This window comes from Micromonospora sp. CA-240977 (assembly GCF_050942285.1).
In the GTDB taxonomy this organism is placed as follows: domain Bacteria; phylum Actinomycetota; class Actinomycetes; order Mycobacteriales; family Micromonosporaceae; genus Micromonospora.
Genome location: NZ_CP192055.1, coordinates 111426 through 168041, shown reverse-complemented (window position 1 = coordinate 168041; position 56616 = coordinate 111426). Strand labels below are relative to the sequence as shown.

At 72.0% G+C, this 56616-nt stretch carries 55 protein-coding genes and 1 pseudogene (2 of these 56 running past the window's edge); 21 read left to right on the top strand and 35 right to left on the bottom strand.

The features are described from left to right. Positions 1-414, top strand: partial view of an AMP-binding protein gene (locus ACQPWW_RS00840; protein WP_433134044.1) — the 3' end only. The gene continues 1149 nt to the left of window position 1, outside the view; 414 of the gene's 1563 nt are visible here — the last part of the coding sequence; its start codon lies beyond the left edge, outside the window; the stop codon is at positions 412-414. Between the two features lie 35 nt (positions 415-449). Here ACQPWW_RS00840 and ACQPWW_RS00835 read toward each other — a convergent pair whose 3' ends face one another. The 4 genes from ACQPWW_RS00835 to ACQPWW_RS00820 form a co-directional block, all read right to left on the bottom strand. Next, positions 450-1508 (bottom strand): restriction endonuclease, encoded by a 1059-nt coding sequence (locus ACQPWW_RS00835; RefSeq protein ID WP_433128149.1) that lies wholly within the window; start codon positions 1506-1508, stop codon positions 450-452. A gap of 149 nt (positions 1509-1657) precedes the next feature. Further along, positions 1658-2908: a phosphoribosylamine--glycine ligase gene (gene purD, locus ACQPWW_RS00830; RefSeq protein ID WP_433128147.1), complete on the bottom strand. Its 1251-nt coding sequence runs from the start codon at positions 2906-2908 to the stop codon at positions 1658-1660. An 83-nt stretch (positions 2909-2991) separates the two neighbouring features. Next, positions 2992-3927, bottom strand: a complete 936-nt coding sequence (locus ACQPWW_RS00825) for a hypothetical protein (RefSeq protein WP_433128145.1) — start codon at positions 3925-3927, stop codon at positions 2992-2994. A gap of 187 nt (positions 3928-4114) precedes the next feature. Next, positions 4115-5404, bottom strand: coding sequence for an adenylosuccinate synthase (locus ACQPWW_RS00820; protein ID WP_433128143.1), 1290 nt, complete (start codon positions 5402-5404; stop codon positions 4115-4117). Between the two features lie 124 nt (positions 5405-5528). Between ACQPWW_RS00820 and ACQPWW_RS00815 the strand changes: the two genes are divergently transcribed. Further along, complete coding sequence (locus tag ACQPWW_RS00815; RefSeq protein WP_433128141.1) at positions 5529-6566, top strand: hypothetical protein; 1038 nt, start codon at positions 5529-5531, stop codon at positions 6564-6566. Positions 6567-6923: 357 nt separating this feature from the next. Here the strand turns inward: ACQPWW_RS00815 and ACQPWW_RS00810 are convergent, their stop codons facing one another. Next, positions 6924-7109 carry a hypothetical protein gene (locus ACQPWW_RS00810; RefSeq protein WP_433128139.1) on the bottom strand — a complete coding sequence of 62 codons (186 nt, stop codon included), beginning with the start codon at positions 7107-7109 and terminating at the stop codon, positions 6924-6926. A gap of 125 nt (positions 7110-7234) precedes the next feature. Here ACQPWW_RS00810 and ACQPWW_RS00805 point away from each other — a divergent pair. Then, positions 7235-9045 (top strand): annotated as a pseudogene (locus tag ACQPWW_RS00805) (chromosome partitioning protein). Positions 9046-9090: 45 nt separating this feature from the next. On the opposite strand, the gene ACQPWW_RS00800 reads toward ACQPWW_RS00805, so the two are convergent. Continuing rightward, a complete protein-coding gene (locus ACQPWW_RS00800; protein ID WP_433128137.1) occupies positions 9091-9519 on the bottom strand; it encodes a DUF3151 domain-containing protein in 429 nt (142 codons plus the stop codon). Between the two features lie 250 nt (positions 9520-9769). Between ACQPWW_RS00800 and ACQPWW_RS00795 the strand changes: the two genes are divergently transcribed. After that, positions 9770-10963: an LOG family protein gene (locus ACQPWW_RS00795; RefSeq protein ID WP_433128135.1), complete on the top strand. Its 1194-nt coding sequence runs from the start codon at positions 9770-9772 to the stop codon at positions 10961-10963. A 52-nt stretch (positions 10964-11015) separates the two neighbouring features. On the opposite strand, the gene fbaA is transcribed toward ACQPWW_RS00795, so the two are convergent. Continuing rightward, on the bottom strand, positions 11016-12041 hold the full coding sequence (fbaA, locus tag ACQPWW_RS00790) for a class II fructose-bisphosphate aldolase (RefSeq protein ID WP_112640940.1): 1026 nt from the start codon (positions 12039-12041) through the stop codon (positions 11016-11018). 136 nt (positions 12042-12177) lie between these two features. Further along, the gene (locus ACQPWW_RS00785; protein WP_433128132.1) at positions 12178-12561 is read right to left on the bottom strand and encodes a phage holin family protein; all 384 of its coding nucleotides are present in this window, start codon (positions 12559-12561) and stop codon (positions 12178-12180) included. A gap of 124 nt (positions 12562-12685) precedes the next feature. Here ACQPWW_RS00785 and ACQPWW_RS00780 point away from each other — a divergent pair, with 124 nt between their 5' ends. Further along, the gene (locus ACQPWW_RS00780; protein ID WP_433128130.1) at positions 12686-12898 is read left to right on the top strand and encodes a hypothetical protein; all 213 of its coding nucleotides are present in this window, start codon (positions 12686-12688) and stop codon (positions 12896-12898) included. A 4-nt stretch (positions 12899-12902) separates the two neighbouring features. Here the strand turns inward: ACQPWW_RS00780 and ACQPWW_RS00775 are convergent, their stop codons facing one another. Further along, a complete protein-coding gene (locus ACQPWW_RS00775) occupies positions 12903-13967 on the bottom strand; it encodes an LCP family protein (RefSeq protein WP_433128128.1) in 1065 nt (354 codons plus the stop codon). A gap of 2 nt (positions 13968-13969) precedes the next feature. Next, on the bottom strand, positions 13970-14449 hold the full coding sequence (locus tag ACQPWW_RS00770) for a SigE family RNA polymerase sigma factor (RefSeq protein WP_433128126.1): 480 nt from the start codon (positions 14447-14449) through the stop codon (positions 13970-13972). A gap of 140 nt (positions 14450-14589) precedes the next feature. On the opposite strand from ACQPWW_RS00770, the gene ACQPWW_RS00765 reads away from it, so the two are divergent. Continuing rightward, positions 14590-15411: a DedA family protein gene (locus tag ACQPWW_RS00765; protein ID WP_433128124.1), complete on the top strand. Its 822-nt coding sequence runs from the start codon at positions 14590-14592 to the stop codon at positions 15409-15411. Between the two features lie 172 nt (positions 15412-15583). Here the strand turns inward: ACQPWW_RS00765 and ACQPWW_RS00760 are convergent, their stop codons facing one another. The 14 genes from ACQPWW_RS00760 to ACQPWW_RS00695 all read right to left on the bottom strand — a co-directional run bounded on the left by ACQPWW_RS00760 (position 15584) and on the right by ACQPWW_RS00695 (position 27569). Continuing rightward, a complete protein-coding gene (locus ACQPWW_RS00760) occupies positions 15584-15961 on the bottom strand; it encodes an ArsR/SmtB family transcription factor (protein WP_030332125.1) in 378 nt (125 codons plus the stop codon). 57 nt (positions 15962-16018) lie between these two features. Beyond that, complete coding sequence (locus ACQPWW_RS00755; RefSeq protein WP_433128121.1) at positions 16019-16558, bottom strand: orotate phosphoribosyltransferase; 540 nt, start codon at positions 16556-16558, stop codon at positions 16019-16021. Positions 16559-16727: 169 nt separating this feature from the next. After that, positions 16728-17537, bottom strand: coding sequence for an SDR family NAD(P)-dependent oxidoreductase (locus tag ACQPWW_RS00750; protein WP_433128119.1), 810 nt, complete (start codon positions 17535-17537; stop codon positions 16728-16730). An 11-nt stretch (positions 17538-17548) separates the two neighbouring features. After that, positions 17549-18214: a hypothetical protein gene (locus ACQPWW_RS00745; RefSeq protein WP_433128117.1), complete on the bottom strand. Its 666-nt coding sequence runs from the start codon at positions 18212-18214 to the stop codon at positions 17549-17551. A 72-nt stretch (positions 18215-18286) separates the two neighbouring features. Then, positions 18287-19084: a hypothetical protein gene (locus ACQPWW_RS00740; RefSeq protein WP_433128115.1), complete on the bottom strand. Its 798-nt coding sequence runs from the start codon at positions 19082-19084 to the stop codon at positions 18287-18289. Between the two features lie 92 nt (positions 19085-19176). Next, complete coding sequence (locus ACQPWW_RS00735; RefSeq protein ID WP_433128113.1) at positions 19177-19782, bottom strand: DUF4178 domain-containing protein; 606 nt, start codon at positions 19780-19782, stop codon at positions 19177-19179. A 173-nt stretch (positions 19783-19955) separates the two neighbouring features. After that, positions 19956-20336: a hypothetical protein gene (locus tag ACQPWW_RS00730; protein ID WP_433128111.1), complete on the bottom strand. Its 381-nt coding sequence runs from the start codon at positions 20334-20336 to the stop codon at positions 19956-19958. 109 nt (positions 20337-20445) lie between these two features. Further along, positions 20446-22032 carry a polyamine aminopropyltransferase gene (locus ACQPWW_RS00725; RefSeq protein ID WP_433128109.1) on the bottom strand — a complete coding sequence of 529 codons (1587 nt, stop codon included), beginning with the start codon at positions 22030-22032 and terminating at the stop codon, positions 20446-20448. Next, on the bottom strand, positions 22032-22454 hold the full coding sequence (locus ACQPWW_RS00720; protein WP_433128107.1) for a DUF350 domain-containing protein: 423 nt from the start codon (positions 22452-22454) through the stop codon (positions 22032-22034). The genes ACQPWW_RS00725 and ACQPWW_RS00720 overlap by 1 nt, the downstream gene beginning before the upstream one ends. Before the next feature lie 33 nt (positions 22455-22487). Further along, positions 22488-22913 carry a DUF4247 domain-containing protein gene (locus ACQPWW_RS00715; protein ID WP_433128105.1) on the bottom strand — a complete coding sequence of 142 codons (426 nt, stop codon included), beginning with the start codon at positions 22911-22913 and terminating at the stop codon, positions 22488-22490. Beyond that, the gene (locus tag ACQPWW_RS00710; RefSeq protein ID WP_433128103.1) at positions 22910-23428 is read right to left on the bottom strand and encodes a DUF2617 family protein; all 519 of its coding nucleotides are present in this window, start codon (positions 23426-23428) and stop codon (positions 22910-22912) included. Before ACQPWW_RS00710 ends, ACQPWW_RS00715 begins: the two co-directional genes overlap by 4 nt. A 1-nt stretch (position 23429) precedes the next feature. Further along, the gene (locus ACQPWW_RS00705) at positions 23430-24056 is read right to left on the bottom strand and encodes a DUF4178 domain-containing protein (RefSeq protein WP_433128101.1); all 627 of its coding nucleotides are present in this window, start codon (positions 24054-24056) and stop codon (positions 23430-23432) included. A gap of 146 nt (positions 24057-24202) precedes the next feature. Further along, positions 24203-26794, bottom strand: a complete 2592-nt coding sequence (clpB, locus tag ACQPWW_RS00700; protein WP_433128099.1) for an ATP-dependent chaperone ClpB — start codon at positions 26792-26794, stop codon at positions 24203-24205. An 85-nt stretch (positions 26795-26879) separates the two neighbouring features. Then, the gene (locus ACQPWW_RS00695) at positions 26880-27569 is read right to left on the bottom strand and encodes a TetR/AcrR family transcriptional regulator (protein WP_433128097.1); all 690 of its coding nucleotides are present in this window, start codon (positions 27567-27569) and stop codon (positions 26880-26882) included. 84 nt (positions 27570-27653) lie between these two features. Between ACQPWW_RS00695 and ACQPWW_RS00690 the strand changes: the two genes are divergently transcribed. From ACQPWW_RS00690 to ACQPWW_RS00680, 3 genes are all read left to right on the top strand, one after another. Beyond that, positions 27654-28790, top strand: a complete 1137-nt coding sequence (locus ACQPWW_RS00690) for an epoxide hydrolase family protein (protein ID WP_433128095.1) — start codon at positions 27654-27656, stop codon at positions 28788-28790. A 264-nt stretch (positions 28791-29054) separates the two neighbouring features. Next, complete coding sequence (locus tag ACQPWW_RS00685) at positions 29055-29555, top strand: cation:proton antiporter regulatory subunit (RefSeq protein WP_110562850.1); 501 nt, start codon at positions 29055-29057, stop codon at positions 29553-29555. A gap of 5 nt (positions 29556-29560) precedes the next feature. After that, entirely contained in the window at positions 29561-30775 is a 1215-nt protein-coding gene (locus tag ACQPWW_RS00680) for a cation:proton antiporter (RefSeq protein ID WP_433128093.1), read from the top strand. Here ACQPWW_RS00680 and ACQPWW_RS00675 read toward each other — a convergent pair. Beyond that, on the bottom strand, positions 30764-31222 hold the full coding sequence (locus ACQPWW_RS00675) for a GNAT family N-acetyltransferase (RefSeq protein WP_433128091.1): 459 nt from the start codon (positions 31220-31222) through the stop codon (positions 30764-30766). The genes ACQPWW_RS00680 and ACQPWW_RS00675 overlap by 12 nt on opposite strands. Before the next feature lie 238 nt (positions 31223-31460). Here ACQPWW_RS00675 and ACQPWW_RS00670 point away from each other — a divergent pair, with 238 nt between their 5' ends. Beyond that, positions 31461-31892, top strand: coding sequence for a hypothetical protein (locus tag ACQPWW_RS00670; RefSeq protein WP_357809076.1), 432 nt, complete (start codon positions 31461-31463; stop codon positions 31890-31892). Between the two features lie 79 nt (positions 31893-31971). On the opposite strand, the gene ACQPWW_RS00665 is transcribed toward ACQPWW_RS00670, so the two are convergent. From ACQPWW_RS00665 to dnaK, 5 genes are all read right to left on the bottom strand, one after another. Beyond that, positions 31972-32166: a hypothetical protein gene (locus ACQPWW_RS00665; RefSeq protein WP_433128088.1), complete on the bottom strand. Its 195-nt coding sequence runs from the start codon at positions 32164-32166 to the stop codon at positions 31972-31974. A 137-nt stretch (positions 32167-32303) separates the two neighbouring features. After that, positions 32304-32744, bottom strand: a complete 441-nt coding sequence (locus ACQPWW_RS00660; RefSeq protein ID WP_425770880.1) for a heat shock protein transcriptional repressor HspR — start codon at positions 32742-32744, stop codon at positions 32304-32306. A gap of 30 nt (positions 32745-32774) precedes the next feature. Next, entirely contained in the window at positions 32775-33956 is a 1182-nt protein-coding gene (gene dnaJ, locus ACQPWW_RS00655) for a molecular chaperone DnaJ (RefSeq protein ID WP_433128086.1), read from the bottom strand. A gap of 85 nt (positions 33957-34041) precedes the next feature. Further along, complete coding sequence (locus ACQPWW_RS00650) at positions 34042-34800, bottom strand: nucleotide exchange factor GrpE (RefSeq protein ID WP_433128084.1); 759 nt, start codon at positions 34798-34800, stop codon at positions 34042-34044. A 48-nt stretch (positions 34801-34848) separates the two neighbouring features. Continuing rightward, positions 34849-36711 carry a molecular chaperone DnaK gene (dnaK, locus tag ACQPWW_RS00645; protein WP_433128082.1) on the bottom strand — a complete coding sequence of 621 codons (1863 nt, stop codon included), beginning with the start codon at positions 36709-36711 and terminating at the stop codon, positions 34849-34851. A gap of 220 nt (positions 36712-36931) precedes the next feature. On the opposite strand from dnaK, the gene ACQPWW_RS00640 reads away from it, so the two are divergent. The 3 genes from ACQPWW_RS00640 to ACQPWW_RS00630 are packed head-to-tail and all read left to right on the top strand — an operon-like array spanning position 36932 to position 41736. Further along, positions 36932-38773, top strand: a complete 1842-nt coding sequence (locus tag ACQPWW_RS00640) for an ABC transporter (protein ID WP_433128081.1) — start codon at positions 36932-36934, stop codon at positions 38771-38773. Then, positions 38770-40455 carry a GTPase gene (locus tag ACQPWW_RS00635; RefSeq protein ID WP_433128079.1) on the top strand — a complete coding sequence of 562 codons (1686 nt, stop codon included), beginning with the start codon at positions 38770-38772 and terminating at the stop codon, positions 40453-40455. Before ACQPWW_RS00640 ends, ACQPWW_RS00635 begins: the two co-directional genes overlap by 4 nt. Before the next feature lie 57 nt (positions 40456-40512). After that, positions 40513-41736 carry a hypothetical protein gene (locus tag ACQPWW_RS00630; RefSeq protein ID WP_355029673.1) on the top strand — a complete coding sequence of 408 codons (1224 nt, stop codon included), beginning with the start codon at positions 40513-40515 and terminating at the stop codon, positions 41734-41736. A gap of 78 nt (positions 41737-41814) precedes the next feature. Here ACQPWW_RS00630 and ACQPWW_RS00625 read toward each other — a convergent pair whose 3' ends face one another. Together ACQPWW_RS00625 and ACQPWW_RS00620 are read right to left on the bottom strand one after the other, a co-directional pair. After that, entirely contained in the window at positions 41815-42495 is a 681-nt protein-coding gene (locus ACQPWW_RS00625; protein ID WP_433128077.1) for a phosphatase PAP2 family protein, read from the bottom strand. 46 nt (positions 42496-42541) lie between these two features. Then, positions 42542-43381 carry a hypothetical protein gene (locus tag ACQPWW_RS00620; RefSeq protein WP_433128075.1) on the bottom strand — a complete coding sequence of 280 codons (840 nt, stop codon included), beginning with the start codon at positions 43379-43381 and terminating at the stop codon, positions 42542-42544. 562 nt (positions 43382-43943) lie between these two features. Between ACQPWW_RS00620 and pdhA the strand changes: the two genes are divergently transcribed. The 7 genes from pdhA to ACQPWW_RS00585 all read left to right on the top strand — a co-directional run bounded on the left by pdhA (position 43944) and on the right by ACQPWW_RS00585 (position 53780). Continuing rightward, positions 43944-45119, top strand: coding sequence for a pyruvate dehydrogenase (acetyl-transferring) E1 component subunit alpha (gene pdhA / locus ACQPWW_RS00615; RefSeq protein ID WP_433128073.1), 1176 nt, complete (start codon positions 43944-43946; stop codon positions 45117-45119). Next, complete coding sequence (locus tag ACQPWW_RS00610) at positions 45119-46108, top strand: alpha-ketoacid dehydrogenase subunit beta (protein WP_433128071.1); 990 nt, start codon at positions 45119-45121, stop codon at positions 46106-46108. The genes pdhA and ACQPWW_RS00610 overlap by 1 nt, the downstream gene beginning before the upstream one ends. A gap of 5 nt (positions 46109-46113) precedes the next feature. Then, positions 46114-47577 (top strand): dihydrolipoamide acetyltransferase family protein, encoded by a 1464-nt coding sequence (locus ACQPWW_RS00605; RefSeq protein ID WP_433134041.1) that lies wholly within the window; start codon positions 46114-46116, stop codon positions 47575-47577. 218 nt (positions 47578-47795) lie between these two features. Next, positions 47796-47933, top strand: a complete 138-nt coding sequence (locus ACQPWW_RS00600; RefSeq protein WP_167454674.1) for a hypothetical protein — start codon at positions 47796-47798, stop codon at positions 47931-47933. A 343-nt stretch (positions 47934-48276) separates the two neighbouring features. Beyond that, on the top strand, positions 48277-51039 hold the full coding sequence (locus tag ACQPWW_RS00595) for an LppU/SCO3897 family protein (RefSeq protein ID WP_433128068.1): 2763 nt from the start codon (positions 48277-48279) through the stop codon (positions 51037-51039). Positions 51040-51119: 80 nt separating this feature from the next. Beyond that, complete coding sequence (locus ACQPWW_RS00590) at positions 51120-51506, top strand: hypothetical protein (RefSeq protein WP_433128066.1); 387 nt, start codon at positions 51120-51122, stop codon at positions 51504-51506. A gap of 435 nt (positions 51507-51941) precedes the next feature. After that, a complete protein-coding gene (locus tag ACQPWW_RS00585; protein ID WP_433128064.1) occupies positions 51942-53780 on the top strand; it encodes an NHL domain-containing thioredoxin family protein in 1839 nt (612 codons plus the stop codon). Positions 53781-53814: 34 nt separating this feature from the next. On the opposite strand, the gene ACQPWW_RS00580 is transcribed toward ACQPWW_RS00585, so the two are convergent. Genes ACQPWW_RS00580 through ACQPWW_RS00570 form a run of 3 tightly spaced genes read right to left on the bottom strand, consistent with a single transcriptional unit; the run spans position 53815 to position 56112 of the window. Continuing rightward, on the bottom strand, positions 53815-54564 hold the full coding sequence (locus ACQPWW_RS00580; RefSeq protein WP_433128062.1) for a LamB/YcsF family protein: 750 nt from the start codon (positions 54562-54564) through the stop codon (positions 53815-53817). Then, positions 54548-55411 (bottom strand): biotin-dependent carboxyltransferase family protein, encoded by an 864-nt coding sequence (locus ACQPWW_RS00575; protein ID WP_433128060.1) that lies wholly within the window; start codon positions 55409-55411, stop codon positions 54548-54550. The genes ACQPWW_RS00580 and ACQPWW_RS00575 overlap by 17 nt, the downstream gene beginning before the upstream one ends. Next, on the bottom strand, positions 55408-56112 hold the full coding sequence (locus ACQPWW_RS00570; RefSeq protein WP_433128058.1) for a 5-oxoprolinase subunit B family protein: 705 nt from the start codon (positions 56110-56112) through the stop codon (positions 55408-55410). Before ACQPWW_RS00570 ends, ACQPWW_RS00575 begins: the two co-directional genes overlap by 4 nt. Positions 56113-56219: 107 nt before the next feature. Here ACQPWW_RS00570 and trhA point away from each other — a divergent pair, with 107 nt between their 5' ends. Further along, a protein-coding gene (trhA, locus tag ACQPWW_RS00565; RefSeq protein WP_433128055.1) for a PAQR family membrane homeostasis protein TrhA crosses the window boundary here: on the top strand, positions 56220-56616 show its 5' portion. 281 nt of this gene lie beyond the right edge of the window; only the first 397 of its 678 coding nucleotides appear in the window; the start codon lies at positions 56220-56222; the stop codon falls past the right edge of the window.

Sequence of the window (56616 nt, the reverse complement as noted above, 5' to 3'; positions counted from 1 at the left end):
GAGGGTTACACCTCCGGCGCCAACCGGGAGACCCGCGACGGCCTTCTCGACACCGGCGACCTCGGTCGGCTCAACCCGGACGGCCTGCTCTTCGTCGACGGCCGGGCCGACGACATGATCGTCTCCGGTGGCGAGAACGTGTTCCCCTCCGAGGTGGAGGATCTGCTCGCCCAACTGCCGCAGGTCCGCGAGGCGGCGGTGATCGGCGTACCTGACGCCGAGTACGGCCAGCGGCTGTCCGCGTTCCTCGCCCTGCACCCCGGCGAAACGCTCGACCCCGAGGCGGTACGCGAGTACGTCCGGCACTACCTGGCCCGCTTCTCCGTCCCCCGGGACGTGGTCTTCGTCAAATACCTCCCCCGCAACGCCACCGGCAAGGTGCTCGCCCGAGAACTGCGCCGCTACTACGGCTGATCGACCGGTCAGAGCAGGGCGGAACCGGCGGAGGATCAGGCGAAATCCCGGCAGATCCAGGCGCGGTCGTCCATCCAGAGCGGACCGAAGCAGGCGTTGAGCAGCTGGATGAGCGCTTGGCCGTCGATCAGCTCGATCCGGTCGCCCACGCGGCTCTCGGCATGCGCTCCCCGGGTGAATCTTCCGATCGTCACGAGTACGCCACGACTCGCCGCCCGCAGGTCCGTCACTCCGCGCAACTCCCGCACCGGCCGCACCCCCACGGGCGAGGCATGGCTCTTGCATTCGATCTGGACGACCTCGCGCTGCCCGGGGGCATCCCTCCTGGCGACCACGTCGCGGCCTCCGTCCCGAGACGGCGGCGTGAGCACAACCGCGTACCCCAGCTTCTGATAAAGAGCCGCGACTAGCTTTTCGAGGTCCCTCGGGCTGATCTGGAACAGAGCCTCCTTACCGCTCGTCAAATCGTTGATCCAGCGCGCCCGGATGATGGCGATCGCGTCGAGCAGGCCCTCCGACCGACCGGACGGTCGAATCGCTCGGTAGACGTTCAGGTAGGAGGTGATGGCGTCGACAGCCTGTTGCGGCTCGCGCGGCAGGAGGTCGAGTGCCCACCGCACGCCGGGATGAGGCATTGCGCTGCCACTCATCCACCGCATGAGGCGTCTGCCGTACTCCTTCGGCAGGCGGTCGAGCAGCGACAGGTCACGGAGAATCGCGTGTAAATACTCGGTGTCCCCGCCGAAGCACGATTCTTCAAACAGAAAGAGCCGGAGCAGGGCCAGGACGTCGGCATTGCTACGGGTCGCCACGGATCCGAGATATTCGGTACGCAGATCGTCAGTGGGGAAGCACCACGTCTGCACACCGGCACGGCGACGCTCCGTCCACTCCAGGACCGACTCATCGCTCGCCGGCCCGTCCGCGGAGCCGGCATCGTCGTCGCCAATGTCCTCGTAGCGCTCAACCGCGCCCGGCGGCAGAACTGCCGAAAGCCAATCCTCCAGGCGACCACGCCAGAAGCCCTCTGTGCGCGCCTCCACGCCCGATTTCTGGAACTCCTCGACCTGTTCGACAATCGACAGCCCAGCCACGGCCCAAGCGTGCCCAACGGGTACGACACTGCGACAGTCGCCGCGCACAACCTGCGCCACCCGCTGGCGAAACGACCCCCTGGTCACCACCACCCGCTGGTCACCACCACCCGCGACGCGGCAGCCGGACCGGCGGCGGTCGGCCGGACTCAGCGGGGAATCGTGATCCGGCCGTCGATCGCGGCGGCGGCGATGTCGGTGCGGTGCTGCGAGCCCGCCAACTCCACCCCGTCCACGAGCAGGTACGCGGCATCCCGCGCGGCGGCCAGGTCGGGGCCGGTGGCCGTACCGCAGAGGACCCGGCCGCCGGCGGAGAGCAACGCGCCGTCGCTGGCCCGGCGGGCGGTGCCCGCGTGGATGATGCCCGGTCGGTCCGCGCCGGTGATGACGTCGCCGGTGCGCGGCGCGGCCGGGTAGCCCGGAGCGGCGAGCACCACGGTGACCGCGCTGCCGTCCCGCCAGCGCAGCGGCGGGTGCTCGGCCAGCGTGCCGGTGGCCGCCGCGTGCAGCAGGCCACCCAGCGGGGTCTCCAGGAGCGCGAGCACCACCTGCGTCTCCGGGTCACCGAAGCGCGCGTTGAACTCGATCACCCGAGGGCCGGCGGCGGTGATCGCGAGCCCGACGTAGAGCAGGCCGGCGAACGGGGTGCCCCGGCGGCGCATCTCGGCCAGGGTGGGGTGGACCACGTCGCGCATGACGTCGTCGACCAGGCCGGACGTGGTCCAGGCCAGCGGCGCGTAGGCGCCCATGCCGCCGGTGTTCGGCCCGGTGTCGCCGTCGCCGAGCCGCTTGAAGTCCTGCGCCGGCAGCAGCGGCAGCGCCGCCTCTCCGTCGGTGACCACGAAGAGGCTGACCTCCGGGCCGTCGAGGAACTCCTCGATCACGACCCGTCCACACTCGGCGGCGTGCGCCAGCGCTGCGGACCGGTCGTCGGTCACCACCACACCCTTGCCGGCGGCGAGACCGTCGTCCTTCACCACGTACGGGGCGCCGAACTCGTCAAGCGCCCGAGCGGTGCTCTCCTCGTCCGTGCAGACGTACGCCCGGGCGGTCGGCACACCGGCGGCGGTCATCACGTCCTTGGCGAACGCCTTGGAACCCTCCAGCTGAGCGGCCGCACCGGAGGGACCGAACACCGCGATCCCCTTGGCGCGCAGCGCGTCGGCGACCCCGGCGACCAGCGGCGCCTCCGGGCCGATCACCACCAGGTCGGCGGAGGTCTCCACGGCCAGCGCCGCGACCGCGGCCGGATCCGTCGGAGTCACGGTCCGCAGCTCGGCGACCGAGCCGATCCCCGGGTTGCCAGGCGCGGCAATCAACGCCGAAACAGCCGGATCGCCAGCCAACCCGAGGGCGAGCGCATGCTCCCGCCCGCCACCACCCACCAAGAGAACCCGCACGACCCAGATCCTACTGCCCCCCACCCCCACACTGTTGATCATGAGGTTGGCGGGCCTTCTGGTGATCCACTAGACCGTCAACCTCATGATCGACGGGCGTGAGCTGTTGTGATCGCCTGGCGGACCGTGTGGGGGATGTAGTCGGGACGGAGGGTGTCCTGCCAGGTGAAGCGGAGGATGGTCCAGCCGGCATTGACCAGGCGATTCTGGCGGCGGCGGTCGGCGAAGACGGCGTCAGGTGTGCCGTGTGCGTCTCGGCCGTCCGCTTCGGCGATCACCCGTGGGCCCCGCCAGCCCAGGTCACCGATGCCGAGCAGATATCCGTCGTCGTCGCGCACCTCCAATTGGAGAATGTCTGGCGGAACCCGCCCGTCGACGCATCGCAGCCGAGCGCGGGTCTCCAATGGTGACTGCGCCCGACCATCGGCCTCGGCAAGGTAGAGACGTGCCGCGACCGCGCCTCGCCGACCTCGGATCAGCGCTGGGATGGTTGCCAGGCATTCGGTAGTGAGTAGCCCCCGGTTGAGCGCGGAGTCGAGCACCGAGACCGCCGCGTAGCGACGTTCCCGCACGATGATCTCGGCAACGGTCAGCCGTGGCTCCGTTGTCGCAACCCCGTTCACCTGCGTCACCGCACCGGGAGCGCGTTCGAGTTGATGCAGCACGATCGCGGGATCCGACACCCGCGCCTGCTTTGCCGCCCGGCCCGGCAGCCCCACATGGATCTCGTCCCGACGCGGAAGTCCGGCAATGCCGTGCAACTCAGCCGCAGTGCTGAACACCGCGTGGGCATGCGGGCCCAGCGAGAGCAACGCGGCACGAATACGATACCGGCGAGCAGGTGGTGCACCGCGCCGGCCATGCGTCAGATAGACCGCTCGAGCGAGCGGCCACCAACGGCCCACGGCCACCAGATGATCTATGTCGTGCCGGTTGAATCCGGCCTTCTGTGCCTGCGCTCGAGTGATCAAGCCATCCTGGGCGGCCGCAATCGAGCGAACAAGGTCTGCGCGATCCACAACACCACGCTGACCGCCCCTTCACCCAACCACCACCCCTGTGGATAACCCTGTGGAAAACCCCCACCCACCCATCAGCTGCCCGTGATCATGAGGTTGACGGGTCCTCTGTAGATCGAACAAGCCGTCAACCTCATGATCACCGGGGCGACCGGGGCGACCAGGGTGGGGAGGGGGTGGGGTCGGGTTAGGGGAGGAGGGGGTGGAGGACCACGTTTTCTTCTCGGCCGGGGCCTACGCCTACGACGCTCACCTTGGTGTTGCAGAGTTCCTCTACCCGGGCGATGTAGCGGCGGGCGTTCTCCGGTAGGTCTTCGGCGGTCCGCGCCTTGGTGATGTCCTCCCACCAGCCGTCGAGTTCCTCGTAGACGGGCGTGGCGTGGTGGAAGTCCGTCTGGCTCATCGGCATGTCGTCGACCCGGACGCCGTTGATCTCGTAGCCGACGCAGAGCGGCACCTTGGGCAGGCCGGTGAGTACGTCCAGCTTGGTGATGACCAGGTCGGTCACGCCGTTGAGGCGGCAGGCGTACCGGGCGACGACCGCGTCGAACCAGCCACACCGACGCTCCCGCCCGGTGGTGGTGCCGTACTCCGCACCGATCTTGCGCAGGTGGTCGCCGTTGGCGTCGAACAGCTCGGTCGGGAACGGTCCCGCGCCGACCCGGGTGGTGTACGCCTTGCTCACCGCGATCACCTTGTTGATCGCGGTCGGCGGGATGCCGGCACCCACGCAGGCACCACCGGCGGTCGGGTTGGACGAGGTCACGAAGGGGTACGTGCCGTGGTCCATGTCGAGCATGGTGGCCTGCGCGCCCTCCAGCAGCACCGTGTCGCCCCGGTCCAGGGCGTCCCAGAGCATCGCCCGGGTCTCCGCGATGTACGGCTTGAGCCGCTCGGCGTACGCCAGGTACTCCTCGACGGTCGCCTCAAGGTCGATCGCCTTGCGGTTGTAGACCTTGAACAGGATCTGGTTCTTCTCGCGCAGCGCGAGTTCCAGCTTCTTCCGCAGGATGCCCGGGTCGAGCAGATCCTGGAGCCGGATGCCGATCCGGGCGACCTTGTCGCCGTACGCCGGGCCGATGCCCCGGCCGGTCGTGCCGATCCGCGACGAGCCGAGATAACGCTCGATCACCCGGTCCAGTGCCCGGTGGTGCGGCATGATCAGGTGCGCGTCACCGGAGATCCGTAGCCGGGACACGTCGACGCCGCGCTCGGCCAGGCCGTCGATCTCGGCGAGCAGCACCTTCGGATCGACCACCACACCGTTGCCGATGATGATCATCGCGTTCGGCGAGAGCGCGCCGGACGGCATCAGGTGCAGCGCGTACTTCTGGCCGTCTGGGGTGATCACCGTGTGGCCGGCGTTGTTGCCACCGGAGTAGCGCACGACGTAGTCGACCCGCTCACCCAGCAGGTCGGTAACCTTGCCCTTGCCCTCGTCGCCCCACTGAGCGCCGATGAGCACGATCGCTGGCATCTTTTCCGCCTCCAGAAGGCTCGGGTGCCAGGTGGCGACCGGTTGGCGAGCCCGGGGTGTCAGGTTAACAAGTAGTGACGGCGTGGCCGGCAGGGGTCGCGTCGATAGGCAGGAGGCTCCTTCCGTGTACGACGTGGTGCTGCTCACCCTCGCTTCGGAGCGGGACGCTCCCGGGGGCTGTGGCAGCGGTGGGGCCTGCTGCGGCGGCGCGACCGACCCGACGACCCAGACCGACGGCGGCCAGGCTTCCCCGGCCCAGAGCGGCGGCGACACCGAGCGGTGCGCCACCGAGCGGCCCCGGGTGCCGGTGCTTGCCTGCTCCGACGCGCTGATCGCCAGGGGTGCCCGGGTGGAAATGATCACCGCCCACTCCGACGCGGAGATCGACGCGGTGCTGGCCCGGCTCGACGGTCCCGCCCGCCCGGACGGCCTCACCTGGCCCGACCCGGACGGCAAGACCCGGCTGGTCGTCGCCACGGCGAGCGACGGGCAGTTGCGCGCCGTGCTGCGCCGACTGGTCCGGCGGTACGCGCCGGCGCCGAGCAGGCGACCGACGGATCTGCCCGGCAACCGCACCCTGCCCGACCTGCCGCCGGTGGCCGTACTCCCGCTCGATCCGGCCCGCGGCGGCCCCCAGCAGGACCTGGCCGCGCAGCTCGGGCTGCCGCGGGACCCGGCGGCGGTGGCCGCCGCGGTGGTGGACGGCACGGCACGCCGACTCGACCTGCTGCGCAACGACGGTGGATCGGTGACCCTGGACGGCGCGCTGCTCGGCGCCGCCGACGAGGCCGGCCAGCCGCTGCACTGGCGCGCCCGGGTGGAGGTTGACGACACCGTCCTCACCAACGGTGACGAACCGCTACTGGCCTGCGTGGTCGGCAACGCCGGCGGATACGCGAGGCTCGACGACGTGGTGCTGCTCAGCGCGCCGGACCCGGCGGACGGCCAGATCGAGGTCGCGGTGGCCGTGCCGGTGGTGGTCCGCTCGGCGCTGGGCCGCAAACGGGTACGCCTGGAGGTGCGGCGGACCCGTGGGCGGGCCGTTTCGGTGCTGCCCCGGGAGGGGAAGGTCCCCTACCTCGACGATGGTGTCGAGGGTGAGCTGACCCGAAAGCGTTCCTGGTGGATCGAGCCGGGCGCCTGGGCGGTCTGGTCGATCTGATCCTGGCTGCGCCGAGCGGAGGCCCGGCTGCGCCGACGGCCCCGTCCGGGCGGATGGGCCTATCCTCGCAGGAGGACTGGGAGGGGCCGTAATGGACGAGAACGCCGACCGGGCGCAGGTGCACGGCCAGCAGCCGGTGCCAGAGCGGGACATCGAACCACTCTGGCCGCCGGATCCGGCCGACCGCGGCACGGGTAACGCGGTGCCGCCGTGGGCGGCGGTCGCCCACCAGCGGGGTGCGCCGTCGTCTGCCGCGCCGGGGCCGGTGATGCCGCCGGTTGCCGCGCCGCCGATCAATCGGCCGCCGGTTCCCGGGCAACCCGGGGCCCCGGCCCAACCGCCGCCTTCGCCGTCCGACTACCCGTCGCTCTCCGGTGCCGTTCCGGCGCCCGGCGGCTGGGGCGTCGGCAACTCGTCCGCCGCCGCGTCCGGCTGGGCGCCACCAGCACAGCCGAGTTGGCCACCGGCTGACCCGGCGGCACCAACTGCCGGGTCGGCACCGGGGACGCCGCCGACCTCGGGCACGCCAGGGGCACCGGGCACGCCGCTTACCCCCGGCACGCCAGGGGCACCGGGCACGCCAGCGGCAACCGGCAACCCGGCAACCCGCGCTCCCGGGAGCAACGGCGGCTCGGCCGGCAGTGGCGCCCCCGTCGCGCCCGCACGGGCTGCGGCACCGCACGCCGCCTCCGCGTCGCCGGCCCGCCAGCCGGAGACGACGAGCCCCGGAGCCGGGACGACCAGCACCGCCGAGGCGACCAGCAGCGCGGCCAGCACCGCCGCCGGGACGACCGGCGCCGCAGTCGGAACGACCAGCAGCGCGGCCGGGACGACCGGCGCCGGCGCGGCCAGGGCGGCGCAGGCGCCGGCTGGCGACCGGGGTCCGGTCGCCGGCGCGGCCTCGCCGATCCCCCCGGGTGGTGTCGACCTGGACCTGCCGTTCACCCTGGATCAGCCCACCACGGCCTCGACGCCCACCGCAGCGCGCACGCCCTCCGAGCGCCCGAACGGCGCAACCCCGACCTCGGCGGCCTCAGCACCGGCCGGACCCGCGGCAGCCGGACCGACGCCGCAGGTCGACGGGACCGGAGGGGACGGATCTGCCGCCGGGGTGGGACGTCCCACCGAGTCGCCGTGGGCCTATCCGCCGCAACGCCCCGCCGGAGCGTCCGCGCCGGCCCACGACGAGGCCGCCGCCACGACGCCGCCTCCCGCGCCGCAGCCGCCGCACTCCGGTCCGGCGTACCCGGGACAGTCGTTCACCCCGGCGATCCCCGGTCAGGCCGGTCCCGGGCACATCCCGCCGCCACCAGACCTGACGCAGTTCAGCAACCTGCCGCCGCAGGCTCCCCCGCAGGCCGGGCCGGCGACCCCACCGCCCGGGCCGTTTCCGCCGTCTCCGGGTTGGTACCCACCGCCGTGGCAGCAGGGCGCGCCCGGCGTCCAGCCCGGGCAGCCCTATCAGGAGGCTGAGGGGGTGACCCGGGTGCCCGCCGCCGGGTACCCGGATGCGGCCGCGTACCCGGACGCGAGCTGGACGCCGGAGGAGACCGCGGTACCGACCGCCGAGGACTTCACCCGACGCCGGCAGGTCCGGCCCGCCGACCCGGTGGCGACAATGGGTGTCCGCGCGGTGGTCAACAGGATGGGGCTGCTCCGGCTGTCCCCGGGGCGGCACGAGCAGGAGCTCAAGCGGGACATCGAGATGGTGCGCCGCAACTTCGGCGGGCTGCGGCAGGTGACCGTTGTCAACCCGAAGGGCGGCGCCGGCAAGACGGTGGCCATCCTGCTGCTCGCCATGACGTTCGGCCAGAAGCGCGGTGGTTACGTCCTCGCCTGGGACAACAACGAGACCCAGGGCACCCTGGGGATGCGTGCCCAACAGGACTTCCACTCCCGCACCGTGCGGGACATGCTGCGGGATCTCGGGCAGTTCCAGGGCGCCCACGGGCGGGTCGGCGACCTGTCGCAGTACGTCCGCTCGCAGGGCGAGGGGATGTTCGACGTGCTGGCCTCGGACGAGTCGGCCACCGGCGGCGAGATGCTGACCGCAGCCGCGTTCGCCGAGATCCGTGAGGTGGTCAGCCGGTTCTACAAGCTGATCTTCGTGGACACCGGCAACAACGTCCGGGCGCAGAACTGGCAGGCCTCGATGGACGCCACCGACCAGTTGGTGGTCACCATGTCGGCCCGTAACGACTCCGCGGAGACCGCCGCCCGGATGCTCGACCACCTGGAGCAGAGCGGCCGGCAGCGGCTGGTCCGCCAGGCCGTGACGGTGGTGTCGATGCCGCCGTCGCGCAAGGAGATCGACCTGCCGGCCATCCAGGAGCACTTCGCGGCCCGCACCCGGGCGGTGCTGCTGGCCCCGTACGAGCGGCTCATCGACACGGGTGAGCCGATCCGGTACGGCGGACTCTCCGCGGCCACCCGGGACGCCTGGCTGAAGATCGCCGCCGCGGTCGCCGAAGGGCTGTGACCCGCCGACGGCCGGCCCGCTGTCGGGCCGGCCGTCGGATCGGGATCAGTTGCTCGCCAGCGCGTCCGCCGCTTCCGGGTCACAGTCACGCAGGAACTGGGCGCAGCGGGCCGCCTCGTCGGCCTCGCCGATCTCGTCCGCTGCCCGGGACAGCACGTAGAGGCAGCGGAGGAAGCCCCGGTTGGGCTCGTGTGACCACGGCACCGGGCCGTGCCCCTTCCACCCGCTGCGGCGCAGCTGGTCGAGGCCCCGGTGGTAGCCGGTGCGGGCGTAGGCGTACGCCGTCACCACCTGGTCGTGCGCGAACGACCGGGCGGCGAGCTCCGCCCAGGCCGCGCTGAAGGTGGGGAAGCGGGCCGCCACGCTGGCGAACGCCTCATCGGTGCCGGCCTCGTCGGCGGCGGCCAGGGCGGCGTCGGCCTCGTCGTTCGCGGGCAGGCGGGTGGCCGGTGGCTCTGGCAAAAGGTTCTGCATCGCCCCATTCAACCCGCTGGAGAGGGCGACACGCGAGCGGGTCGGCCGACGCGTTCGGCTGAACGGCTGAGGAGTTGGTCACGCCTGCGGCCTATGCCGCTGCCAAGTGTTTTCCACTACAACTAATGGTCCGGAGCCTCCCCAGGAACCGGTTACGCAGGAGCCCGGTGGCCACGGTCACCGGGCTCCTGTCGGTCGCACCCCCGGGCCCGAGGTTTGGCCGCCCCCGGCGGACGGGCAGGATGGCCGGGTGCCGACCCCACCTCCCGCGGACGTCATCGAGCCGCAGCTGCACGCCGACGAGATCCAGACCCGCGACGAGTTCGACAGGCAGTTGGCCACCGGCCGACTGACCGGGCTGACCGTGCAGGGCCTGCGCCTCGATCTGACGCCGGTGCCCGACCTGACGGACATCGAGGTCGCCGGCACGCTCTTCGTGGGATGCCGGTTCGCCTCCCGGGACGTCGGGGCCGACCTGGTCCGGCGCGGCGCGAACGTGGTGCCACCGTTCTCGGGGCTGCCGTACCCGACCCAGCCGTCGCACCTCTACACCCCGCAGGAGTTGGCGGCCGGGTTCGCCGAGGGCGGGTTCACCGGGATGTACGACACCCGGGTGTACGACCACTACCGGGCGCACGGCGGCGCGCTGCCCGACGTCAAGGAGGCGCTGGGTCAGCGACTGCACGACCACGGCGTCGACAATGCGCTGACCGACGCCACCCGGGCCTGGCTGGCCCGACACGGGCCGCAGTCGGTGGTGGGCATCATGGGTGGGCACGCGGTGCGGCGGGGCAGTGCGCCGTACCGGATGGCTGCCGTGCTGGGTTGGGAGCTGGCGCGGGCCGACCGGCTGGTGGTGACCGGCGGCGGTCCGGGGGTGATGGAGGCGGCGAACCTCGGCGCCTACCTGGCGGACCGGCCGGCGGCCGAGTTGACCGAGGCGATCGACCTGTTGGCCGGCGCGCCCGACTTCACCGACCACCACCGGTACACGGCCACGGCGTTGACGGTGCGGCAGCGCTACGCGGGCGTGCCCCGGCAACGTGGTGACGACCTCGCCTGGGCGCGGGCCGGTGGCCTGGCCATCCCGACCTGGCTGTACGGGCACGAGCCGGCCAACCTGTTCGCCGGGCGGATCGCCAAGTACTTCTCCAACGCCATCCGGGAGGACACCATCCTGCGACTCGCCCGGGGCGGCATCGTCTTCGCGCCGGGGCGGGCGGGCACTGTGCAGGAGGTGTTCCAGGCGGCCACCAAGACCTACTACGGCACCGACGGCGCCAGCGGCGCGTACATCTTCCTGGACCGCGGCTACTGGACCACCGAGCTGCCGGTGGAGGCGTTGCTGCGTCCGCTGCTCGCCGCGTCGCCGTTCGGTGACCTGTCGTCGACGATCCACCTCACCGACGACGTACGCGAGGCGGTCCGCCTGCTCACGGCCTGAACGACGACGGCCGGCTCCCCGCGAGGGGAAGCCGGCCGTTGACGGTGCGTCGTTACTTGGTCATCGTGGTGCCGGTGGAGCGCAGGTGCTCGCACGCCTCGACGACCCGGGCGGCCAGGCCGGCCTCGGCGGCCTTGCCCCAGGCGCGCGGGTCGTACTGCTTCTTGTTGCCGACCTCGCCGTCGATCTTCAGCACGCCGTCGTAGTTGCGGAGCATGTGGTCCGCGACGGGCCGGGTGAAGGCGTACTGGGTGTCGGTGTCGATGTTCATCTTCACCACGCCGTAGTCGAGAGCCTCGCGGATCTCGCTCAGCAGGGAGCCCGAGCCGCCGTGGAAGACCAGGCTGAGCGGCTTGTCCTTGCCGTACTTGGCGCCGACGGCGTCCTGGATCTGCTTGAGGATCTCCGGACGCAGCTTGACGTTGCCCGGCTTGTAGACGCCGTGCACGTTGCCGAAGGTCAGCGCCGCCATGTAGCGGCCCTTCTCGCCGAGGCCGAGCGCCTCGACCATGGCCAGGCCGTCATCGGTGGTGGTGTAGAGCTTGTCGTTGATGGCGTTCTCGACGCCGTCCTCCTCGCCACCGACGACGCCGACCTCGATCTCAAGGACGATCTTGGCCTTGGCGGCCTCGTCGAGGAGCTGGGCGGCGATCTGGAGGTTCTCGGCGACCGGCACGGCCGAGCCGTCCCACATGTGCGACTGGTACAGCGGCTCCTCGCCGCGCTTCACCCGCTCCTGCGAGATGCCCATCAGCGGACGGACAAACTTGTCCAGCTTGTCCTTCGGGCAGTGGTCGGTGTGCAGGGCGATGTTGACCGAGTACTTCTTGGCGACCTCGTGCGCGTACGCGGCGAACGCCACGGCGCCGGTGACCATGTCCTTGATCGACGGGCCGGACAGGTATTCGGCGCCACCGGTGGAGACCTGGATGATGCCGTCGCTCTCCGCGTCGGCAAAGCCCTTGAGCGCCGCGTTCAGCGTCTGCGAGGAGGTCACGTTGATCGCGGGGTACGCGTACCGGCCAGCCTTGGCGCGGTCCAGCATCTCCGCGTAGGCCTCGGGGGAAGCGATGGGCATGTGATGCGCTCCTTACTTACCACTCTCGGCCGTACTGGCCGCTGTTGTTCATTTGTGCGCCGGACCGCGCTGTCCTCCGCCCGGCAGTATCCCGCAGGTGAGGTGTGCCGGAACAACCGACCCGGGTGCTAGCCGTTCACCGGCGGTCCAGGTGGTCCGGCACGATGACGCTGATCAACCAGGTGACCACCGTCATCACGATGGCTCCCCAGAACGCCGCCCAGAAACCGTCCACCTGGAACGGCAGGTCGAGCCCGCGGGCGATCCGGTCGGTGAGCAGGAACAGCAACGCGTTGACCACCAGCGCGAACAGGCCCAGGGTCAGCAGGTAGAACACGCAGCCGACCACGCGGATGATCGGTTTGAGCACCGCGTTGATCACACCGAAGATCAGCGCCACCACGATCAGGGTGAGCGCGGTGTTGCCACCCGAGCGGCCGTGCACGTCGACCCCGGGCACGATCAGCGTGGTTATCCACAGAGCGACAGCGGTGATCGCCAGTCGGATGAGAAAGCCCACCGCACCATCCTGGCACCGGGTCGCGTCGTCGAGGGCTGATTCCGCCTACTCGGCTTCCGGGCGCGGTGTCGGCTCAGCCCGTACGGTGGGTGGGAACCGTGCCCCGAGACCCCCGGGAGGGATGATGGGTCAGCCCGATGAGGACTTCGCCCCCGGCGACCACCTCGCCCCGGACGAGCGCAACCCCGAGGCGGAGCCGGCGGACGCCGTCGAGCAGGCCGCCGTGGCCGGCCCCGTCGACGGTGACGACGCGCCGCAGCGCGGCTTCGAGGTCGACGACTGGGACGCGATCGAGCAGGCCCGGGTGGTCACCGGGGACGAGGACGACTACCGCTGAGCGTTCACCGAGCGCCGTCCACAAGCGTCGGATAACGGGCCACCCAGTCGCCGAGCCGATCCTCGCGCAGCGCGGTCAGGAGCTCCGGGGCGAGCTTCGGGTCCGCCTCCAGGTAGTAGCTGGGCCCGGTCGGCTCGCTCACCGGCAGGCTGAGCCCGACCGGATCCAACGAGCGCAGGCTCGGAACGAGCCGCAGGAGGTCCAGCATGGTGGCCTCACCCGGTGACACGGCGAGGTCCGGCCGGACGGCGCTCAGCAGCTTGCCCAGTCGTACCGGATTGGTCAGCACGCCCTGCTCGGAGGCCGAACGCACAAGCCCGGCGGCGTAGATCCGGGCGTTGCGGTCCCGGTCCTGGCTGCCCTCGGACAGCCCACGCCGCTGGCGGAGCAGGTCGACCGCCGCGGCGCCGTCGAGACGCTGGCACGCGGCCGGGAAGACCCGCCGGGTGTGGACCGACCGCACCTGCTCGGGCAGGCAGACCGGCACTCCGCCCACCTCGTTGGTCAGCGACCGCAGCGCGGAGTACGTCAACACCACACCGGTCTCGATGCGGACGCCGGTCAGCTCCGCCACCGTCTGCCGGGTCAGCTCATAACCTTTGGCCAGGTCCGTTGGCTCGTGCCCCGCGCCCAACAGGAACGACGCGTTCAGCTTGTCGGTGTCCCGACCGGGGATCGGCACCCTCAGGTCGCGGGGCAGTGAGATCAGGTACGGGCGGCTCCGGTCGGCCGGAAGGTGCAGCAGCAGCACCGAGTCGGCAAGCGGCGGGGCGGACTTGCGACTGTCGATGCCGAGCAGCAGCACGGTCACCGCACCCGTCGCCACCGGCCGACTCGACGCGCCGAGCAGGTCGGCGACCGGCGGCGACCCGGCGCGTTCCGGGGTGAACAGCGGCACCCCGAGGCCCAGTACGCCGAACATGGCCAGGGCCGTGCCGCCGGCCTGCCAGCGACGCCGACGCTGCCGGCGGCGTGCCGCCAGCCGGTCGATCGCGGCCCGCAGCGGGCCGGTCGGTGGGGTCAGCGGCTCGTGCCGGTCGAAGGCGGCACGCAGGTCGTCCTCAATCATGTTCACGCCTCCACGTACTCGGCCCGGAGCGTGGCCAGTGCCCGGGAGATGGACGAACGCACGGTCCCGACGGCACAGCCGAGGATGTCGGCGATCTCCGCGTCGGGCAGGTCCTCGTAGTAGCGCAGCACCAGGGTGGCCCGTTGCCGGCGCGGCAGCCGGGACAGCCAGGACCAGATCTGGTCCCGCTCCACGGCGGTCTGGGTGTGGTCGGTGGGCACCGGCACCGTCGGGTCGGCCTCCCCGCGCAGCAGCACCCGACGTACCCAGGAGCCACGCCGCCAGTCGATGTACTGGTTGGTGAGCATCCGGCGCACGTAGTGCTCGGGCGAGTCCGCCCGCGCGACCCGACGCCAGTTCAGTTGGACCCGGACCATGGTGTCCTGGACCAGGTCCTGGGCCTGGTGCGGATCACCGGTGAGCATCACCGCGTACCGCAGTAGCGGGGCCAGCCGCGTGTCCGCGAACTCCTCGTACGTCACTGCACCTCCCGGGGGTCCTACCGCAGATGACGGAAGCGGGCGGGCGGAACATTGCAGCAGAGCTGACCGAACTCCGGTACGCGGGCGGGTGGTGCGAGACCGGTCCGGCGCGGCCGGGACCTTGGGCTTCGGTACCCTTTGTGGCCGTGGACACAGCTGAGAAGACCCGCGCCCTCGTGGAGAGCGTCGCCCTGAACCCGCTCGATCCCAAGGATCTGTTGCAGACCTTCGGGCTGATCGGCGTGTGGGTGATCCTCTTCGCCGAAACCGGCCTGCTGGTGGGCTTCTTCTTCCCGGGCGACTCGCTGCTGTTCCTCGCCGGGGTGGCCGCGTCGCCGGTGGCGGACGCGATCTTCGGCGACGGCACCCGCCTCTCCCTTGCCGGTCTGCTGATCGGTGGGCCGATCTGCGCGGTCCTCGGCGCCCAGCTGGGGCACTGGCTCGGCGCGCGGTACGGCCGGCCGATGTTCGAGCGACCGAACTCCCGGCTCTTCAAGAAGGAGTACGTGGAGAAGGCCGAGTACTACTTCGAGAAGTTCGGCCCGGCGAAGGCCGTGGTGCTGGCGCGCTTCATTCCGATCGTCCGGACGTTCCTCAACCCGGTCGCGGGCGCGCTGGGCATGCCGGCCCGGAAGTTCCTGGTCTGGAACATCGTCGGCGCGGTGCTCTGGGTGGACGGCATCCTGCTGATCGGCTACCTGCTCGCCGAGCAGATCTACGACGCCATCGGCGACAAGATCGACCGCTACATCCTGCCGGTGGTGGCCCTGATCATCCTGATCTCGGTGTTGCCGATCTTCTTCGAGTTCCTCCGCGACCGGCGTGCCCGCAAGCGCGGCGAGGCGGTCGCTGTGGTCGCGGCGGCCAGCGCCGCCGGCGCTGTGGACGCGGCCCGCGAGGCGTTCGACCACGACCGGCACCAGCACGGCCGGCACCGCCCGGAGCACGGCCAGGACCGCTGAGCCCACTGACGACGACGACGGCCGGCCCCCTGGTGCGGGGGTCGGCCGTCGGCATGTCGGACCCGGCCTCCGGCGGTGCGGCCGGGGACGAGCAGGTGTTACCCACCGATGGCGCCACCCCTGGCTCGCCACCGGACGCCGTCCCGGCGCGGGACGGCGTGCAGTGCCTACGTCAGCGGGCCTTCTTGGTGGCCCGCTTACGCGGCGGGGTCAGCAGGTCGGCGATCGTCGCGATCGCACTCGGGACCAGGCTGTAGTACGCCCAGACACCGCGCTTCTCCCGCTGCAGCAAGCCCGCCTCGGTGAGGATACGCAGGTGATGACTGACCGTCGGCTGAGAGAGGCCGAGCGGCGCCGTCAGGTCACAGACGCACGCCTCGCCCTCTGGGGCCGACTGGATCAGGCTGAGCAGCCGCAGCCGAGCAGGATCCGCAAGGGCCTTGAGGACCCCGGCGAGACGCTCGGCATCGGCACGTTCGATCGGCTCGCCGTTAAGCGGCGAGATCTGAGGCATAGTCATTTCGGCCAACGCAGTTCCCACGTATTCCATCCTTCCACCAGCAGCATCGATCCGCCTGCATATCAGCAGATCCGAATCGGCAAACTTTTACGCCAAGAGGCCGAGGTCAGCCAACGTATAGGCCGCCCGGTAAGGCAATCCGGCGGCTCGCACCGCGTCGCCGGCGCCTCGATCAACAATAACCGCCACGCCCACGACTTCCGCTCCGGCCTCGCGAAGCGCCTCGACAGCGGTCAACACACTTCCGCCCGTCGTGGACGTGTCCTCCACCGCCAACACCCGGCGGCCGGCCACCTCCGGTCCCTCGATCCGCCGTTGCAGACCGTGTGCCTTGCCCGCCTTGCGCACCACAAAGGCGTCCAGGGCACGGCCGGTCGGAGCGGCGGCGTGCAGCATCGAGAGCGCGACGGGATCCGCGCCCAGGGTGAGGCCGCCGACCGCGGCGTAATCCCAGTCGGCGGTGAGGTCGAGCAACACCCGGCCGACCAGAGGAGCGGCCTGGTGATGGAGCGTGACGCGCCGCAGGTCCACGTACCAGTCCGCCTCACGCCCCGAGGAGAGCACGACCCGCCCGTGGACCACGGCCAGGTCGGTAATGAATTTACGCAGGTCGTCGTGGTCCCCCATGGCGATAGAGGTTACTGCGCAAGTCTGAACGGCGTGTGTGGGGTCCACCCTGATCAGCCCGGCGAGGGACCGATGGTTGGCGATGTTCGACTACGCTCAGCGACTGTGCTGACAGCGGCGCGCCAACGTCTCCGCACCGACCACCGAGCGCCGGCGGGCCTGTCGGGGCTCAGCGCTCGTCGCGGCCGATCCGGCCGCGGGTGTCCCGGGCGACCGCCTGGAGGAGTCGACGCGGCGCATGCCGCATGCCGGCGACGACCACCTTGTACTTCCATGCCGGGACACTGACCATCTTGCCTTTGCCCAGGTCACGCAGGGCTTCGTCAACCACATCCTCGGCCCGCAGCCACAGCCACTCGGGCGTCTTCGACATGTTGATGCCGGCCCGCTCGTGGAACTCGGTGCGCGTGTAGCCGGGGCAGAGGGCCATCACCCGGACCCCGAACGGCCGGGCCGACAGGCCAACGGACTCGCTGAAGTTGGTGACCCACGCCTTGCTGGCCGAGTACGTCGAACCGGGCATCGCCGTGCCGAACCCCGCAACCGAAGAGACATTTATCACTGCCCCATTTCGGCGTTCGGTCATCGGTCGCAACGCCGCCAGGGTCAGCCGCATGACCGCGTGCACGTTGAGCCGCAACAGGCGCGCCTCGTCCTCCGCGGTGGACCGCAGGAACGGTTTGTTCAAGCTGATCCCGGCGTTGTTGACCAACAGGTGCACGGGGCCGCCGTCCGCGAGCCGTCGCTCCACGATGGCGCACCCGTCGTCGGTGGACAGATCCGCCGGGATCGTCTCCATGTCGCGGCCGTGGACAGAACCCAACTCGCCGGCCAGCTCGGCCAACCGGGCCGCGTCGCGGGCGACGAGCACCAGGTGCCAACCGTCGGCGGCCAGCCGCCGGGCGAACGCCGCGCCGATGCCGGCGGTGGCCCCGGTGATCAGGGCTCGACGCTCGGCAGTCGTGGGGTCGAGCGACACGGGGCGGGTCCTCACCTGGGCGGGTACGGGGGCGCGGGCGGCGCCGACGGCGGTTGGTGCGGGGCGGACGTGAACGCGGGCGGCGCGGATGGTGGCGTCGGCGCGGTCGAGCGGCGGTGACCGAACCAGGCGTTCGCCGCCGGCAGGGCCAGCAGCGCGGCTACTACAAGGTAACCGAGCCCCTGCCCGACGGAAAGCCCGGCGTTGAGCGGGATCCACCACGACGGGTACGCGTCGCCGATCAGGCCCAGCAACTCGGCGAGACCCTGGTCGTCGGCGCCCAGTTGCAGGGGCGCGGCCCGTTCACCGATGAGCACCGCCACGCTGCAACACCCGCCGAGCACGCCGAGCCCACAGACCACCCAGGTGGCCACCCGGACGCCGTTGCGAGCCACCAGCAGCCCGAGGGCCAGGCCGGCGAGCACCGGCGCGGAGAGCGCCGCCACCACCGCCGACAGCACTGCGGACGCGCGGAGCAGTGTCACCACGTCGTCGATCTGCTCCGGGCTGGCCGAGGTGTCCCGGGCGGCGGAGCGGAACGCGTCGACCGTCCCACCCAGCACCAGCAGGTCGACAACGGTGTACGCGAGCGCGGCCACCGCCATCACCCACAGCACGGATGCGGCTGATAGGACGACGGCGGGCCGGCGGGCCGATGCCGATTCGGGGTACGACACGACGAATCCCTCCGGTAGGCGTCGGGTTGCAACCTACTCGGAGGGATCGTCGGCGTCGTGCTTACCGGGCCGTCAACTCGTCGACGGCGGGGTGGACCCGGGCCGGTCCGCGGGCGGCGTGTCGTCCGGCCGGTCCGCCGCCGGCGGCGGGTAGCTCGGCTCCGCACTCGACGACTGCGGGTAGCCCGGCTCACCCGACGACTGCGGGTAGCCCGGCTGGCCCGGGGCTTGCGGGTAGCCCGGCTGACCCGGGGCCTGCGGGGCGCCCGGGTAGCTGGCCCCCGGGGCCGGCGGCTCCCAGGCCGGGGCGGCCTTGCGGAAGAACGGGTTGGCCTTCGGCAGCGCCAGCAGGATCAGCGCCGTGACGAGCGCGATCAGGCTGACCACACCGAGCACCAGGCTGACCGGGGTGGCCCAGGAGGGCAGTGCCTCCTCCAGCCGGCGCTGGATCTCCTCGGCGCTCGGCCCATCGCCGCCGGTCTCTCCACCGGTGAAGCCGCCGGCCGCGTTGCTGAGCAGACCGCCGCCCACGCAGCAGACCATGATGCCGCCGATGATCCAGGTGGTGATCCGGGCGCCGTTGCGGCCCTGGTTGTTGAACAGGGCCAGCACGCCCAGCACGATCGCGAGCAGCAACAGCAGGATGCTGCTGCCGACGCCGATGGCGAGGAAGACGTCGCCCACCTGTTCGGCGCCGTCGACGTTGCTGCCCGCGTACGCCTCACGGATCGCGTCGCGCGTCGCACCGATGGTGCTGAGCGTGACGATCAGGGTGAGCACCTGGCAGGCCAGGAACAGGAAGAGCAGATAGCTGGAGATCGATACAATGGATGGCCGCTGACGGGCCGGCAAGCTCTGGGAATCGACCATGATTCTCCTTCCCTCAAATCGCGCCCACACCGTATCGGCAACCGGCCACTTCGGCATGCCGCAACAAGCCGGCACGCGCACCCGGCTTCGGCTCAGCGCCCTGCGGGATTGGGAAGGATCGTCAGGTCGGCGGGGTCGAGCAGGTCACCGCGGGCGACTCGCCAACCCTCTTCGCCGTACGCCTCGAAGGAGAGCCGGGCCGCGCCACCGGACTGGTAGTCGTGATAGCGCATCGTCCCTGCCGACGGAAGCCCGGTCTCCTCGGTGGCGGTGTAGCGGGCCTGCCCCGTCTCCGCCCAGGTGTAGCGCAGCCGACCGAGGTCGATGGTCGGGGCGCCCGGGGTCACGCTCGCCCCCGGCTCAGCCGTCCAGAGCACCAGCTCCAGTTCGGGGCCGTCCTCCACGGAGAGCCGGTAGCGGGTGCCGGACTCGTCGTCGAGCAGGTGCTGCACCCAGCTCCAGTCCCCCTCGACCAGGCGGATCGTGCCGCTCACCGCGTACTCCCGGTTGCGGATCCGCACCCGGTCGCCCAGGCCCAGTCGGAGCGGGTCGCCGCGCGGCGACTCCGCCGCCCGGGCGTGCGACGAGCGCCCGCCGGGGCGGGTTGCCGCCGGCCGCCGGGCGCGCACGACGATCACGAGGACGACCGCCACGAGTACGACAAGCGCCACCACCAGGTACGTCACTGACCTGCCCACCCGACCATCTCCCCAGGGACCTCGGCGCAGACGGTAACAACCTTCGGCTTCGGTGAGACCCGTACCGTGACCGACGGCTCAGCTACCGACGGCAGCCGTGGCGTCGCCTGTTGTGCACGATCGCACTGTGGACGGCCGGATGGGCGGTGGTTCTGTCAGTGTCCGCAGATGGATCAAGATGGGGCGAGCCGCCGGCTGGCGTAGTCGCCGAGGGTTTCGCGGTCCATCACGCAGCCCACGAAGGTGGTGAACTCGCTCGGGTCGTCCCGCAACGAGGCCCAGGCCGCTCGGGCCGCCGCCGGGTCGATCCGCTCCAGCAGCGTGGCCGCGTACGCCCGGCCGGCGGGTGTGCCGTGGGCCAGCACCCGGTCGAGCTGCCGGCGTACCTCCTCGGGGTGCTCGTCGTGCGCGGCCTGGACGCGGTGGTACGCCTCCGTCACCGGCAGCACCGTGCCGGCGAAGCCAGTGCCGCCGAAGGCGAGCGTGTCAGCCGCCGCCAACTCGTCGACGGCCGCGTCCAGTTCCCGCTCCCAGGCCTTGCGCATCCCGAACATGCCACCATCCTTTCCCCAACCGCTCCCACTCCACCCTCTTGATCAAGAAGTTCGCGTCATGAGTAGCGCTTTCCCCGACGCGCTCCTCCCGATCAACCCGGCACGGGGGTCAGTAGCCGCGCCACTCCGCGCGGGCGTAGTCGAGGACCCAGGGGTGCAGCAGGGTGGAGGCGGGCACCTTCAGCCGGGCCCGGTCGGCGGGAAAGGCCGCCGCCGACCGCAGCACCTCCGGGTCGAGGAAACGCAGCCGGGGGGCGTCGGCCGGCAGTCCCAGCACCGGCGGGACAGATCCCGGCATCCCGAGCAGGAACCCCCAGTCGCCGAAGGACGGCACGTCGACGTGGTACGGCACGGTGGCGAAGCCGGCCTCCCGCAGCGATGCCTCGATCGACCAGTACGACCGGGGCGCGAAGTACGGCGAGCCGGACTGCACCACCAGCCGCCCCTGCTCGGCGAGCACCGACCGGATCAGCGTGTAGAACTCGACGGTGTAGAGCTTGGCGGTGGCCGTCTCGTCCGGGTCGGGCAGGTCGGCGACCACCACGTCGAAGCGCTCCGCGGCGGTACGCAGCCAGCCGAAGGCGTCGGTATTCAGCACCCGCACCCGGGGATCGTCGAGTGAGCCGCCGTTGAGCGCGCGCAGCTGCGGCTCGGTGCGAGCCAGCGCCACCACCGCCGGGTCGAGGTCGACAACTGTCACCCGGCGGACGTCCGGGTACCGCAGGATCTCCCGGACCGCGAGACCGTCGCCGGCACCGAGAACCAGCACGTCACCGCGCGGGCCGCGCATCGCCGGATGCACCAACGACTCGTGGTAGCGGTACTCGTCGACGGAGCTGAACTGGAGATCACCGTTGAGGAACAGGCGCAGGTCGGTGCCGGTGTGGCCGACCTCGCGTACCGACCGGGTCAGCACGATCTCCTGGTAGCGGGAGCGTTCGGCGTGCACCACCGGGTCCCGGTAGAGCTGCTGCCGGGCGGTCAGCTCGAAGTCGGCGGCGGTCACCCACGCGTACCCCAGGCAGAGCGCGACAACGACGGAGCCGGCACCGAGGACGAGCCGGGCCCGGCGGCTCAGCTCCGCCCGGAACACCGTGCAGACCAGGGCGAGACCAGCCACCGCGTTCACCGCGCCGACCACCAGGGCGCCCTTGAGCTGGCCGAAGACCGGGATCAGGAAGAACGGGAAGGCGAGCCCGCCGAGCAGCGCGCCAACGTAGTCGGCGGCGAACAGGTCGGCCACCGCGCTGCCGGCGGCCTGCTCGCGGATGCGTTGCAGCATCACCATCAGCAGCGGGATCTCCGCGCCGATCAGCAGGCCCAGCACGAAGGCGGTGCCGACCAGCGCCGGCCCGTACAGGTCGAGCCAGGCGAAGGCGGCGTAGAGGCCGAGGACGGACAGGCCACCGAGGAGAGCCAGGGTCAGTTCGATCACCGCGAACGCGGCGGCGGCCCGCGGCTGCAACGGCTTGGCGACAAGCGCGCCGACCCCCATCGCGAAGACCATCACGCCGAGCACTATCGACGCCTGCCCGACGGTGTCGCCGATGAGGTAGCTGCCGAGGGCGACCAGGGCCAACTCGTAGACCAGCCCGCAGGCGGCGCAGACGAAGACCGCGACGAGCACCGCCGCACGGGCCAGCCGCCAGCGCGGCCGGGCGTCGGTGCCGTCGGCTGGTGGAGGTCCCCCGGGCATCAGATGATCGCGGCGGCGATGATCGCGCCGGTCGCCACGTGCACCACTGCGGAGATCCACACGGCGGGGTGCGGCTCCGGGTCGACGAGCAGCTCGCCGAGCCGGCCCGGGGTCACCGCGTCGAGCAGCAGGAACGCGCCGGCCATGATGACCAGGCCGACGACCCCGTACGCCACCGCCCCCACCAGGCCGAGGGCGACGTCGTCGTCGCTGGCGACGATCGCCGCGACCACGATGGCGCCGACGCCGAGCAGGTTGGAGGCGAGCAGCAGCGCCGCGTTGCGGTTGCGCTCGGTCCAGATCAGTTCGCGGAGCTTGCCGGGGGTGGCGAGGTCGACAAGCCCGTAGCCGACGCCCATGAGGACAACGCCGACCACGCCGAAGGCGAGGGTGACCAGCAGATCGGTGACGAGGTTCTGCACAGGGGGCTCCAGGTTGAGGGGTCGGTCGTCGGACTACTTGCCGGCGCCGGGGCCGCCGCCCCGAACGGTGCTGCCGCGCCCCCAGCCCCAGTACGACCCGACTGTCGAGTGGTAGCGGGGGTAGGCGGTGTTCATGGATTCGAGCAGGACCACCGAGCCGGTGGCGATCGGCAGGATCACCACCGAGTCGTCGTCGTAGCGCAGGTAGACGCCACTGCCGTCGACGTACCTGTCGTCCGGCTTCCACGCGTCGGTCAGCTCCTTGGCGACCCGGGTCGGCGACTTCGACGAGGTGTACGCGATCGCGTCCCTGCCGATGTCCCGGCTGGCCGTCCGGTTGTACCTGTCCTGCACGTAGCCCCGGGGGGAGAAGGTGCCGTTGACTATCGCGAAGCTGGCGACCAGCGCACCGATCACGGCGACAGCCACGCCCGCCACTACCCAGCGTCGGTACGTCATCGCAGTGCCACCACCGTCTCGGTCAGGACAAGCTCGTTGGTCTGGGGATACGCGTGCCAGGTGCGCCAGCCGACCGACCCGTCCGGGAGGTCGGTGCGCACGGCCATCGCGGTGACCGCGTCCGGATCCCCGGGGAAGACCCCGACCAGGGCGTACGGGTCGTCGGTCAGATCGGCGCGGAGCGTGGCGATCCGGGCGCGCAACTCGCCGTCGGCGGGGTGCAGCACGGTGGCGGTGAACAGGTAGCCGCCCGCCTCGTCGTGCAGGGCGCCGGGCAGGTGCGGTGGCCGGCCGGGTAGGCAGGCGACTGTCTCGGTGAGCCCGGCCCCGGCGGCAGGGGTGGGGGCGGTCAGCACGACCTGGTGGGACGCACCGAGCAGGCGCAGCCGTAGCCGGACGTCGCCGGGCAACGTGACGTCGCGGACGTGCAGCGCGGGGCGCTCCGGGCCACCGAGGGTCAGGCTCAGGTCGGCGGCGCAGGTGTCGACGTACGGGGTGTCCAGGCTGACCAACACGTCAGCTGGCCTCCGGCCCGGCCTGCGGGTACACCATCACGTCGGAGCGGTGCAGCTGCTCGCCCCGGGCAACCTCCCAGCCGGCCTGCCCGTACGCCTCGAAGGAGAGGCGTTCGCCGCTCGGCGCCCGGTAGTCGTGGTAGCGGACCGTGCCGGTGGCGTCGAGGCCGGTGCTGCCGGTGGCCGTGTAGCCGGCCTGACCGGATTCCTCGGAGGAGTAGCGGCGGCCGTCGAAGTCGACGGTGGACGCGCCCGGGGTGACCGTCGCGGCCGGCTCGGCCGTCCAGAGCACCAGTTCCAGGTCGGAGTCCTCCTCCACGGAGAGCCAGCGCTTGTCGCCGTCGACGGTGTCCAGCAGGTGCTCGGCCCAGCTCCAGCCGCCCTCGGTCAGGTGCACCGAGCCACGGACCGCGTACGACACCTGACGGATCTCGACGATGTCGCCCGGCTTGAGTCTGCGGGGGTCGCCGCGCAGCGCGTCGGCGTCGGTGTCGCGGAACGGGTCTGCGGGGGCCGCCCGCTCGGCGGTCTTGCGGCCCTTTCGCAGTGCCACCACCGCCACCACGATCCCGGCGACCCCGGCCAGACATCCCAGCGTCGTCACCAGGTACGCCACGGAACCGTTCACCCCGACCACCTCCCCAGATGCGTGGCCGAGACGGTAACAACCCCGCGCACCTGGTGAAACCCATGCACTGTCAGGTGCTGACCCGACTACGAAGCGTGCCGGGCCGACCCCGCTGGTGAAGCGGGGTCGGCCCGGGGCACGGCGGGTCAGGCGGCGGTGACGGTCAGCCCTTCCTTGGCGTCGGCCAGATCCACACTGACCGTCTCGCCGTCGCGGATGGTCCCGGACAGCAGTGCCTTCGCCAACTGGTCGCCGATCGCGGTCTGGACCAGGCGGCGTAGCGGGCGGGCGCCGTAGATCGGGTCGTAGCCGTGCTCGGCCAGCCACTGACGGGCGGACTCGGTGATCTCCAGTGCCAATCGGCGGTCCGAAAGACGGTTTCGCATTCGGTCGAGCTGGATGTCGACGATGGTTCGCAGATCGTCCCCGCGCAGCGAGGCGAAGACCACGATGTCGTCAAGCCGGTTGAGGAACTCCGGCTTGAAGTGCGACCGGACCACGGCCAGCACACCCTCCCGGCGCTGCTCGTCGGCGAGCGTCAGATCGCTGATCACCGACGACCCGAGGTTGGACGTGAGGATCAGGATCGCGTTCCGGAAGTCCACGGTGCGGCCCTGGCCGTCGGTGAGCCGGCCGTCGTCGAGCACCTGGAGCAGCACGTCGAAGACGTCCGGGTGGGCCTTCTCCACCTCGTCGAGCAGGATCACCGAGTACGGCCGCCGGCGCACCGCCTCGGTGAGCTGGCCGCCCTCGGTGTAGCCCACGTAACCGGGCGGGGCGCCCACCAGGCGGGCGACCGAGTGCTTCTCGCCGTACTCGCTCATGTCGATGCGGACCATCGCCCGCTCGTCGTCGAAGAGGAACTCGGCGAGGGCCTTCGCCAGCTCCGTCTTGCCGACGCCGGTGGGGCCGAGGAAGAGGAAGCTGCCGGTCGGGCGATCCGGGTCGGCGATACCGGCCCGGGCCCGGCGTACCGCGTCGGAGACCGCGCCGACCGGCTCGGCCTGGCCGACCACGCGGCCGCCCAGCGACTCCTCCATCCGCAGCAGCTTGGCCGTCTCACCTTCCAGCAGCCGGCCGGCGGGGATGCCGGTCCAGGAGGCGACCACCGCGGCGATGTCGTCCGCGCCGACCTCCTCCTTGAGCATCGCGCCGTCGGCCTGGAGCTGGGCCAGCTCCTCCTCGGCCTGCTCCAGCTCGACCTTGAGGGCGGGGATCCGGCCGTAGCGCAGCTCGGCTGCGCGTTCCAGCTCGCCGTCGCGCTCGGCCCGCTCGGCCTCGCCGCCGAGGCGTTCCAGCTCCTCCTTGGCGGTGGAGAGCTTGGTGATGTGGCTCTTCTCCGTCTGCCAGCGCTCGGAGAGCACGGTGAGCTGCTCGCGCTTGTCGGCCAACTCCTTGCGCAGCCGTTCCAACCGCTCGGCGGAGGCGGCGTCCGGCTCCTTGGCCAGCGCCATCTCCTCGATCTCCAGCCGGCGGACCGCCCGTTCGATCTCGTCCACCTCGACCGGCCGGGAGTCGATCTCCATCCGGAGTCGGGACGCGGACTCGTCGACCAGGTCGATCGCCTTGTCCGGCAGGAACCGGTCGGTGATGTAGCGGTCCGACAGGGTGGCGGCGGCGACCAGCGCGGCGTCGGTGATCCGTACGCCGTGGTGCACCTCGTAGCGCTCCTTGAGCCCCCGCAGGATGCCGATGGTGTCCTCGATCGTCGGCTCGCCGACAAGCACCGGCTGGAAACGACGCTCCAGCGCCGGGTCCTTCTCGATGTGCTCGCGGTACTCGTCGAGCGTGGTGGCGCCCACCATCCGCAGCTCACCGCGGGCCAGCATCGGCTTGAGCATGTTGCCGGCGTCCATCGAGCCCTCGCCCTTGCCGGCGCCGACGACGGTGTGCAACTCGTCGAGGAAGGTGATGACCTGGCCGTTGGAGTTCTTGATCTCCTCCAGGACGGACTTCAGCCGCTCCTCGAACTGGCCGCGGTACTGCGCGCCGGCGACCATGGCGCCGAGGTCCAGCGAGATGAGCTTCTTGTCGCGCAGCGACTCGGGCACGTCACCGGTGACGATCCGCTGGGCGAGGCCCTCGACGATCGCGGTCTTGCCCACGCCCGGCTCACCGATCAGCACCGGGTTGTTCTTCGTCCGCCGGGAGAGCACCTGGATGACCCGGCGGATCTCGGCGTCCCGGCCGATCACCGGGTCGATCTTGCCGTCCCGGGCGCTGGCGGTCAGGTCGACGCCGTACTTGGTCAGGGCCTGGTAGGTCTGCTCCGGGTCGGCCGTGGTGACCCGACGGTCGCCACCTCGGACGGTCGGGAAGGCCGCGACCAGGGCTTCCTCGGTGGCACCGGCCGTCTTCAGCGCGCCGGACACCGCGCCACCCACCCGGGCCAGGCCGGCGAGCAGGTGTTCGGTGGAGGTGTACTCGTCGCCCAGCGGCCGGGCGATCTGCTCGGCGGCGCCGATGGCGTTGACGAACTCCCGAGCCAACGTCGGCTCGGCGATGCTCGAACCGCGGGCGGCCGGCAGGGCGTCGACCGCGCGCTGCGCGGCCCGGCGCAGCTCGGCGGGGTCGGACCCGACGGCGCGCAACAGACCGGTGGCGGTCGAGCCATCGGTGTCCAGGAGTGACAGCAGCAGGTGCCAGGGCTCCACTGTGGCGTGGCCACGCTGGTTGGCCAGCGCGACGGCCCCCGTGATGGTCTCGCGGCTCTTGGTGGTGAGTCTTTCGGTGTTCATGGGCTCCCCCGGATCGGCGTTGTCCACTGAGAAGGACACAACCAGAGTTGAGCGTATTCCGCTCAACCTTAGCGCGTGACGCCCATCACTCCCGGGGACGCCACCGCCAGTCGAACTCCCCGGCCGCCGGGGGCGGGCCGGGCAGCGGGTCGGCGTCCGCCACCGTCGAGAGGCCCGCCAGCAGCACCGCGAGTTGGCGGCGGCGCAACTGCCCGGTCCGCTCCGCATCGGGTACGCGCACCGCCGCGCACGACTCCAGCAGCAACCCCAGATCCGGTACGACCGCGTCGGGGCGCAGCCGCCCGCTGGCGCGGGCCCGCTCGAACAGGGCGGTGGCCAGCTCGTTGGCGCGCATCGCGTCCCGGCCCATCTCCTCGGTCGGAGTGAAGGTGCCGGCCAGATGAACGGTGAGCGAGTGCACGTCGGCGTCGACCACGCGAGCCAGAAACCCCGTGAAGGCGGTCCAGTCGTCCGGCTCGGCGAGGGCCGACTCGGCCTCGGCGACGTACCGGCGCAACCCGTCGTGGCAGAGCTGACGCAACAGGTCCTCCTTGCCCGCGTACCGCCGATAGAGCGCGCTGATGCCGACGCCCGCGCGTTCGGCGACGGCGGCGATCGGCGCCTTTGGGTCGTCGAGGAAGACCGCGCGCGCGGCTTCGAGGATGACCTCGTCGTTGCGGGCGGCCTGGGCGCGACGGCCGGCCAGCGTCTTGCCGGCCGCCGCCTTGCCGGGGCTCGTCTTTCCGGGTGCCGTCTTTTCGGGGGTCGTTGGCATGACCTCAGCGTACCAGTGGAACGGATCGTTCCGGTCTGCTACTGTGATTGCAGAACGAAACATTCCGTTCCGAAGGAGTTCGAGATGACCGGCACCGCGATCCGCCCGTTCCACGTCGAGATCCCGCAGACCGACCTCGACGACCTGGCCGCCCGGCTCGGCCGCACGAACTGGCCCGCCGAGCTGCCCGGCACGGGCGACACCTACGGGATGAGCGCCGCTCGGGTGCGGGCTCTCGCCGAACGGTGGCGCGACGGGTTCGACTGGCGGGCCGTCGAGGCCCGGCTGAACACCCACCCACAGTTCGTCACCGAGATCGACGGCGAGCAGATCCACTTCCTGCACGTCCGGTCGTCCCGGCCCGACGCCACCGCCCTGGTGCTCACCCACGGCTGGCCCGGCTCGATAGTGGAATACCTGGACGTGATCGCCCCGCTCACCGAGCCCGACGACCCGGCCGCGCCGGCCTTCCACCTGGTCATCCCGTCGCTGCCCGGCTTCGGATTCTCCGGACCCACCCGCAGCGCCGGCTGGAACCGCTTCCGCACCGCCCGCGCCTGGGCCGAGCTGATGAACCGCCTGGGGTACGACAGCTACGGCGCGGTCGGCAACGACGCCGGCTCGATGATCGCGCCGGAGCTGGGCCGGATCGACCGGGAACACGTCCTCGGCGTGCACGTCACCCAACTCTTCTCGTTCCCCTCCGGCGACCCGGCCGAGTTCGCCGGCCTGTCCGAGGCGGATCAGGCGGCGCTCGCGCACCTCCAGTGGTTCTACGAGAACAAGTTCTCCTTCAACCAGGTGCACAGCCAGCAACCGCAGACCCTGGCGTACGCGCTGGCCGACTCGCCCGTCGGTCTGCTCGCCTGGAACGCCCAACTCTTCGACGAGAGCCTGGACACCGACTTCATCCTGGCCAACGTGGCGCTCTACTGGTTCACCGGCACCGCCGCCTCGGCGATCCGGTTCTACTGGGAGGACGCCCACGCCGGGCAGCCACCGGCCGAGCCGACCACCGCACCTACCGCGTTGGCGATGTTCCCCGGCGACTTCCAGTCCATCCGTCGCTTCGCCGAGCGGGACCACGCGAACATCGTCCGGTGGACGGCCTACCAGACCGATGTCGACGGTCGCGGTGACGTCGGCGGTCACTACGCCGCCCACCAGGCCACCGACGTCCTGGTCGCCGACGTCCGCGAGTTCTTCGCCACCCTCCGCTGACCCGGCCCGCCCCGGTGCCCGCCGGGCCTGGTGCCCGGCCCGCCCGGCGCCCGGCCCGCCCTGGTGCCCGCCCCGCACGTCCGGGGGCGGGCACCACCGCGCCCCGGCGTGGTTGATCCACTCCGGTTCCCGGAAGTTGGGGTGTCCGGGCCACCGGGACACCCCCGCTTTGCGGATGTCGAGTCGATCAAGGTGGTACGGCCGGTCCATGGGTGCGCGCCGTTCATGATCTGCGCTTTGTTAACCAAGCGGTAGCCTTGGCGTGTGCGAGTACGTGTCGAGCAGACCGCCCTACCCGGGATCGGGGTACGTCACGATCTGGTGACGGAGTCCGGACGGCGCCTCGGCGTCGTCTCCCACCGCAACGGCCGGCGGGATCTCGTCCTCTACGACCCTGACGATCCCGACTCGTGCCAGGCGGACATCCCGTTGACCGACGACGAGGCTGAGGCCCTGGCCGACATCCTCGGCGCGTCGCTGATGCTCGGCCAGCTCTCCGGGCTGCGCGAGCAGGCCGCCGGTCTGCTCACCGAGCAGATCGCCATCACGGCCGGCTCGCCGTACGTCAACCGCAAGCTCGGCGACACCAAGGCGCGTACCCGCACCAGCGCCTCCATCGTGGCGGTGCTGCGCGAAGGCGAAGTGATCGTCTCGCCACTCCCCTCCTTCCGCTTCGCGGCCGGCGATGTGGTGGTCGTCGTCGGGACCCGCAGGGGTCTCGACGGCGTGTCCGCCATCCTCGCCGACAGTGACCCGGACGGCTGAGGCGGATGCACGACTCCACCACACTGCTCGTCGAAGTCGGCGCGCTGCTGCTGCTGCTTGGTGTCCTGGGCCGGCTCAGCCGCCGGGTAGGCCTCTCACCGATCCCCCTCTACCTGCTCGCCGGGCTCGCGTTCGGGCACGGCGGGTTGCTTCCGCTCGGCGCCAGCGAGGAGTTCTTCGCCGTTGGCGCCGAGATCGGCGTCATCCTGCTGCTGGTGATGCTCGGCCTGGAATATTCGGCCAACGAGTTGGTGGGCAACCTCCGCTCGGCCGCCCCGGCGGGACTGATCGACGGCGTGTTCAACGCGCTGCCCGGCGCGGCGTTCGCCCTGCTGCTCGGCTGGGACTGGGTTGCCGCCCTGGTGCTCGGCGGCATCACCTGGGTCTCCTCCTCCGGGGTGATCGCCAAGGTTCTCGCCGACCTGGGACGACTCGGTAACCGGGAAACTCCGGTGATCCTCTCGATCCTGGTGATCGAGGACCTGGCGATGGCGCTCTACCTGCCGCTGGTCACCGCCGTACTCGCCGGCACCGGCCTGCTCGGCGGCGGCATCGCACTCGCTGTCGCGGTGGGCACCGTGCTGCTGGTGCTGGTGGTCGCCATCCGGTACGGCCACCTCATCTCGTCCGCCCTGTCGGCGAAGGACCCGGAGGCGCTGCTGCTTGGCGTACTCGGGCTGACCCTGCTGATCGCTGGTATCGCGGCGAAGCTCCAGGTGTCGGCGGCGGTCGGCGCGTTCCTGGTCGGCATCGCGCTCTCCGGCCCGGTGGCGCACCACGCGACCGAGTTGCTCTCCCCGTTGCGGGACCTGTTCGCCGCGGTGTTCTTCGTCTTCTTCGGCCTGGTCACCGACCCACGGGACATCCCACCGGTGTTGCTGCCGGCGCTCGGGCTGGCGGCGGTCACGATGGCGACGAAGACGCTCACCGGCTACCTCGCGGCCCGCCGGGTCGGTATCGCGGAACCCGGTCGATGGCGGGCCGGCCTGGCACTCGTACCCCGCGGTGAGTTCTCCATCGTCATCGCCGGGCTCGCGGTGGCCGCCGGGAGCGTCGAGCCGCGGTTGGCGGCGCTGGCCGCGACGTACGTCCTGATCACCGTGGTGACCGGGCCGATCCTCGCCCGGCTGCCGGACTTCCCGTGGTTCAAGCGGTGGCTGCGTAACCGCGCGGCGGCCCAGCGGCGCGAGTCGACCCCTGTCGTCGACTCACTGCCCTGAGCTCCACCTGAACGCCGCGGCCGCGTGGGTCGCACCCTCGCGGAGGTAGAAGCGGTGCGCCTCGGTTCGGGCGAGGCCCGACTCCAGGAAGACGTAGTCGGCACCCTGTTCGTGCGCCCACGCCCGGGCAGCGGCCAGGAGGCTGGAGCCGACGCCCCGGGAGCGCCACTCGGGGTGCACGGCGAGATCCTCGATCGAAGCCCGACGGCCGAAGCGCACCGAGAGGATGTCCAGGTAGACGCTGGCCACGCCGACCAACTGGTTCTCCCGCGATCGAGCTTCGAAGAGCGCGACATTTTCGTCGGCGAGTATCTGCGCGGTGCGTTCGACGGCGCGGTCGTGGTCCCAATCCGCGGGACGGCGACCGGGAGGGGCGAAAAGCCATTCCAGCCCTGTGACGAACTCGGCCTCGGCGCCTCGCTGGAACCGTCGAACGTGGATTGTCATGGGAGCATCATCGACTGCTTCGACGAGGTCGGATGCCCTGTCGGAGTCGGAAGAAAGCGGCTGCGCCCGATGGCCGGCGGGATGGCACGGGCATGCCGTGAACCCGCCCATGCCAATGGTTGCGGAATTGCTCCTCGCGGGTACTACCGCAGCACCCGACGGCGGGTTACCGTTTCGCCCCAGCAGCCAGGTCCGTAGGCAGCGTTGCCACACGCGGGCGAGAGCGGAAGGTTGGCCGGTGAGCGTGCAGGAGTCGACGTTCCACGGCTTCGCCAACCCCGTCGATCCCAGTCCGGCGGAGTTGCGAGCTTGGGCGTACAAGCCCGATTCGGTGCCGTTGGCTTCGATGCCACCCGACTGGGACCTGCTGGTCTCCGGTGACCGGCTGGTGCTGACCCTCTTCGAGTTGGCGATGGACCCGACCTGCCCGGCCCGGCGTTTCGCCCTGCACTGCCTCTACATCTACGCGGCCGACGGCATCCGGACGAACTTCCGCGCCCATCCCAAGCGCCGCTTCCGCAAGCTCGTCGAACAGGCCGAGCGGGACGGCGACGAGCTGATGAAGATCTGGGCGCACAACGGACGGGTGCTGCTGGCCCGCCCGGATCTCTTCGTCTACCGGGACTGGTGCGAGGGCGGCCTGGTCCGCGAGAACCGCCGCCTCGGCTGAACTGGCCGGGACCCCCGCACTGGTGACGACGAACGGGCCGGGACCCCCCGTGGGTCCCGGCCCGCACGTCGGTCACCGGTCAGTCCTGCTTGCGTTCGCTCTCGGCTCGGCTCTTGTCGCCGCCGTGGTCGCCCTGTTCGGCGGACCCGCCGGCGACGACCCGGTCCCGGTAGGTCCCCTCGGTCACCTTGTCGAACTTCTTGCGGACGGCTTCGGCCAGCTCTTCCAACCGGTCCTCGGTCTGTTGGGCCACCTTCTTCGCCGGCTCCGCCATCGCTCCCCCTCGCCACGCCGATGGGTCCGATATAAGCCGTTTGAACCCGTATCAACAGGCTAACCGAAGCGGCCCGGACCGCGCCGGGGAATCCGGTGCGGTCCGGGCCGAGAAGACAGCGCGGGGTGAGCGGTAGGTCAACGATCGGGATTACGGCGGGGTCGCCAGACCACCAGGGCGGTGGACGTCCGGTTGGTAGGCACCAGGTCCCGTCCCGGAAAGCGGGCGAGTGATTCCAGCTCAGCCACCCGTCGGTACGCGGCGTCCAGCTCCGCCTCCAGTCGGGCCACCCGCTGCTGCGCCTGCTCCAGCAGCCGCTCCAGCCCGATGATCCGCTTGACGCCGGCCAGGTTGATCCCGTCGTCCTGGCTGAGCCGCTGCACCTCGCGCAGCAGCACCACGTCGCGGACGCTGTACCGACGCCCGCCGCCAGCGGCTCGACCGGGCTGCACCAGCCCCAGTCGGTCGTACTGGCGCAGGGTCTGTGGGTGCATCCCCGCCATCCGCGCCGCAACCGAGATCATCAGCACCTTGGCCTCGTAGGCAGGGTCACCCGAACCGAGGAACTCGCCCGACATCCCGCTCACCTCCGCGTCCCTTCCACCGGACTAACTGACCCGACGCACCCGCGCCTCGAGATGTTCCCGGGCCGCTGGCGGGCTCTGCTCGGCGAACGCCTCCAGCGCCGTGCGCGCCTCGTCGGACAACCGGGCCGGCACCACCACGTCCAGGGTGACAAGCAGGTCGCCAGCCTGCCCGTCGCGGCGAACCACACCCTTGCCCCGGGCGCGCAGCACCCGCCCGCTGGGCGTCCCCGGCGGCACCCGCAGGGTCACCGCCGCGTCGAGCGTGGGCACCCGCAGGTCCGTGCCGAGCACGGCCTCCGCGAAGGTGATCGGCACGCTCAGCGTCAGGTCGTCACCGGTACGCCCGAACAACTCGTCCGGCCGAACCTTGACGTGCACGAACAGGTCACCGGCGGGGCCGCCGCGCTCGCCCGGCTCACCGCGCCCGGTCAGCCGGATGCGCTGACCGTCGGCCACGCCGGCCGGGAAGCGCACGTTCATGGTGCGCGTCTTTGTGACACCGCCGCTGCCGTGGCACTCGGGGCACTTTTCCTCGACCACTGTGCCGACGCCCTGGCAGTTGCGGCACGGCTCGGAGAAGCTGAACGACCCCTGGTTGCGGGTCGTCACGCCGGCGCCGTGGCAGACCTGGCAGGTCTGCGGCTGGGTGCCGGGCTTGGCCCCGTTGCCATGGCAGGTCTCGCAGACGCCCGGCGCGCGCAGCGTCAGGGGCAGCGTGACCCCGCGCACCGCGTCGCCGAAGTCCAGTGCCACCTCGGTCTCCACGTCCCGGCCACGGCCCGGACCGCGTGGCGCCGCCTGCCCACCACCCTGCCCGCCCGTGAAGATTGAGCTGAACAGGTCCTGGAAGCCGGTGCCTCCGAAGCGGCGATCGCCGGCCCCGCCGCCGCCGAACATGTCGGAGACGTCGAACGGCATGCCGCCCGGCTGACCCGCGCCGCGGGCGTTGCGCCGGAACGCGCCCGAGCCGAACAGCGAGCGCATCTCGTCGTACTCGCGACGGCGGCCGGAGTCCGACAGCACGTTGTACGCCTCGGACGCGGCCTTGAACCGTTCCTCCGCCTTGGCGTCACCCGGGTTGTGGTCCGGGTGCGACTCCCGGGCCACCTTGCGGTACGCCTTCTTGATGTCGTCCGCGGAGGCGGCCTTGTCCACGCCGAGCACGGCGTAGAAGTCCTTCTCGATCCAGTCCTTGGAACTCACCGGTCCACCCCCTCTCGACCCTCGCGGCCCGGCCGTCCCGCCCACCGCGTGGCGGTGGGCGGGACGGCCCGGTCACTGCTTCGCACTATTCCGGGTCCGCGACCGCGACCAGCGCGGGGCGCAGCAGCCGCTCACCGAGCTGGTAGCCGCGCCGCATGACCTGTACACAGGTCGGCTCGGTGACCTCGGCCGAGGTCTGGTGCGCGACCGCCTCGTGACGGGTCGGGTCGAACGGGTCGCCCTGCTCGCCGAAGGCGTTCAGGCCGAACTTGCCAAGCGCGGTGGTGAGTTGTTCCGCCACCGTGCCGAACGGTCCGACCAGGTCGCCGTGTTCCCGAGCCCGGTCCAGGTCGTCGAGGATCGGCAGCAGCGCGGCCAGCACCGAGCCGGTCGCCTGCTCCTGCACCAGGTTGCGGTCACGGTCGACCCGCTTGCGGTAGTTGGCGTACTCCGCCGACACCCGCTGCACGTCCCGGGTCCGCTCGTCCAACTCGGCCCGGAGCGCCTCCAGCTCGGCGCCGAGCGAGGTGCCCGTGCCGGTGCCGTCCACCGGCTGCGCCGGGGCGTCCACCACCGGCGGACCGGAGGACTCCGGACCGTCGGTGGAGTTGACCTCGACCTCGATCTCGTCGACAACGACCTCGGCGTCCTCGACCAGGCCCTCGGCCGGCACACCGGTCTCCGCGTCGGCGGCGGTGCCCTCCGGCTCCGCCGTGTCGACGAGCTTGCGCTTGTTGCGGATGACGACCCGCTCCCCGTCGCCGGTGGTCGGCTCCGTGGGCGCGGAGCCACCCGGCGTCGACCCGGTGTCGCCCGGGTCGGCGGCTCGTGGCTTCTGCGTCATGCGGCTACCTCATCCCCTTCGCCGTGGACACGTGCCGGAGGCCGACTGTCACTTCTTGCCGTCCTCGTCCACGATTTCCGCGTCGACCACGTCGTCGGCGCCGCCGGACTGCGGGCCGGGCTGTGCGCCGGTCGCACCCGGGCCGGCCTCGCCACCCGGCTGCTGACCCTGCTCGGCCTGCTGCGAGTAGAGCAGCGAACCGGCCTGCTGGGAGACCTGCGCGAGTCGCTCGTGCGCGGACTTGATCTTCTCGATGTCCTGACCGCCGAGGGCGCCGCGCAGCTCGCCGAGCGCCTCGTTGAGCTGCTCCCGGTTTTCCGTGGGCAGCTTGTCGCCGCTCTCGGCGAGGAACTTCTCGGTCTGCCACTGGAGCGCCTCGGCCACGTTGCGGGTCTCGGCGTCGTCGCGACGGCGCTTGTCCTCCTCCGCGTGCTCCTCGGCGTCCCGGCGCATCCGCTCGATGTCGTCCTTCGGCAGCGAGGAGCCGCCGGTGATCGTCATCTTCTGTTCCTTGCCGGTGCCCAGGTCCTTGGCGTGCACGTTGACGATGCCGTTGGCGTCGATGTCGAAGGCGACCTCGATCTGCGGCACACCGCGCGGCGCCGGCGGGAGGCCGGTCAGCTCGAAGGTGCCGAGCTTCTTGTTGTAGGCCGCGATCTCCCGCTCACCCTGGAAGACCTGGATCAGCACCGACGGCTGGTTGTCGTCCGCCGTGGTGAAGACCTCGGAGCGCTTGGTCGGGATGGTGGTGTTGCGCTCGATCAGCTTGGTGAAGATGCCGCCCTTGGTCTCGATGCCCAGGCTCAGCGGGGTCACGTCGAGCAGCAGGACGTCCTTGACCTCACCCTTGAGCACACCGGCCTGGAGGGCGGCGCCGACGGCGACGACCTCGTCCGGGTTGACGCCCTTGTTGGGGTCGCGACCGGTGAGCTGCTTGACCAGGTCGGTCACGGCGGGCATCCGGGTCGAGCCGCCGACAAGGATGACGTGCTCGACGTCGGAGATCTTGATCCCGGCGTCCTTCACGGCCTGCTCGAACGGGCCCTTGCAGCGGTCCAGCAGATCCTGCGTCATCCGCTGGAACTCGGCGCGGCTGAGCGTCACGTCGAGGTGCAGCGGGCCGGCCGCGCCGGCCGTGATGTACGGCAGGTTGATGTTGGTGGTGGTGGCGGCGGACAGCTCGATCTTGGCCTTCTCGGCGGCCTCACGGAGGCGCTGGAGGGCCATCTTGTCCTGACCGAGGTCGATGCCGTGCTCACCACGGAACGTCTTGACCAGGTGGTCGATGATCCGCTGGTCCCAGTCGTCGCCGCCGAGGTGGTTGTCACCGCTCGTCGACTTGACCTCGATGACGCCCTCGGCCAGCTCCAGCAGCGAGACGTCGAAGGTGCCGCCACCGAGGTCGAAGACCAGGACGGTCTGCTCCTTGGAGCCCTTGTCGAGGCCGTACGCCAGGGCGGCGGCGGTCGGCTCGTTGACGATCCGCAGCACGTTGAAGCCGGCGATCTCGCCAGCCTCCTTGGTGGCCTGGCGCTGGCTGTCGTTGAAGTAGGCCGGGACGGTGATCACCGCGTCGGTGATCTGCTCGCCCAGGTACGCCTCAGCGTCCCGCTTGAGCTTCATCAGGGTCCGGGCCGAGATCTCCTGCGGGGTGTACTTCTTGCCGTCGATGTCGACGGACCAGTTCGTGCCGACCTCGCGCTTGACCGAGCGGATCGTCCGGTCCGGGTTGGTCACCGCCTGGCGCTTGGCGACCTCACCGACGAGCACCTCGCCGTTGCGGGCGAACGCGACGATCGACGGGGTCGTCCGCGAGCCCTCAGCGTTCGCGATGACGGTGGGCTCACCGCCCTCGAGAACGCTGACGCAGGAGTTCGTCGTGCCGAGGTCGATACCGACCGCACGTGCCATCTTCGCTTCCTCGCTTCGTAAGGTTGTGCAGGTGACGGGCGTTGCCCGTGACTGCCTGGCGGGCACCGCCCGCAGCGGGCCCCACCACAAGTTGAGTGAACTTGACTCAATAGTGCCACGCGTTGGCGAATCGTCAAGTTGAGTTGAGTCAACCCGACGCAACCCAGCCGTTACTACCGTCCGGTTGTCTTCCCTTGCATCGGTCGGGCACGCTTTAGCGGTGACGACGCACGGCGATTCCGCCACCCGTTCCGGCGCGCCCGCCGTCGCAGCCCGCACCGGTCCGCCGGACGCCGCGGAGGAGCCGCCCGCCACCACCGGGGACGACGGCCTCCCCGGCGCCCTGTCGGGCCTCCGGGAGGCGATCGGCGCGACCCGGTATCCTCTCGCGCTGCCCTCCGCCGGCCCTGCCCGGCACACCGCCGCCGCCCTCACCGACCAGCTCGGCGACTACCTGCTGCCCCGGCTCGCCCGGCTGGACGCCCCACTGCTCGTGGTGGTCGGCGGTTCCACCGGCGCGGGCAAGTCGACGCTGGTCAACAGCCTGGTCAAGGCCCGGGTCAGCGCCGCCGGCGTGCTCCGGCCGACCACCCGCTCCCCGGTGCTTGTCTGCAACCCGTCCGACGCGGCCTGGTTCCGGCAGGGTGACCTGCTGCCCGGCCTGACCCGCACCACCGAGCCGAGCGACGACCCCCGCGCCCTGCACCTCGTCACCGCCCCCGCCCTACCCGCCGGGCTGGCCTTCCTCGACGCGCCCGACATCGACTCGGTGGTCGACGCCAACCGGGCGCTCGCCACCCAACTGCTTGCCGCCGCCGATCTGTGGCTCTTCGTCACCACCGCCGCCCGGTACGCCGACGCGGTGCCCTGGGAGCTGCTGCGCAGCGCGCGGGCGCGCGGCGCGGTGATCGCCATGGTGCTGGACCGGGTGCCCGCCGAGGCCACCGACGAGATCGCCGCGCACCTGGCCGAGATGCTCGCCGAACAGGACCTCGGTCGGGCGCCGCTGTTCGTGTTGCCGGAGACCTGGGTCGACGGGCAGGGGCTGCTGCCCGAGGGCGTGACCGCGGCGCTTGCCGACTGGTTCGCCCGGCTGGCCGCCGACGCGGACGCCCGGGCGGCGGTGGTCCGCCAGACGCTGGACGGGGCGCTGGCCGCGCTCCACCCCGCCGTCGAGGAGCTGGCCGACGCCGCCGACGAGCAGGTCACCGCCGCCGAGGGGCTGGACGACCGGGTCCGGGCCGCGTACCGGAATGCCGAGCGCACCGTCGAGCAGGGGCTTCAGGACGGTCGGCTGCTCCGGGGCGAGGTGCTCGCCCGCTGGCAGGAGTTCGTCGGCACCGGCGAGTTCTTCCGCACGCTGGAAGCCCGGATCGGCCGCCTCCGGGACCGGGTCGTCGCCGCCGTCACCGGTCGACCCGCGCCGTCCGTCGAGCTGCGCAACGCCATCGAGTCACAGCTGGTCACCCTGCTGCGCGGGGTGGCCTCGGAGGCCGCCGAATCGGCGTACACGGCATGGAAGGCGCACCCGGCGGGCAGCGCGCTGCTCGAACCGGCGCTCGCCCACCCGAGCGACGACCTGCCCGAGCGCGCCGAACGGATGGTCCGGGACTGGCAGCGCGGGGTGTTGGAGCTGGTCCGGGTCGAGGGTGGCGACAAGCGGTTCGTGGCCCGCACCGCCGCGTACGCGGTCAACGCCACCGGTCTGGCCGTGATGATCGCCGTCTTCGCCTCCACCGCGTTCATCCCGACCGGGCTGGAGCTGGCCACCGGGGCCGGCACCACTGTCGCCGCGCAGGCCGTGCTCCAGGCGATCTTCGGTGACCAGGCGGTGCGTACCCTGGCCGCGAAGGCCCGCACCGATCTGCTGGCCCGGGTGCGGACGCTGCTCGACGCGGAGGCCGACCGGTTCCTCAGCCGCACCGCCGACGCCCGCCCCGCCGCGGACGCCGGGGACGGGCTGCGCCGGGCCGCCGGCCGGGTCGAGCTGGCCCGACACCGCAGCGGCCTGTCCGCTGGCGGCGACACCCAGCCGGCGCGCGACGAGGAGGGCTCGCGGTGACCAACATCACCGGCCGGGTACGCGAGGCGCTCCGCGGTGACCAGCGGGTCGACGCCGACGCGCTGGTCGCCCGACTGGACGCGGTACGTCGCTTCCTGACCGCGGTGGACGGCCTGCTGCCCGACGCGGAGCTGGTGCCCGCCCACACCCTGGTCGAGCGGGCCGGCACCCGGCTGGCGCTGTCCCGGGACCACACAGTGGTCGCGCTGGCCGGTGCCACCGGCAGCGGCAAGTCCAGCCTCTTCAACGCGTTGGCCCAGCTGGAGCTCTCGCCGGTGGGGGTCCGCCGACCGACCACCGGCGTCACCCACGCCTGCGTGTGGGGGCCGTTGACGGGCGCCAACCAGTTGCTCGACTGGATCGGCGTGCTGCCCCGACACCGCTTCGTCCGGGAGAGCGCCCTGGACGCGGACGACGAGTCGGCGCTGCACGGGCTGGTCCTGCTCGACCTGCCCGACTTCGACTCGGTGCAGCGCTCCCACCGCCTGGAGGTGGACCGGCTCCTCGGCCTGGTCGACCAGGTGGTCTGGGTCGTCGACCCGCAGAAGTACGCCGATCGGGTCATCCACGACAGCTACCTGCGCGAGTTCCACAGGCACCGCGACGTCACAGTGGTCGTGCTCAACCAGGCCGACCGGCTGCCCCCGGCCGAGGTGCCCCGGGTCCTGGACGACCTGCGTCGGCTGCTCGACACGGACGGGCTGACCGGGGTGCCGCTGCTGTCCACCACCGCCATCGACCCGGCCGGCATGGTGGGGTTGCGCGGCGCGCTGGAGCGGACCGTCGCCGAGCGGCAGGCCGCGCTGCGCCGGCTCGCGGGCGACGTCGACACGGTTGTCGCCGGCATGGACGAGCTGGTCGGCTCGGCCCACCCCGCCGGCGGACCGGACAACTCGGCTGTCGACGGGCTGAACCGGGCGTTGGCCGGGGCGGCCGGCGTGCCCGCGGTCACCAACGCGGTGGAGCAGGCGTACCGGCATCGGGCCGGCGCGGCCACCGGCTGGCCCGTGGTCCGGGGTTGGCGGCGGCTGCGGCCCGACCCGCTGCGTCGGCTGCACCTGCCCGGCCCGACCGGCGACCGGGACGGCCCGGCGGAGAGCCTTGTCGCGGCCACCTCGGTCCCGGAACCATCGGCCGCCCAGCGCTCGGCGCTGGGCCTCGCCATCCGCGCGGTGGCCGACCGGGCCGCCGCCGACCTGCCCGGCGCCTGGCCCGGCGCGGTGACCTCGGCGGCCCGGTCCCGCCTCGGCGACCTGCCGGACGCGCTGGACCGCACGATCGCCGGCACCGACCTCGGCCTGGGCCGTCGGCCGCTGTGGTGGCGGCTCGTCGGCGGTGTGCAGTGGCTGGTCACCCTCGCCGCCGTGGTCGGGCTCGGCTGGCTGGTGCTCGGGTACGCGCTGCGGGCCCTGGGCCTGCCCGCGCTGGACAACCCGATGGTCGGTCAGGTGCCGCTACCCACCCTGCTGCTGCTCGGCGGCCTGCTGGCCGGGCTGCTGGTGGCGGCGCTGACCCGGCCGGTGGTGCGCTGGGCGGCGCGGAGTGCCCGCGCCCGTGCCGAGCAGCGGCTGACGGCGAAGGTCGCCCTGGTCGGTGCGGAGTACGTGCTGACACCGGTGCGGACGGTGCTCGATTCGTACGCGCAGGCGCGCGACGCGCTGCGGGACGCTGCCCGCCGCTGACGCCCCGCGCGGCTCGCTACCACTCTCCATCGCCCTTGGGCGGCGTAGGGTCGGAGCATGGCCACGCCTGAGACCCCCTACGACGCGGTGCTGCACGCCGCACGCGACGTGACCAAGCTGGAGTCCGCCCTCGACGCCGAGATGCTCGGCAGCGCGCTGCTGGGCAGTGTCTACGCCATCGCGGAGACCGACCGCGACACCGCCGTACGGGAGTTCGTCACCGGGTTCCTCGCCGCCACCGCCCGCCGCCGGATCGCGGCGGCGACCACCATCCGGCAGGTCTTCGCCGCGCTCGTCCCGAACGCCGAGGGCACCGAGCGGGTCCGTCCGGGCAGCCAGGCGCCCGCCTGGTCCGGGCAGCTCGGCCGGGTGCACCTCACCGGCACCTGGGCGTACGGCGACGTGTACGGCGACCAGACCTCCTACCTCGCCACCTTCGCCTACGACGACGCGTCGGGTGGCGCCGAGCACGCGTTGGTGGCCCTGGTGGACCACAACATCGGGATCACCAAGGACATCTTCGTCGGCGGGCCGGCGGAACGGATCCTGGACCAGGTTCGGCAGATGTGCGCCGACGACGAGTTGACCTGGTTCCGTACCGAGAATCCGGCCCGGCTGCGTGGCGAGGTGGCCCGCCACCTCGCGGTGACCGACGACCTGAGCGAGTTGCCGGGCGAGGGTTCCCTCGCGACCGACCGGGCGTTGGTCGGCGCCCGGCTGGCGATGCTGCCCACCGCGGCCGACCCGACCGGTCCGGCGGCGGTCGAGCCGCTCTCCGCGGCCGAGCGCACCGACCTGGTCCGGCGGTTCCTCGCCGCGCCGGAGGCCGCCCGCTTCGGGCTGGACGCCGTCGACGGCGCGGAGTTGGCGTCACTGCACTTCTGCCTGAGCCTGGTGCTCGACCATTCGGCGAGCTTCCCGGACGGCGACCCGATGCGCTGGAGCCCGGCGGTGTCCGGGCTGTTCCTGCTCGACTGGGTGCACCGCCGGGCGGTGCTGGACATGGACGACGCGGCGATGCTGCCCCGGGTGCTGCGCGCCTGGGCGCGGTACGCGTCCCGGCAGCGCGGGCTGCCGGAGGCGGCGGCGACGCGTACCGACGAGGCGATCGAGGAGATGGTGCCGGAGTTCGCCCGCCTCTACTCGACCGGTGAGCGGCGCAGCCCGGCGACCGCCGCGGTGGCGCAGCTGATGGCCGACGGGGTGGACCCGGACGACCCGGCCGCCCTGGACGCCTGGATCGAGGCGAACCGGCACCGCCTCGCCGACGACGGCGCCTGACGGTTTCCGGGGCGGGCGGCACACCGCCCGTCCCGGGTCCGCGCCCCGCGGCGGGCCTCGGTCGCGAGCAGGTTCCGGTCAGCGCAGCGCGCCGAAGACCACCGCGGCGATCAGCGCACCGAGCACACCACCGGCGAGCACCTGCGCCACCGTGTGGTCCCTGAGCCGCACCCTGGACCAGCCGACCAGCACCAGCAGCGGCGCGGCGACGACCAGCCGCGTCCCGAAGGTCAGCATCAGGATGACAAGTGCGCCGGCGGCCACCGCCGAGTGGATCGAGATCTTCCACCAGTGGCTCACCGACACGCTGACCACGAGACCGACCAGCCCGGCCACGGCCAGCGCCAGCACCGGGCGGGGCGCGCCGAGCACGACGAGCAGGACGAGTCCCACCGTCACCGAGGCGAGGCCGACAAGCAGCGGCGCACGGCGCTGCTCCCGGCGGCCGACGTGGTGGTCGGTGAGGCGGCCACGGCGCACCCCGCCGACGACGTAGGCGAACGGAATGCCGATGACGAAGAGCGTGGCGAGCAGACCCCAGACCAGGCCCTGACCCGGACGGCGTGCGCTGTGCCAGCTCACTGTGACGATCAGCAGTGACACGAGCACGGCCGGCGCGCTCACCTCGGTGACCAGTCGGGCGACCCGCAGCCCCGGGCCGGGCCGGGTGGCGACCGGGCGGAGTCTCGCACCGCCGCCCACGCCACCCCCTCCGGTACGTGCCACCGCCGGGCACACCGCCGGCACCGGATGGGTCACGCCTGAAGGTCACCGTACCGTCGCGGACACCCGCGCGGTGCGTCGGTCAGGCCACCGGGGAGCGACTGACCGGGGGCGTCGGCGAAGCGTCAGTGGGCGACGGGACCGTTGGGCCGGGCCGGCTTGTCGGTGTGGCGGGGGCGGCCGGTGGCCCGGGTGTGGTGACCGGCGCCGACGGTGCCCTGGTCGGCACGGCGGTCGCGCTTGGCAATTCCGTGGGCGACGGCGACGGGGTGGGGCTCGGGTCCATCGTGGGCGTCGGGTCCGTCGTGGGCGTCGGATCGATCGTCGGGGTCGGGGTCGGGTCGGGATCCGTCGGATCGGATTCGGTGGGGTCGGGATCGGGGTCGGTCGGGTCGGGGTCCGGGGGGTCGGTCGGCGTACCGGTGGTCGGCGGTGGCGGACCGGGCGGCGGGATGGCGGGCCAGGTGCCGCGGGTGGGCTTCGGTGCCAGCGGCGGGTAGGCCGCCGGCCGGCCGGGCCGCGGGCCGGTCACCGTTTCCGATCCGGGCCTTTCCGAGGTACGCCGGGGAGCGGCGGGCAGCCAGCCGCTGGTCGGGCCGACGCTGGGTGTGCCGGGTGGCGAAGGCGCCGGCTGGCTGGTCACCGGCATCGGGATCACCACCGGGCCGACCGACGGGGTCGGGATGAACGGGGTGCTGCTGTCGGGCAGCGCGGTGCTGCCCGGGGTGGCCGAGCCCGCGCTGATCGCGGCGAGGATGGGCATCGACGCGGTGCCGGCCAGCAGTGCGACGGTGAGCAGATAGCCCCGGGAGGCGCCGCCCACGCCGGGGGCGCGGTGGACACCGACCACCCGGCGGTAGCCACCGGCCGACCGGTGCCGGCCGAGTGCTTGTGTGCCGGGACCGTCACCTGGCTCGTGCACCGCACACCCCTTGTCGTCGGCTGTCGGAGGACAGGAATGGACGCCCGCGCGAACGACTGGCCGCCACCGCCGTCGGGCCGGCCGCGCCAGCCACAAAGCCGGCATATAACCCGATAGACGCGATCCTGCGGGAATCAGCCTGACCCAGTCACCCTCCGTCAGCCAACCTCCACCGCGTGTCGACACGCCGGGCTGACCGAACCGTGACGAATCACCGCCGGAACGCCTCGGAACCGCAGGCCGGTAGGAGGGCGACAAACGGCGGCAAAGGGTGGGCTGTCGGAATCCGGGGCGGGCGTACTGTGGGCGCGCTCACCTGCTCTGCGAATATGGAGCACGACGGCAACGCAGCCGTGACCTCCGCGCACCCTCGCGGCAGGCGCGGCCCGGGGCCGGCGCTCCCGATCCGGGTTCGGCCAGAACCCGGCTCACGCCGTGCGGCAACCCCCACCGGGGCTAGGCGCGGCCGCCAGGAACCGGTCCGGCAAGAGCCGGACAGGCGCACGAGTTGCGTGGCCGGGTGACCCCCCGGTGCCGACGCAGACACGACAGGGAGAGACCGATGGCAAAGGGCGACCCCGGGGGCACCACCCGCGGCAGGCGGGCGGCACCCCGCTCCAAGAAGGGCACGGCCGGCGATCCCGAGCTGGTGCAGCTACTCACCCCCGACGGCGAGCGGATCGACAGCGTCACCGGTCCGGACGGCATCGAATACCGCGTCGACTTCACCGACGAGGAATACCGCGGCCTCTACCGCGACCTGGTGATGGTCCGCAAGCTGGACGCCGAGGCGACCGCTCTCCAGCGCCAGGGCGAGCTGGGCCTGTGGGCCAGCCTGCTCGGCCAGGAGGCCGCGCAGGTCGGGTCCGGACGGGCGCTGCGGACGCAGGACATGGCCTTCCCGACCTACCGGGAGCACGGCGTCCTCTACTGCCGGGGCATCGACCCGATCATGCCGCTCGGCCTGTTCCGCGGTGTCGACCAGGGCGGCTGGGACCCGAACGAGTTCAAGTTCAACATGTACACGATCGTCATCGGCGCGCAGACCCTGCACGCGACCGGCTACGCCATGGGCATCACCATGGACGGCAAGACCGGCACCGACGACGGCGAGGCGGCCATCGCCTACTTCGGCGACGGGGCCACCAGCCAGGGCGACGTGAACGAGGCGTTCGTCTGGGCGAGCGTGTTCAACGCCCCCCTTGTCTTCTTCTGCCAGAACAACCAGTACGCGATCTCCGAGCCGCTCGAGCGGCAGACCCGCGTCCCGCTCTACCAGCGGGCCGCCGGCTTCGGCTTCCCCGGCGTACGGGTGGACGGCAACGACGTGCTGGCGTCGTACGCGGTCACCCGCACGGCGCTGGACAACGCCCGCCACGGGCAGGGCCCGAGCCTGATCGAGGCGTACACCTACCGGATGGGCGCGCACACCACCTCCGACGACCCGACCCGCTACCGGATCGCCAGCGAGGTCGAGGCGTGGCAGGCCAAGGACCCGATCACCCGGGTCAAGGCCTTCCTGGAGAAGCAGCAGATCGCCGACGCGGCCTTCTTCGCGGAGGTCGACGAGCAGGCCCGCCGCGAGTCGGTGCACCTGCGCGAGCGGGTGCTCGACATGCCGAACCCCGAGCCGGTGACGATGTTCGACAACGTCTACCCGAACGGCTCTCCGCTGCTCGACAAGCAACGTGCGCAGTTCAGCCGCTACATGGAGTCGTTCGAGGGGAGCGCCCACTGATGGCCACGGAGACGCTCACCATCGGCAAGGCCCTCAACACCGGCCTGCGCCGCGCCCTGGAGAACGACCCCAAGGTCATCATCATGGGCGAGGACGTCGGCAAGCTCGGCGGCGTCTTCCGGATCACCGACGGGCTCCAGAAGGACTTCGGCGACCAGCGGGTGATCGACACCCCGCTTGCCGAGTCCGGCATCATCGGCACCGCTGTCGGTCTCGCCATCCGCGGCTACCGGCCGATCTGCGAGATCCAGTTCGACGGCTTCGTCTACCCCGCGTACGACCAGATCGTGTCGCAGGTGGCGAAGATGCACTACCGCTCCGGCGGTCGGCTCAGCATCCCGATGGTGATCCGGATCCCGTACGGCGGTGGCATCGGCGCTGTCGAGCACCACTCCGAGTCGCCCGAGGCGTACTTTGCGCACACGGCCGGCCTGAAGGTGGTGACCTGCGCCAACCCGCAGGACGCCTACGTGATGATCCAGCAGGCCGTCGCCTCGGACGACCCGATCGTCTTCCTGGAGCCCAAGCGGCGCTACTGGGAGAAGGGGCAGGTCGACCTGGACGCGCCGTTGTCCGAGGCATACCCGCTGCACTCGGCTCGCGTGGTGCGGCCCGGCACCGACGTGACAGTGCTTGCCTACGGACCGATGGTGCGCACGTGCCTGGAGGCGGCGACCGCCGCCGCCGAGGACGGCCGGGAGCTGGAGGTCATCGACCTGCGCTCGCTCTCCCCGCTGGACCTGGCGGCGGCCTACGAGTCGGTGAAGCGCACCGGCCGTGCGGTGGTGGTGCACGAGGCGCCGTCGAACATCGGCCTCGGCGCCGAGTTGGCCGCCCGGATCACCGAGGAGTGCTTCTACTCCCTGGAGTCGCCGGTGCTGCGGGTGACCGGCTTCGACACCCCCTACCCGGCCGCCCGGGTGGAGGAGGAGTACCTGCCCGACCTCGACCGGGTGCTCGACGCCGTCGACCGCACCTTCGGCTGGTGAGCGACATGTCCCGGATCAAGACGTTCAACCTGCCCGACCTGGGCGAGGGGCTGACCGAGGGCGAGATCCTGGCCTGGCTGGTCAAGGTCGGTGACACGATCGAGCTGAACCAGCCGATCGTCGAGGTGGAGACGGCCAAGGCGGCGGTGGAGATCCCGGCCAAGTGGGCCGGGCAGGTGCAGGCGATCCACCACCCGGAGGGCACCACTGTCGAGGTCGGTACGCCGATCATCGCGATCGACACCGACCCCGGCGCGGGCCCGCTGGACACCACAGCGTCGACCACTGCGACGCCCACCGGCGACCTGCCCACCCCGTCGGCGGCTTCGCTGGCGGCGGTGGAGCTGGCCCCGGCCGAGGGCATGATCGAGCCGGGCCTGATCGGCGGTGTCGCCCCGGGCGGGCGGACGGCGGTGCTTGTGGGCTACGGCCCGCGTACCACCGCCGCGAAGCGCCGGCCCCGCAAGGGCGCCGTCCCGGCGCAGGCCGAGGTGCCGGCCGCACCGGCACCTGTCGCACCGCAGCCGGTCACGCCGGAGCCGGTCCGTAACGGGCACGGCGGTCCGGTGCCGGGCGGGCTCGTGTTGGCCAAGCCGCCGGTCCGCAAGCTCGCCAAGGACCTCGGCGTCGACCTGAGCACGCTGACCGGGTCCGGGCCGCTGGGCTCGATCACCCGGGAGGACGTACAGCAGGCGGCGAGCGGTTCCGTGGCGGCGGCCGAGCCGGTCGCTGTCACCTCGACCGCGACGAGCGCCGCGAGCTTCGGCGCCGACCGGGAGCAGCGCATCCCGGTCAAGGGGGTCCGCAAGCTCACGGCCGAGAACATGTCCCGCTCGGCGTTCACCGCTCCGCACGTGACGGAGTTCCTGACCGTCGACGTGACCCGGGCGATGAAGGCGGTGGACCGCCTCCGGGGTCGGCGGGAGTGGCGCGACGTGCGGGTCTCGCCGCTGCTGCTGGTGGCGAAGGCGGTGCTGCTGGCGGTGCGGCGGCACCCGATGGTCAACTCGACGTGGGCCGGCGACGAGATCGTGGTCAAGGAGTACGTCAACCTCGGCATCGCGGCGGCCACCGAGCGCGGTCTGATCGTGCCGAACGTCAAGGACGCCGGCCGGCTCTCGTTGCGGGAGTTGGCGGACGCGCTGACCGACCTGGTGCAGACGGCGAAGTCCGGGCGTACCTCGCCCGCGGCCATGTCCGGCGGCACCCTGACCATCACCAACGTCGGCGTGTTCGGAGTGGACACCGGCACCCCGATCCTGCCGCCGGGTGAGTCCGCGATCCTGGCCTTCGGCGCGGTGCGGGAGATGCCCTGGGTGCACAAGGGCAAGGTCAAGGTGCGTCAGGTCACCACGCTGGGGCTGAGCTTCGACCACCGGATCATCGATGGTGAGCTGGGTTCGAAGTTCCTCCGCGACGTCGGCGACTTCCTCGCGGATCCGGAGGCGGCGCTGCTCGCCTGGACCTGACCGTTCGAGTCGCCAGCCACGGCCGGTGTGCCACGGGTTAACGCCCGGCACACCGGCCGTGTCGTTTGGATGACGGAAGCGTCGGTCAGAAGGCCTCTTGACCTTTGATTGTTAGGCAGGTGTCTCAGCTCACCTAATAATCGATGGAAGTTAGAGGGGTTCTGCTGTTGAATAGAGGCATCAGGGGCTGACAACCGAATAGCTAGGGGGACCCACCAATGAGCATGATCGAGCGAATCCGCAACCACCGCGACGCCACCCGCCGCGCCCGTGCCATCGAGCACGCGCTGCGCTCGGCGAACTCGCCGGCAGTTCGCGAGGAACTCCTCGTCATCGCCCAGCGTCACATGAGCTGACGCTCCACAACTTTCCTCACCTCCTCCAGATCGATGGCCCACCCGGCCCACCGGGTGGGCCATCGGCGTTCCGGCCACCCCGCCACCGGGATTCCGCCCTGCCGCAGCGCCCGGTACGGTGGGCTTCGGTCGCCGCCCGCCGACCCGGCAGAGGCCGAGCACACCGAAGCTGCTCGACACCGACCGGCCACGGGGAGTGACGACCGGTGCTCCTTGGACGTGCTGTGCCGCCACCCGATACCGTGCGGGGAGCCGGCACAGCGGTACGCCGGTGACGCCGGCAGCCATGCCGAGGAGACCGATCGGCACCGGCGAGCCGACATGTGATGGAGGAGGCGCACCCATGACGTCCGAGGGCCCGCACCGCACCGGCCATGAGCCGGACGAGGTGTCACCGGGCGCCGGCGGACCGGCGCCGTACGGCGACCGCCCGGCGCAGCCGGACAACGGCCACAACGCCGCCGGCCCCGACCTGGGCTGGGCACCCCCGCCACCGGCACGGCCCGACGCGTCGACGCCGGCCTGGGCGACCCAGTCCGAGCAACCACCGGCCCCCGCCTGGGGCGCCGCCGCTGCCCCGCAGCCCAACGACCCGCCGCAGCCCGCCTGGGGCGCCGCCCCCGCGGCGCAGCCCCACGACCCGCCGCAGCCGGCGTGGGCGGCCGGCGGTGGCGTGAGCGAGCCGCCGCAGCAGCAGCCCGGCACCTGGCCCGGCAGCGACGGCGCACCGGCGCAGCCGGCCTGGGCCGCACCGCAACAGCAGGGCTGGACGCCGGCTGAGCAGAGCACGCCCGCACCCACCTGGACTCCGAACGCCGCCGAGCAGCCCGACTGGGCGCAGGCCCAGCCGCCCGCGCGGGGCGCCGCGCAGGTGCCTCCGGCCACCACCGCCTGGCCCGCCCAGGAAGATCCGGCCAGTGCCGGCGGCTGGGGTGGCGCGGCGCAGAGCAACCCGCCCGCCGCTGAGTGGCGCGGCGCCGAGGCGCAGCAGGCCGAGCCGCAGCAGGCCGCCAACTGGTCCGGCGGCGCCCAGCAGGAGGAGACGCCCGGCAACGGTGGCTGGCCCGCCACCACGGCGGGACGCGACGACCAGCCCGTGTGGACGCCGGCGGAGCAGTCGCCGCCGACGTGGGGTCAGCCCGCCGAACCGGCCGAGCAGCCCGCCCCCGGGTGGGGTCAGGCCGCCCAGCCCAACGCGGCCCGTGGCGCGGCCCAGGTGCCGGCGCCGGCGACGAACTGGCCCGGCCAGGACGACCCGGCCCGCTCCGGTGGATGGGCCGCTCAGCAGCAGCAGGCGCAGCCCGCAGGGTGGGGTGACGGCGACGCACGGCAGGACCAGCCCGCGCAGCCGGCCGCCTGGGGCGATGCCGAGAGCCGTCCGCAGCAGCCCGACTGGGTGCTCTCGCCGCAGGACCAGCCCGCCGAGCGACCGGAGCCGGTCGGGTGGACGCCCGCGGAGCAGAGCGGCCTGCCCTCCCGTGTCAGCGCGCCCGGCAAGGACGGCCCGTCCGAGGTCGAGCCGTGGGCACCCGGCGAGGTGTGGGGTCGCGCCGAAGCGGAAGCCTCCGCGCAGGCCCGCGGCGGCTGGGAGGCGGACCGGGGCGACGAGGCGCCGGCCTACCAACCCGGGCCCGCGCCGGGCATCTCACCGGCGAACGCGGTGCCGCTGCCCCCTCAGGAGCAGCGCGTGCCGGGCGCCAGCCTGGCGGCTGCCCCGCCGACCGACTACGCACCCCAGGCCCAGTTCGCGCCGATCCCGGAGCAGCCCGCGTACGCCGAGCGGGAGATCCCGGACGCCGCGCAGCACGAGGCGGACCAGGCCGGTTGGGGCCGCGCCGAGGACGCCCACGCGAGTGGCGCGGTGGTACCCGCGCCGCGTACCTCTCCGGAGTCCGGAGCGGGCCGCGCCGTGGTGCCGGCGTCGGACGCCGAGTCGGCGGCCAGCGCGGCGGCCCGGGCCACGGCAAGCGCTTCGGTGCCGCTGGCCAGCCGGGTGATGCCCCCGACCGACCAGGCCATCCGTCCGACCGGCACGGCCACACCACAACCCCGGGTGTACGGTCGGCCGGCTCGATCCGAGCCGGAGAACGAACCGGAGCCGGAGGCGTTCCAGGCCGACCCGGGCGCCGAGCGCCAGGGTGCACCCGACTGGCAGCACGACTCCCCGCGCCAGGTCACGCCGGAGTGGCAGAACGACCCGCCCCGGCAGGCCGCACCCGAGTGGCAGAACGACCCGCCCCGGCAGGCCGCAGCCGAGTGGCAGAACGACCCGCAGCGGCAGATCGGCCCCGGCTGGGGCGGCGAGCCCGCCGCCGAGCCGCGCTTCGAGGACCGGCAGCCCGCACCGAACGCGTTCGGTGAGGCCCCGTCGGCGCCGCCGGCGTTCCCGCCCGGCGTGCCGTCCTTCGTCGACGCGCCCGGCAACAACCGGCCGGTGAACGGCACGCGGCCGCACAGCGGTGCCGAGCGGCCGGCCGACCAGTTCGGCGGCCCCGGGTCGCCTGCCGCCGGCACCGCGACGGTCGGCGGCACGTCGACCTTCGGCGCGCCGAACTTCGGCGGACCGGGCTCAGGTGGGCCAGGCTTCGGCGGACCGGGCTCGGGCGGGCCAGGCTTCGGCGGACCGGCGATCGAGTCCGGACCGGGCAACAACTTCCCGCCGGCCTTCCCGCCACCGCAGCAGCCCGCGCCGTCCTGGGGCCAGGAGCCCGGGCAGGCGGATCAGGGCCGATTCGAGGCGTTCAAGCCGGACGCCGCCGAGGAGCCCAAGGCCGAGCTACCGACGCCGAAGGTCCGCAACGGCCGGGTGCTGGCCGCGGTACTGATCGCCGCGGTGCTCATCCTGGCGGTGCCGCTCGGCCTGCTGCTGCTCCTCGGAAAGGTCGGCAAGGACGACGCGCCGGCCTTCGACCCGGCGGTCGGCACCTGCGTGAAGCAGTCCGGTGAGGGTGGCGCCTCGGCGGCAGACTGCGGCGAGGCGGACGCCTTCACCATCGTCTCCAAGGTGGACGCGAAGGAGAAGTGCACCGACACGACGCAGCCCCACGTGGTGCTGCCGGGTAGCGGCACCAACCGGGTGCTCTGCCTCAAGCCGGCCACCAAGTAACTCCATCGACGGCGGGGCCACGGGCAACCGTGGCCCCGCCGTCGTCGTACCGGAATCCCCGCCTCGGGCAGAATGCGTTTGTGGAGCGCGAACTGGCGGCGGCGCTAGAGCCGATCTTGTCCGATCTTGGGGAGCCCGCCGGGGTGCAACCCGATCTTCGCGATGAGTCGTGGCGAGACGATCCACAGACCGCTAGCGCTTTTCTCTACGGCGCCGACGGTTCCGGCCAGGGGATCTCGATCAATCTTGGTCAACCGGCCGCCACCCAGATCGTCGCGCTCGCCGACCAGGTTCAGGAGTGGGCGGTGGAAGCCCTGTGGTCACTGGGCCGCGCCACCAACTGGCCGCCCTGCCCGCACCATCCATCGAGCCATCCCCTGGCTGCGATGGTAGTGACCGGCCGAGCAGTCTGGGCTTGTCCCACTCTCAGCACCGAGATCAACGAAATTGGGAGACTAGCCAGCTAGACCCTGGTTCAGGCTGTGAACGCAGCCGGCGGCCGGCGGTAACCGTCGGTCACCTCCGTGGGGGGCGGATGCGGTGAGGACTGGTATACCTCACAGTCATATTCATACCTCTGAGGTATACCGCTCAACAGCAGATCGACGTGGCGGGCCAGCCAGATGCATCAGAGTCAACGCCCGGCGGCCCGCCTTCCGCGGCCGTCACGAACTGACTCGCGAGGTAGGTCGCCACTGCCCAGGGATCGCCGGCCGCGAGCGAGGCCCGCGCCTCGGGACACGGGTAGGGCTGCTCACAGAGCGCGCAGTCCCACGTCGGGCGAGGTGGCCGGTGCGCGCTCACCTGGCCGCTCGGCCCGGCTCGGAAGCGGCGCCGGACGAAGTGGGGGTCTGTCGTCCGGGTCACGGCGGCCGGGTCCGAGGCGTGGCAGGCTGGCAGGCATGGGAACGACAGCGCGTGTACGTGCGCCCGAACTGCGGGGCCGCCAGTGGCTCAACACGGGCGGACGGAACCTCACCTTGCAGGACCTTCGCGGCAAGATCGTGATCGCGGACTTTTGGACGTTCTGCTGCATCAACTGCCTCCACGTGCTCGACGAGTTGCGCCCGCTGGAGGAGAAGTACGGCGACGTGCTCGTCGTGATCGGTGTGCACTCGCCGAAGTTCGAGCATGAGAAGGACGCCGACGCGCTCGTCGCGGCCGTCGAGCGGTACGGGGTGCACCACCCCGTACTCGACGATCCTGAGATGGACATGTGGCAGCAGTACGCGGCCCGCGCCTGGCCGACCCTGTCGGTGATCGACCCCGAGGGTTACGTGGTGGCCACCATGGCGGGCGAGGGTCATGCCGAGGGGTTGGCCCGGCTGATCGACGAGCTGATCGACACCCACGAGGCAAAGGGCACCCTGCACCGGGGTGACGGCCCGTACGTTCCGCCGCCGGCCCCGGAGACGGCGCTGCGCTTCCCGGGTAAGGCGGTGCTGCTGCCGAACGGGAACCTGCTGGTCTCGGACTCGGCCCGGCACTCCCTGGTCGAGGTGGCCCCCGACGGTGAGACGCCGGTGCGCCGGATCGGCTCGGGCGAGCGGGGCCGGGCCGACGGGCCGGGCGCCGCGGCGACGTTCTCCGAGCCGCAGGGGGTGTGCCTGCTGCCCACCCATGTCGCCGAGGTCGCCGGCTACGACCTGGTGGTGGCCGACACGGTCAACCACCTGCTGCGTGGCGTACGGCTGGAGTCCGGTGAGGTGGTCACCGTGGCCGGCAGCGGCCGGCAGTGGCGCGCCGAGGTCGACGACCACGCCCACGACGCGCTGGCGGTGGATCTTTCGTCCCCGTGGGATCTGGCCTGGTACGACGACAAGCTAATCATCGCGATGGCCGGCATCCACCAGCTCTGGTGGTTCGACCCGATCAAGCGAACCGCCGGCATGTACGCCGGCACCACTGTCGAGGCGCTGCGGGACGGCCCGCTGGCCGAGGCGTGGATGGCGCAGCCGTCGGGGCTGTCCGTCTCCACCGACGGCACCCGGCTCTGGATCGCCGACAGCGAGACCAGCGCCCTGCGGTACGTCGAGAACGGTGTGCTGGGCACCGCCGTCGGGCAGGGCCTGTTCGACTTCGGGCACGTGGACGGTCCGGCGGAGTCGGCGCTCCTGCAACACCCGCTGGGTGTGTGCGCGCTGCCGGACGGCTCGGTGCTGATCGCGGACACGTACAACGGCGCGGTTCGTCGCTTCGACCCGGCGACCAACCAGGTCTCCACAGTCGCGGACGGGTTGGCGGAGCCGAGCGACCTGGTGCTCAGCCCGGCCGGCGAGGTGTTGGTGGTGGAGTCCGCCGCGCACCGGCTGACCCGGCTCGCCCCGGGCGCCCTGTCGGCGGCGGGTGCCAGCACTGTCGACGGTCCCCGGCACCGTACCGAGCGCAAGCCGACCGATGTCGCGGCCGGTGAGGTCACCCTGGACATCGTCTTCACCCCCGCGCCGGGGCAGAAGCTGGACGAGACGTTCGGGCCGTCGACCCGGTTGGTGGTCTCCGCGTCCCCGCCGGAGCTGCTGGTGGACGGTGCCGGCACGGGCACCGAGCTGTCCCGTCGGCTGGTGCTCAACGCCGAGGTCACCGCCGGGGTGCTCCAGGTGACCGCCCAGGCGGCCACCTGCGACGCGGACGTCGAACACGCCGCGTGCCACCTGACCCGGCAGGACTGGGGCGTACCGGTCCGGGTTGTCGAGGGCGCCGTGACCCGCCTGCCGCTGGTGCTGCGCGGCCTGGACGCGTGAGGTGATCGGAGGGGCCCGTCGGGCCCCTCCGGACTCACGCGAAGGGGGCCAGGGTGATGCCGGCGTCGATCAGGCTGGCGCGGACGAGTTCGGCGGCGGAGACCGCGCCGGGGGTGTCGCCGTGCACGCAGATCGAGTCGACCGAGCAGGGAATGACGGTGCCGTCCACCGCCACCACGCTCCGCTCGGTGGCCATCCGCGCCGCCCGTTCGGCCACCTGCTCCGGGTCGGTGATCACCGCGCCGGGTGTGCCGCGCGGCACCAGCGCCCCGTTGGGCAGGTAGGCGCGGTCGGCGAAGGCCTCCGCGACGACCGGCAGACCCGCGCCGACGGCGAGTTGGGCGAGCGTCGAGCCGGGTAGGCAGAGCACGGGCAGCTCACTGTCGTAGCCGCTGACCGCCGCGACCACCGCCGCCGCCTGGGACTCGTTGGTGCTTGCCGCGTGGTAGAGCGCGCCGTGCGGTTTGAGGTAGCGGACCCGGGTGCCGAACAGCCGGCAGAACGCGTCGAGCGCCCCCAACTGGTAGGTGACCTCGTCGCGTAGCTCCGCGAAGTCGTACGCGATGTGCCGTCGACCGAAGCCGGCCAGGTCCCGGTAGCCGACCTGCGCGCCCACCGCGACCCCGCGTCGCGCGGCGCTCTCGCAGACCCGCCGCATGGTCGACGGGTCGCCGCCGTGGAACCCGCAGGCGACGTTGGCGGAGGTGACGAGGCTCAGCAACGCCTCGTCGTCACCGAGCCGCCAGATGCCGAATCCCTCGCCCAGGTCAGCGTTGAGGTCCATGGAATCTGACGGTAGTCCCTGGCCGGGCCTGCGCGAGCGCTGTCACGTCGGTGACCACCCCGATGACGGGGTATCCACCGGTGGTCGGATGGTCGGCGAGGAAGATCAGGGGCTGTCCGTTCGCCGGCACCTGCACCGCGCCGAGCACGATGCCCTCGCTCGGCAGTTCGCCGGCCACCGCGCGGGGCAGCGCCGCGCCGGCGAGCCGCGCGCCGACCCGGTTGCTCACCGGGCTGACGGTGTACGCGGTGCCGAACAGCCGGTCGAGCGCGGTCGAAGTGAACCAGTCCTCCCGAGGGCCGGGACGCAGCGTCAACTGCAACTCCGACGCCGGCGCGGAGCAGAGGGTCAGGTCCACCGGCGCGGGTGGGCCGTGTGGCTCGCCGAGCGGCAGCCGGTCGCCGTCACGCAGCGGAGCCGGGCCGAGCCCGGACAGGGTGTCGGTGGCCCGACTGCCGAGCACCGGCGGAACGTCGATGCCCCCCGCGACCGCCAACCAACTCCGTACGCCCCGACGGGCCGGGCCGATCCGCAGCACCGTCCCGGCCGGCACGGTAAGTGGTAGGCCGGTGTCGCCGGGCCGGTCGCCTGCCTGGACCGTCACCTCGGCCCCGGTGACGGCCACCGTGGTGGCCCGGGTCAGCCGCAGTGTGCAGCCGGACAGGGTGACCTCCAGGCCAGCGGCGTGCTCCGGGTTGCCGACCAGCCGGTTGGCCAGCCGCAGGGCCGCCGGGTCGAGGGCGCCGGAACGGGGTACGCCCAGATGCGCCCAACCGGGCCGACCCAGGTCCTGCACTGTGGTGAGCGCTCCGGCGCGAAGCACTTCGACAGCGCCCGGACGGGTCATGCCGCCACCATCCGCACCCGGGTTCCCGGTCCGAGTCGGGCCGGCGGATCGGCGTACACGTCGAAGAGGACCAACTCGGTCCGGCCCACCAGCAGCCAACCCCCGGGGGAGGCGCTCGGGTAGATACCGGCGTACGGGCCGGCCAGGGCGACCGACCCGGCCGGCACCCGAGGGCGGGGTGTGGCCAGCCGGGGCAACGCCAGCTCGTCGGGTAGCCCGGTCAGGTAGGGGAACCCCGGGGCGAACCCGCAGAACGCGACCCGGAACCGGGTGCCGGTCAGCCGGCGCAGCACGGCGGGCACGTCCACACCCCAGTGCTCGGCCACCACCGGCAGGTCCGGCCCGTCGAAGAAGACCGGTACGACCACGTCCGCCGCGTCGTCGTCACTGTCGTTCTCTCCGCCACCCCTGGCCGCGGCGACACCGTCTGCTGCGGATGTGGCTGTGGCGGGGCGGATGCTCGCGGCGGTGACGCCGGGCGCCCAGCGGGTCAACTGCTCGGCCGTGGTGGTCGGGTCGGGCAGGCCGTCGAGCAGGACCGTGCGGGCCGCCGGAACGATCTCAACGACGGTCAGCTCACCCTGCGCCCGACGCCGCCACAGCTCGGCCCGCCACGCTTCCACAAGCGCGGCTTCGGAGACGCCGGCGGGAGCGGCGCAGTCGAGGAGCAGGGCGTGCGCCCCGACGGGTCGGATCCGCATCCGCTCATCCTCGCCGATGTCGTGCCGATACGAAGTTCACGATGACGGTGCCAGGCGTCACCAACACCACTACTTGCAAGTAACCTACGGTGCCGTAGCCTGACTACGTGAGTACCTCCGCCCCGCTTCGCCTGAAGCCGGTCGACATCGGTAAGCCCCGGATGCGCGGCTGGCTACACACGTACGCCTTCTTTGTCGCCCTGATCTGCGGCGTCGTGCTCTGCTCGGTCGCCGCCACCCGTCCGGGATGGGCGCCCCTGGTCAGCTGCCTGATCTACAGCATCACGGTGTGCGGGCTCTTCGGCACGAGCGCGCTCTACCACCGTCGGGTGTGGTCGGAGCGCGGCTACCAGGTGATGCGCCGGATGGACCACTCGATGATCTTCGTGTTCATCGCCGGCACGTACACACCCCTCTGCACGATGCTGCTCAAGCCCCGGCCGGCCACCGTGATGCTGGCCCTGGTCTGGGGTGGCGCACTGGCCGGCGTGGTGGTCAAGGTGG

Excerpts from the sequence above, each read along its gene's own strand:
- ACQPWW_RS00820 (WP_433128143.1), bottom strand. The coding sequence starts at position 5,404 with ATGCCAGCGATCGTGCTCATCGGCGCTCAGTGGGGCGACGAGGGCAAG.
- ACQPWW_RS00800 (WP_433128137.1), bottom strand. The coding sequence starts at position 9,519 with ATGCAGAACCTTTTGCCAGAGCCACCGGCCACCCGCCTGCCCGCGAAC.
- fbaA (WP_112640940.1), bottom strand. The coding sequence starts at position 12,041 with ATGCCCATCGCTTCCCCCGAGGCCTACGCGGAGATGCTGGACCGCGCC.
- ACQPWW_RS00780 (WP_433128130.1), top strand. The coding sequence starts at position 12,686 with ATGGGTCAGCCCGATGAGGACTTCGCCCCCGGCGACCACCTCGCCCCG.
- ACQPWW_RS00775 (WP_433128128.1), bottom strand. The coding sequence starts at position 13,967 with ATGATTGAGGACGACCTGCGTGCCGCCTTCGACCGGCACGAGCCGCTG.
- ACQPWW_RS00760 (WP_030332125.1), bottom strand. The coding sequence starts at position 15,961 with ATGGAATACGTGGGAACTGCGTTGGCCGAAATGACTATGCCTCAGATC.
- ACQPWW_RS00755 (WP_433128121.1), bottom strand. The coding sequence starts at position 16,558 with ATGGGGGACCACGACGACCTGCGTAAATTCATTACCGACCTGGCCGTG.
- ACQPWW_RS00740 (WP_433128115.1), bottom strand. The coding sequence starts at position 19,084 with ATGGTCGATTCCCAGAGCTTGCCGGCCCGTCAGCGGCCATCCATTGTA.
- ACQPWW_RS00730 (WP_433128111.1), bottom strand. The coding sequence starts at position 20,336 with ATGTTCGGGATGCGCAAGGCCTGGGAGCGGGAACTGGACGCGGCCGTC.
- ACQPWW_RS00725 (WP_433128109.1), bottom strand. The coding sequence starts at position 22,032 with ATGCCCGGGGGACCTCCACCAGCCGACGGCACCGACGCCCGGCCGCGC.
- ACQPWW_RS00715 (WP_433128105.1), bottom strand. The coding sequence starts at position 22,913 with ATGACGTACCGACGCTGGGTAGTGGCGGGCGTGGCTGTCGCCGTGATC.
- clpB (WP_433128099.1), bottom strand. The coding sequence starts at position 26,794 with ATGAACACCGAAAGACTCACCACCAAGAGCCGCGAGACCATCACGGGG.
- ACQPWW_RS00695 (WP_433128097.1), bottom strand. The coding sequence starts at position 27,569 with ATGCCAACGACCCCCGAAAAGACGGCACCCGGAAAGACGAGCCCCGGC.
- ACQPWW_RS00690 (WP_433128095.1), top strand. The coding sequence starts at position 27,654 with ATGACCGGCACCGCGATCCGCCCGTTCCACGTCGAGATCCCGCAGACC.
- ACQPWW_RS00680 (WP_433128093.1), top strand. The coding sequence starts at position 29,561 with ATGCACGACTCCACCACACTGCTCGTCGAAGTCGGCGCGCTGCTGCTG.
- ACQPWW_RS00675 (WP_433128091.1), bottom strand. The coding sequence starts at position 31,222 with ATGACAATCCACGTTCGACGGTTCCAGCGAGGCGCCGAGGCCGAGTTC.
- ACQPWW_RS00665 (WP_433128088.1), bottom strand. The coding sequence starts at position 32,166 with ATGGCGGAGCCGGCGAAGAAGGTGGCCCAACAGACCGAGGACCGGTTG.
- ACQPWW_RS00660 (WP_425770880.1), bottom strand. The coding sequence starts at position 32,744 with ATGTCGGGCGAGTTCCTCGGTTCGGGTGACCCTGCCTACGAGGCCAAG.
- ACQPWW_RS00650 (WP_433128084.1), bottom strand. The coding sequence starts at position 34,800 with ATGACGCAGAAGCCACGAGCCGCCGACCCGGGCGACACCGGGTCGACG.
- dnaK (WP_433128082.1), bottom strand. The coding sequence starts at position 36,711 with ATGGCACGTGCGGTCGGTATCGACCTCGGCACGACGAACTCCTGCGTC.
- ACQPWW_RS00630 (WP_355029673.1), top strand. The coding sequence starts at position 40,513 with ATGGCCACGCCTGAGACCCCCTACGACGCGGTGCTGCACGCCGCACGC.
- pdhA (WP_433128073.1), top strand. The coding sequence starts at position 43,944 with ATGGCAAAGGGCGACCCCGGGGGCACCACCCGCGGCAGGCGGGCGGCA.
- ACQPWW_RS00610 (WP_433128071.1), top strand. The coding sequence starts at position 45,119 with ATGGCCACGGAGACGCTCACCATCGGCAAGGCCCTCAACACCGGCCTG.
- ACQPWW_RS00605 (WP_433134041.1), top strand. The coding sequence starts at position 46,114 with ATGTCCCGGATCAAGACGTTCAACCTGCCCGACCTGGGCGAGGGGCTG.
- ACQPWW_RS00600 (WP_167454674.1), top strand. The coding sequence starts at position 47,796 with ATGAGCATGATCGAGCGAATCCGCAACCACCGCGACGCCACCCGCCGC.
- ACQPWW_RS00595 (WP_433128068.1), top strand. The coding sequence starts at position 48,277 with ATGACGTCCGAGGGCCCGCACCGCACCGGCCATGAGCCGGACGAGGTG.
- ACQPWW_RS00585 (WP_433128064.1), top strand. The coding sequence starts at position 51,942 with ATGGGAACGACAGCGCGTGTACGTGCGCCCGAACTGCGGGGCCGCCAG.
- ACQPWW_RS00580 (WP_433128062.1), bottom strand. The coding sequence starts at position 54,564 with ATGGACCTCAACGCTGACCTGGGCGAGGGATTCGGCATCTGGCGGCTC.
- ACQPWW_RS00575 (WP_433128060.1), bottom strand. The coding sequence starts at position 55,411 with ATGACCCGTCCGGGCGCTGTCGAAGTGCTTCGCGCCGGAGCGCTCACC.
- ACQPWW_RS00570 (WP_433128058.1), bottom strand. The coding sequence starts at position 56,112 with ATGCGGATCCGACCCGTCGGGGCGCACGCCCTGCTCCTCGACTGCGCC.